This window comes from Listeria rocourtiae subsp. hofi (genome assembly GCF_963575615.1).
Taxonomy (GTDB): Bacteria; Bacillota; Bacilli; order Lactobacillales; family Listeriaceae; genus Listeria_A; species Listeria_A hofi.
In genome coordinates this window covers 1-57671 of sequence record NZ_CAUYTL010000014.1, presented here as the reverse complement: position 1 = coordinate 57671, position 57671 = coordinate 1, and the positions used below count along the sequence as shown (strand labels likewise).

Here is a 57671-nt window from a genome sequence, read left to right as displayed (position 1 = left end):
GTAGTTGACCGTGTCGCCAAGTACCGCTGCCACCCACAAAACGATAAGAAGGATGACGATATTTAGCTCTGATCCAGGCAATACAGCTAACGCTCCTGCAGCAAATAGTAACGAATCCCCTGGCAAGAATGGGAAAATAACAAGTCCCGTTTCTACAAATATAATCAAGAAAATAATGACATATGTCCAAATGCCAAATGTATTGATAATTTCAACAAGATGCTGATCGATATGGATAATGAAACTAATCAGCGCTTTTATAAGCTCCACGAATCTATCACGTCCTAACGTAAATTCTGCTTTCTATCTAGTCACAGTTAGCTTCCATTGTACCATATTTTTTGCTCAATCTATATCATACCGCAGACTTATTTACAAAAACTTAACATATCTATTATTCGGCCTTTCGCAAGTCCGCCAGCTCCTCCTCACGACTACGTTGCAACCAGAAAATAAGCTGCACCCATTCATCTGATGATGGCGGAAATCTCCACAAAAATAACGACGGTGCATCTAATGGCATATCCTCAACATCGCTAATAATATCCACATTCTCTTTTTCCCACTAATCAAAATCTCTACGTTAAAATTTAATTTTTGATATAGTTCGCGTATTAGTAATCGTAATGTCACACCATCCGTTCCTGTATATAGCGCTATTTTAATTGGAATTTCGTAATTCAAAGAGACCAGATAATTGAAAAGTGCGTGTTATTTAATCACCCATTTTCTTAAAAAAATGATTAGTGAACGGCCGCGTTTGGGAGTATTTTCCTTATAAATTCCATCGCGTACGGTAGACCCGTCTCATTTTGTAGCAGCAATAAATTCTGATTCTCTACCCATGTCTCCACTCTCTTCTCTAAGCTGGAACCACTGCTTTTTCGCGTTTTTTTAGTAGTTTAGCGGGAGTTCCAACGACGATTGTGTCTGCCTTTACATCACGTGTTACTGTAGAGCCTGCTCCTACAACAGACCATTCATTCAAGCGGATACTTGGCAAAACAGTTGCATTTGCGCCGATATTAACGCCTGTTTGGAGATACACGTAACCTGTGATGACGGTTCCTGGTGATGTTTGACTGAAATTCTCTAAAACGGCGTCGTGCCCAATGATACAGCCGGAATTGATAATGCATTGATGCCTGATTGTCGCGTCCACATTGATAATCGCCCCAGCCATGATAAAATTGCCGTAACCGATTTGTGCATTTGGAGAAATAATGGATGTAGGATGAATCAAATTTGGAAATTGCTCCACTGGTTTTTGCAATATCGTAAAAATTTCATGCCGTTTTTCATTGTCCCCAACAGCGATAAAATAGGCATCTGCTTGCGATAAGGCTGTGCTTCCCGTTAATGGCCCCATGAATACACCATTTTCATCTTGGAAGCTTGTCGTGTACTTGTCATCTAATATCGCAACAATTTCATAGGTTCCTGTTAGTAACACGATTTCTTTAGCCATCTTGGCGACACTTCCATCTCCAATTAATATCAGCTTCTTCATTTTGCTCATACTCCTTCCAGTTTATTTGTCGCCATATGTGTAATACATTTTTCCAGGTTGTGCGGATGGTTTGTTGAGCACAGCACCGAGTATTTTTGTTTGCGTTTTTTGAAGTAATTCGATGGATTTGGCGATTTTTTTGTATTCAGAAGCACCGCTTTTAATAATGAATACGATGCCGTCTGCGAGTCGCGCGATGAGCCTGGCGTCTGATGCTACAAGGACTGGCGGCGCATCAAGTATGATTTGATCGTAGTCTGCTCGCAACCCGTTGATAAGGTCTACTAGCGCTTGTGTGTTTAAAATTTCAGTCGGATTTGGTGGGATTGGTCCGGATGTCAAAACATGCAGGCGCTCTACTTCGGTATCTTGTATAGCCATAGATTTGTGGTCCGGATGTAGCAATACGCTCGTTACGCCTCGCTCATTCGAGTTGAAAAATACGCGATGCTGAGTTGGTTTGCGTAAGTCTAGGTCAATGAGTAATGTTTTCTTGCCCTGTTGAGCGGATACAACAGCTAGGTTGGATGACATGATGGATTTTCCGGCGTCAGGCTCAGCGGATGTAATCATGGTGACTTGGTTTTCCTGACCGATGGTACTGAACTCGATGTTCGTTCTCACGGATATAAACTCTTCGGAGATTGGTGATTGTGGGTCAAAATAGGTTACAAGTTTTTTACGGTTATTTTTTTTTGCTTCGTTTTATTTCTCATAAACTGGTTTCGCCTCCGTATATACGTCTTTATTTACTGCTTCAGATTTCGGTTTGCTTTTCATGCTGTTGTCTGGAATTTTTGAAATCGTTCCGAGTACAGTTAAATCTAATTTTTCGGTGATTTGCTCCTCGGTTTTAATGCTCGTGTCAAGTAGTTCGCGTAGGAAACAGAACAGACCGGCAAAAACTATACCTGCGACTAAGCTTAGTACGTAGAGCATTTTATTATTTGGAGTTACGGGACGTGCATTGTCGACTATTTTTGCTTGGGACATATCAGTGACGGCTTTGTCTCTCATAATAACAGGTAATGTTTCTTTGAAAACGGAAGCTGTCTCATTAGCAATTTTTGCGGCAGTAGCTTGGTTTGGATCTTCTACGTGAATGTTTAGGACTTGGGAATTCTGGTCGTTACTGGTGACAATCTTCTTACTTAGTTCCCCAGATGTATACTGACCATCAAGGTTTTCAGCTACTTTATCCAAAACGAGCGGACTTTTTATCATCGCGCTATACGTGTTTACCATCTGCAAATTGGCTTGTACTTCGGAGTTTTGGACATTGCTATCTTCCTTATCGGTATTCTGAACAACAAGAATTTGGTTGGTCGCCTTATATTGCGGCGTTATGACAAAATTCGCGACGGCGAACATGCCACTTAGGGAAATCACGAGAATTAGTAATATAAACCAACTATTTTTTTTAATTATTTTTAAAATGTCAAAAATAGAAATGACGGCTGGTTTGTTAGTCAAATAAATCTTCTCCTTCCACATGAATCGATATATTTTAAGCTTTAAAGTTTCTGTATAGTCGCTTCTGAACTTTTTATTTCCTAAAAATATGCTTCTTAATCCGCTTTTTGTGGACTATTATTCTTTTCTATAAAACTGTGAATCATTTGATAGTCTGATTTTTGGTACTCGAAGTGGGCTGGTATAGTTGCGGTTCGACCAAATGATGCATATTAAACCGCAAATCGCGTAAGATAAAATCGATGCAACGGCGGAGCCAACGATTCCCATCATTAGGAACAACGTTGACAATGAGTGTCCACAGATTGGTATCTTATTTCCCTTTTGCACTGAAAAGCGTGCCAATAATTTTCGAGTAAATAAGACATGGAATCACTAGAAGCATGAGTAAAGTCATGAAGTACGTGCTTGCAAAATCTGCGCCGAATAGGAAAACGATGATGTAGTGCCCGAATGTAGCCATGAATGCGAGGAAAACAATATCCATACAATTGTCATGTACACAAAGAATTTCGCGGATGGCTTTTCTAGTTTTGAAATTGTTGAAATCGAACTCCCGATTTAATAATCAATGCCATCAGGTTTCCTTAAAAGCTGGTGACTCTATAGAAACCAGTTGATTGCGTTTATAAACTCGGGGCGAAGATGGAGAGTTTCTTTTGCAAGGCTTTATGTCTTATGAGAAGCTTGGCGAACGTTCTAATTCTTTAGTCACTCATGTTACTGCCGTTTTGACTAAATATACGCAAAGCGATGCCATCTCTACACAACGCAAAAATTGGCCGATTTAACGAATTGAAGATTCGTCTGCTCCTAAACCTTATGATTTTGATAAATGGGCGTGATATAATATACCAATTCCCCTTGATTAAATTGGAGTTGGTATATTACACATATACCAATTATAAAAAAAGTTAGATTTCTACGTTTAAATTTTTTATTTGAGTGGTATTAATCTATATCAACTTAATTAATGCTTCAGACATCACTATTTATCAAAAAAGTTAGACTCAGCTACATAGTTGAATTATCAAATGACCAAAAAATCTGAATTTTCTTTTTGATATTCTAAATAAGTGACATGAAGAAATAAAAAACAAAGGGGTTGGAAATAATGCGGAAAATGAAGAAGTTTACAGTAGTCGTATTGGTATCGCTGATGGTATTTGGAACAGGGACCCTTGTATTGGGTGCGAGTGTCATTTTATGGGGCGGAGAAAGTGATAAAGCACGAGTGTCTGAGGTTTTAACGTGGGCTGATCAAAAAATTGGTCAACTGACACAAAACAAGCAAGACAATACTCAAAAAATTAACGATTTAACGAACGACATCCAAAATTTAAAAAATCAATTGACTGATAAAGATAATCAAATTGCCGCAAAACAACAAGAACTAACCGCAAAGATGACAGAACTACAAAATAAACAGAATGAAGTGAACCAAAAAAATAATGATATTAACGCTCTGAACAATCAAATTAACCAGCTAAATAACACGATTAACCAATTAAAATCAGAGCGCGACCAATATAAAGCGCAAGTTGATACACTAAACACACAAGCAACGCAACTCAATTCTGCTAAGAACGAATCCGATGAAAAATTAAACAAAGCGCGCCAAGATATGAAGGAATTGCGTGATCAAGCAGATAGACTTTATAGTAAATATCAATAAAAAAACAAAATCCGCGCCTACTCAAATAGCTGAGTGAAGACGCGGATTTCGCATTTAATATTACGCTTTTGCTTCTGATAAGTCGTCTGCTGTGCTTAGGCTAATTAGGCCAGCTACGCAAAGTATCACGATTGGAACTAGGAACATCATCGAAACGCTCATTGTGCAGGCTACTGCGGACGCAATTAGCATAACGCCACCTTTTAATGGTGCTTTGTTCATGATAATAGCGCCGAACAGACCGACAAATGACATCGCTAATGTGACGAAGTTCAGGATTGTAAATACTAACGAATCTTCTTCCAAAATACGTGCAATGCTGTCGACGGAAATAACAGTTAAGCTAAGCCCCATCGCGAGCAATGCTCCAATAATCCCCAACGTTTTCGCAAAATTCATCGTAAAAACTCCATTCGATAAATATATTTATCCGTCTTATGCGTATAAGCTAACATAAGCTTCTGGATACTTCTATGTTACCATTTTTACATAGTATTTTGCAACTCAATGAAGCGGACAGCCACCACGTTTTACAGGAATGATTTCGGTGCGTTCAAATGGTGCGTCTTGATAGAAAAAATTCGGTTTGACAACTTTATTGGGATAGCGTTGATGGAAAATATGCGTTGTTGCGGGCGAAACTGGTGGTATTAGCCATGCCCACTCGCCCGTGACTTCGCGCCCAGCGGCTTGCTCGTTTGCTTCGAATTGGCCGAACTGGCGAGCTGCCGTGTGGTGATCGACAATTTGGACTTTAGCTTTGTGATAAGATTCAAGAACGGCAACACTTAGTTCAACTAGCGCGCGATCTTTCCAGAGTGAATCAGGACGCTTCGTGTTTAGCCCAATTTTTTCAGCGACAGCGGTGAGTTTGTTGTAACGGCCTTCATCCGCGAAGTTTCGCGCACTGATTTCGGTTTCCATATACCAACCATTGAATGGTACTGCTTGATAAGTAATACCACCAATTTCGAGCTTCATTTCGGAGATGATTGGGACAGCATACCAACGCAAACCAAGCTCAGCGATTGATGGGAAATCTGGATGTGTAATTGGCACCTCAAGTACGAGTTCGGGTGGAATTTCAATGACAGTTGGCGTTGCTAATGCATTTTCCTGAATAACGAGTGGTAAAATATCAAATTCCGTACGAGTGCCGCGCCAGCCCAGCCCTTCGCAGACTTCTGTAAAAGAAACGGAGGCTGGATCGCCAATAATACCTTGCTCTGACCTATATCCAGCATAGCGAATTAACTGATGGTTCCAGATACGTGGCCCGCTACTTCCTGGCTGAAAAATCGTGATAAAAGGTCGGATCTGCCCGCCATTCGTTGCCTTGTTGATGTGCCCGAAAAGCGTCTCGCAAATTTCCGGTACAGATCTCGCTTCTCTAGCGTCCACAACTTGGATACGATCCCAGAATAATCTACCAACGCAACGGTTACTGTTCCGCCATGCCATTTTTGCACCGATTGCTAATTCCTCCAACGTATGCGAATATGTACCCGTTTGCATGATTTCCTGTTGCACCTCATTAACTCGTTTTTCAAGTCCTGCTGTATCTATGCCTAACTCTGTATAGGATTTAGTTATAAACTCGAGTGCTTCCTCTATATTCACTGACATTTTTATTGACTCCCTCCACAACGTGATTATGTTCTTATTTTAACATATGCTCTCATTAAAAAAGAACTCCTCGCCTTATTGAGAAGTTCCTTCATAAACGCCTACTTTTCCATTCCATTTTGCCCAATTCAGCAGTATCCACTGATGACTTTCTAGTACGACTCCCTCTTCTTTTAAAATTCGTTTTTGGCTCAACAGATATTCTCTCGTGCAGTTGATATGATTCGCTAATTCGATTTGTGTCCAGACTTTCGGAATACGACAATTTTCTCCTTCTATGATTCCGATTTCTTTGCCTAACTTCAGTAACGTTTGGACTAAGCGTTCCTTTTTTTGCATAGTTAGCATTTCCATTCGTTCTATCATCAATGTTATTATTTCTTTCTCAAACCCCTGATAACGCTCATCTATCAACATATTTGTTGCATTGCTCTCTAGCTTTAGTAACCTGACTATACCACAAGCCCTATACACAAGTGACTTAGGTAAAAATGTATCATCTAGTATCGCTCTTTCGCCTTCTCTTAAGAAACGTAAAAGCTGATTAGACATGCTACACTCTAGGTATCCAGACAGAATAATATATTCCCCGTTCTCTTCCAACTTATCCCCTTTTTGGAGCATGACAATCATATGTTCCATCTTCCACACCTCTTTTATACTATTGCTACTTCTTTTGGCTCTCTTTCTTTTAAGAGTTTCGCTGGTGAACCTACCGCGACTATATTTTCTGCGATATCACGTGTTACCGTCGATCCTGCACCGATAACGGCCCATGCCCCTATTTCAACATTAGGAATGACGCTCACGTTAGCGCCAATATTGACGCCTTCCTGAATATGAACATAACCTGTAATGACCGTTCCTGGCGATGTTTGGCTGAAATTTTCTAGCATTGCATCATGACCGATAATACAACCTGAGTTGACAATACACTGGTTGTTCACGGTAGCATCAACATTAATAATCGCCCCAGCCATAATAAAATTACCGTACCCAATCCGTGCATTTGGTGAAATAATAGCTGATGGGTGTATCAAGTTTGGGTATTTTTCCATTGGCTCTTGTAACAACGTAAAGATTTCAGCGCGCTTCTCATTACTGCCAATAGCGATAAAAAAAACATCAGCTAAACTTAATTGCATACTATCGGTAAAAGGCCCAACATAAACACCATCCTGAGTCTGGTAACTGTCAACGTATTTGTCATCTAATACCGCAATTAGTTCATATGTGTCGGTTAGTGCAACGATTTCTTTCGCCATTTTTGCAACACTACCATCACCAATCATCACAAGCTTTTTCTTCATCGGTATCTCAATCCTTCCGCCAGTTTAATTTTCACCGTACGTATAATAGGCTTGTGTCGCCTTTAACGCAGGATTATTTAGTACTGCACCTAGTATTTTGGTATGTGTTTGCTGAAGTAGTTCTAGGGATTTTGCCGTTTTTTTATACTCGGATTTCCCACTTTTAATAACAAAGACAATGCCATCTGCCAAACGAGCAATTAATCGTGTATCCGCTGCAACAAGAACTGGCGGTGCATCGATAATAATTTGATCGTACTCTTCACGGAATTCGGCTACTAAATCGGCCAGAGCCTGTGTGTTTAAAATCTCGACTGGATTAGGCGGGATATGGCCAGATGTCAGCACTTGAAGATAGTTTACTTCGGTTTCTTGAATTGCCGTACTCCGCATATCAGGGCGTAAAAGTAAACCTGTAATACCTATCTCATTATTGCTAAAAAAGACACGGTGTTGCGTCGGTTTTCTCAGGTCAAGATCAATAATCAGTGTTTTCTTCCCTTGCTGTGCATACACAACAGCCAAATTAGAAGACACGATTGATTTCCCAGCATCTGGTTCCGCCGAGGTTACCATAATGACTTTTGTTTCCCGACCAATTGATGCGAACTCGATATTTATTTTGACGGATGTGAACTCTTCTGAAATGGATGAACGCGGATCAAAAAAGGTAATCAGCTTTTTCCGGTTATTTTTCTTTTGCTTCGATTTATTTCTCATAAACGGGACTCGCCTCCATATGTTTTTCATGCATCAAATCATATTCCTGTCTCTTTCTAATCGTATTATCTGGGATGTTGGATATAACTCCAAGCACAGTGATATCTAGCCTTTCCAGTATTTCTCGTAGGAAGCAAATCAAACCGGCTAAAATAATTCCGACAACAAGACTCATCGTATACAGCATCGTTTTGTTAGGAAAGGTCGGATGCGGATGGCTTAATACTTTCGCAGGAGACATGATTGTTACTGATTTATCTTTCATAATCACTGGTAAATTATCTTTAAAAACGGCAGCCGTTTGATTCGCAATCGTCGCTGCCATGGCTTGATTCTCGTCTTTTACCGTAATATTGATGATTTGCGAATTCTGATCATTGCTCGTCACCATTTTTTTACCCAGTTCACCCGAGGAATATTTACCCTTCAACTTGTCCGAAACCTTATCAAGGACCAGTGGGCTTTTGAGCATTGCGCTATACGTATTGACCATCTGTAAATTAGCCTGCACCTCAGAATTCTGGACGTTATTATCCGCTTTATCCGTGTTTTGAATGACTAAAATCTGTGATGTTGCTTGGTATTGTGGGACTAAAACAAAATTCACAACCGCAAACATGGATGCACACGCAAAAATAATAATAGCTAAGATAATCCAGATGTTTTTCTTTATAATCTTCATCGTGTCTTTTAGTGAAATAACTGTATTACTATTTGACAAAAAAATCGCTCCTTTGTTGTGGTTCTTATGAGACATCTCTTGTCGATTTAGAACCTCAATATGAGTGCGAACGCAGTGAGCATTCGTTCCTTAATATAACTTTACCGAGCACAAAATCCGACTTACCTTCCCACCTCACGCCCATATTAAGCATTCCGAATCAATCACCCATACTTGTTCTAGCGGACGTTTTCAGCTCTTCCTTTTCCTGATCCGGCTTCTCACGCCAGATCCTCGAAATTTTCGTGGCCTTCGAAAAATCCAAAAGCGGGATTTATCTGCGCCCCCTAACAAATTTTTTCGGCTCTAACGGGCGTTTTCAGCTCTTCTTTATAAATCCAACAATCATTCGACAATCTTCCTTTGTGACCAAAAACAATTCCCGCCACTTCACTTGATAATGCTTCCTCAGCCAAAGTACACACATCAATCCACAAATCGCATACGACATAATCGAAGCCACAGCCGATCTGACAATCACGCTAACAATCAGCGTCCAGAGGTAAAAACCCCATCTGCCTTGCGCACTAAAAAGTGTCCCAATAATTTTTGAGTAAATAATAAATGGAATAGCGAGGAACATTAACAAAGTGGTAAAATAAGCACCCGCAAATTCAGCGCCAAATAAGAAAATAATAAGGTATTGGCCAAATATAGCCATAAATACAATGAATGATAAAACGAGCGTAGATGCCATTCGAATCGAAAAAGTTAAACTACTAATCGCATCGCGTTTCGCATTTTTATTCAGCATGACTTCTTTAAAGACATCCGGCAACATCCAAGCGTATTCGGCGAGTTGAACACCGGTACTGTACAGACCAATATCCGCTGCTGCCACATGAAACCATCCTAAAAATAAGATATCCATACGATAATTGAGGGCAATGAGACACGTCACAATCATTGGTAAAATGCCTTGGCGCGTGATTGTGGTCCATTTCCATACTTTGATACTTTTTTGTTTCCGCCGCATCAACTGACTTGGTTCTGGCTTACTTGCAAGTAATGTCATGACGATTGGAACTACATTTTTAGCCGCATAAACGAGTAATGCGATAAAAACGAACTGTGGGGCTAAAAAATAGACGACAGCGGTCAATGCGCAATTCGAAATAGCCGTGACAATTGCGATGATCGTGTGTTTTTTGATGTTTTCAACGAGGTTAATTTGTGTTAATTGGATACTTAAAACATTCAGCGCGATAAGTACCATAATAGTCACGTAATTTATCGACTGCCCTACAAAATACATCGCAACAGCAATACCTATATAGAGCGTATATTGAAAAATCGATAAGGCAACAAAGGTCGCACGAAACTGGTTGGGGGTTGTTTCTCGCCGCTTATAGTTAACATAGACGAGCGAGATTCCCATATTTAAAACCGATACACCAATATTGATAAAATTCATATAGTAGGCATATTCCCCTTTTAAGGTTGGACCCAGGTAACGTGTCATAAAGACAACAGAGAGCAAACCAGTAAGGATTACAACTCCTTTTTTAAATAAGGTCATTCCATAAGAGCTTAACAATATTTTTTTGATGGCATGCATGACTAGATGTCTCCTCTGTTTGCAACGAATTTTTGGTGACTTTGGCGAGTTAGAATGATTTTCTTGTTCAGCCAATAGACAATCAGAAACAGCGATAAGTTAAAACTGAGGTCATTGACTAGAATCGTTACATTTTGCCCGACCATCATCCCCAAACGCGCGCATGCAAGGGTTAGAATGTAGTAAATTTCAATTTGTTCACTCTGTAGCTTCTTCGCGTGTAAGAAATACGCAAAACAGATAACGGCTACACCAAGAATCGGTGCAAAAATAAAACCAAAAAATAGATTTCCTTGCCCTACCATTGGAATAATTTGCGTCATATGATCGGAGAAAAAATAACGCTCATTGAAGTACAATGATGAATATTTAATCGGCCAATCAGATATAAACGATCCTATACCAATCATCGGTCGGAAAATGTTATAGAGGAAAACGCTAAAATTACCAGCTTCCGGAAATAGATGCTTTGTTTCCAGTGCCATCGCGACATTATACGGACCAGCCAAGTACACCTGAAGCTTATCGGTATAATCAATCAGTTTACTACCACCGTCTGAAATAGAAGAAATTTTTCGGAATGCCGCGATAACCGAAAGCATAGCGGGTATAATCAAACTCACACTAAGGAGTAAATGTTTGAAGAAATGCGGAAACAACTGGCGGAAAATCAAGACCGAAGCAACCGCAGTAATCACGATATCTGCACGATTTGTTCCCATAAAAATCCCGATGTTCACAAATACAGCAATAGCCGCCAGCCAAACGTAAAAATATTGTCCCTTTTTCGTATATTTTTGATGACAAAACCAAAGCACGATTAAGAAAAAAATCTGTTTGGCAACCATGAAAATAAAGCCAGTCAATGCTGTAATTAAAGACGCATTTTCCACCGACCCACCAGCACCTGGCATAAAGAACCCAATTTTATGCAAAACACTTGGGTAAGCAAGGAGGCTAGCAATGGAAACGATAAACAACAGATAATACATCCCATTTTGCGGTCGCTTGGTCAGTGGTTTTTGTATTGGAGTAGGCTTCTTTCGTTTCGCACGCTGATCCAGTATAAAAATTGTGAGCGATAGAATGGCTAGTTCGTAAACCATCAACAACATTGCTTTCTCAATCGAATCTGGCTTTAGTGCAACAGGTGACCTGCCGCCATAATAGTTGGCATATACTAACATCATCGGCATCACTACAAATCGCAAAAACTGCATCACTGTCAACACCAAGTTAAAAATGCGTAATTCTTGCTTGAGCGATTTAGCCAAAACCAAGCTATAGCTAAGTGCAAAGGCGATTGGCAGAAGTCCCAACCATTCATATCCGGCCTGCTTGGTACCAAAACTAATAATGGCAAAACTGACAAAACAACCGATATAAACCACCCAGTGCAGTATCATTCGAAGCCAAAAATTATTATTTGATTTCGTTTGTTCCATGTTTTTAAACCTCGATTTCACGCTTTTCTTGTACCCCTAATGTAGCTAGTTGAAGTGCTTCTACTACTCTCTTTAGTTCGGATTCTGTCATGCTTGTCGTAGAGGGTAAACATAGCCCTGTCGCAAATAATTGCTCGCTAACTGGTGTCGCTGTTTCCTCGTGTGCATAAAAGGTGCAACCCGCAAAACAAGGCTGTGTATGCATTGGTTTCCAAAGCAATCGCGCTTCAATCTGTTGCGCCGCCAAAGCTTCGAGTACCTCTTTTGGATTTACGGAGTGTAGTGTTAATGTGCTCAACCAATAGTTATTGTAGGTTTGTACCATTTCGGCATGCATCTCTACATAAGGATTAGCCGAGAAATGCTTCGTATAGTAGTCAAAAATAAATCGTTTGGTTAGAATTCTGCTTGGTAATACGCCAAATTGCGCAATACCAATGCCCGCAGAAATGTTACTCATACGATAATTAAAGCCATTTTTTTCATGCAAATAATATGGTGCGACTTCCTTTGCTTGTGTGGACAATTTTCGCGCTTGTTCGATAAACGCGCTATCATTCGATACCAACATGCCTCCACCTGATGTGGTAATAATTTTGTTGCCGTTAAAAGAGAAGATTCCTGCTTTACCAATCGTTCCTGTTTGCTTCCCTTTATAAGTAGCCCCTAATGATTCTGCCGCATCTTCTAATATTGGCACCCCATATGCATCCGCCAGCGCTTGTAGTTCATCCATTTTTGCGCTTTGACCATAAAGATGAACGACAATAATTGCTTTAGGAAGGCTTCCAGTTGTTGCAGAATCCTCTAGTGCCCTTCTCAAAGCTTCTGGCGACATATTCCATGTATCGGGTTCTGAGTCGATGAAAACTGGTGTCGCGCCTTGATAAACAATCGGATTCGCGGAGGCAATAAATGTGAAGCTTTGACAAAATACAACATCTCCACTGCCTACTTCCATCGTAGCTAATGCAAGATGAATTGCAGCGGTTCCTGAATTGGTTGCGAGCGCCGCCTTAGCTCCTGTGTATTCTTTAGCGAGGCGCTCCATCTCATCTACATTCGGCCCTAGTGGAGCGACCCAATTAGAATCGACAGCTTCCCTAATATATTCCATTTCATTCCCACTCAAATGTGGGATACTAAGCGGTATATGCTTCAAATTGTTCGCCTACTTTCTTTACTTGCTCCCTTGAAACTTCTCAACTGTGACTTGCCCTGCTTGACTGACCCCATGTGCGAAAAGTACCTTTTGAACAGTTAGTACTAGGATTTTCATATCTAAACGGAAACTACGATGTTGCGTATAATGTACATCTAAGCGAAATTTTTCTTCCCAACTAATTGCATTACGACCATTCACTTGTGCCCAACCAGTGATGCCAGGTTTAACGTTGTGGCGTTTGCGTTGTTCATCGGAATAAAGCGGTAAATACGCATCACGCAAAGGTCTCGGGCCGATAAACGCCATATCTCCTTTGACGATATTCCATAACTGTGGCAGTTCATCGAGGCTCGTTTTTCGGAGAATTTTACCAAATAACGTGAGTCGTTGGTCGTCTGGTAGTAAGTTGCCTTCTGAATCCTTCATGTGATTCATCGTGCAGAATTTATAAATGGTGAATAGCTTCTCACCTTCCCCCACGCGTACTTGTTTAAAAATAATAGGTCGTCCATTAATAATCGCAATGAGAACGCCTAGAACCAGCAAAACTGGTGAAAAAATAGCTAATAGTACGAGCGCGATGGCAATATCTCCCTTACCCTTGCATGCTTGATACACATCGTTTCCTCCTTCTTAAATGTCAGTATATTGCTCTAAAATAGCTTGCCAAATCGTTTCCTGTTGAAAATCACGTTTGATGCGTGCTTTCCCTGCCTGCCCCATTTGTTGGCGCCGTTCTGGGTTCTGTAACAAGGTCATCACCGCGTTTTGAATACTTGCTGGATTTTTCGCTTCAACAAGCAGTCCGGTTTCATGTGGAATAATTGTATCTTTTGCCCCTGTAACGTTAGTCGCGATGACCGGCAAACCGCTATAGGATGCTTCCATTGCAACGTTCCCAAACCCTTCTCGATACGTTGGAAAAACAAATATATCCATCTGCTGGTAAATTGGCGCAATATTTTTCTGATATTCTAAATGGATAATCTCAGAATCTGTCGCCATTGCTTGAACTGTCTCTTTTTGTAAGTGATGATTTGAATCAAGTCGTCCCACAAGCAATAGCTTGATACAGTGATAATCTTTTTTTAGTAATTGAAAAGCTGCAATTAGATCATCAATCCCTTTATCTTGCGTTAACCTGCCAACATAGCCTAAAACAATGTCTTCTTTCGTAAATAAAAGTTCGGTCGCCTGTTGATTAGCCTGCTCAAATTTTGCCATGTTCATGCCATTACTGCTTCCGTACCCTGCACAGACAAGTTTTTCTTGTTTCGCGACGCCTAGTTCCTCTGCCTTTTCAAGTAGGCTCGGGCTGATACAAATGACTCGATGGGAGAAGGCGCTAATCCATTTTTCTATCGTCAAGAAGAACTTGCCTTTCTTCCCTGTGATAGTTTCTAGTCGCAGGCCACGCAACGTGTAGATACGTTTAGGTACACGTTGTAGTTTACTGCTGATACTTGCCAGTAAGGAGGCTTTTGGCGTTCCATAATTGATGACATCTGGCTGGATTTGGCGAATAAGACGCATCATGTGGAATAATGCACGCACATCCTTCCAAATCGAAATTTCTCGCTCCATTTCTAGCGCGTGGAAAGTTACTTCTGGCGGAATGTCATTTGTTTCTGGGCCGCTTGAGGCAATTAAGTGTACATCGTAATACTGCGCCATGAAAGCCAGTTGTCCATCAAGTAACTTAATGCTACGTGCAGCTGTGACGACATAAACTAATTTGGGCTTCACGGTTTATAATCCCCAATAATGAATAGACATGGGCATTTCATTTCTATCAAAAACACGCTTTAAGTCAACAAAAACCGTCTCTTGTCCTTCTTTTAAACCGTAATGGTTTGCGGGAAGATTTGCCTGGAATTCATCATGCGCAACCGCCATAATTACTAGATCGGCTGGCTCTAATTCATTATATGGTACTAGCTCAACGCCATAATCCGCTTTTGCTTCTTCTGGATCGGCCATTGGATCTGCAAGTTGGATGTCGAACTGGTATTGATGGAGCTCGTCTAGGATGTCGAATACTTTCGAGTTACGTAAATCCGGCACATTTTCTTTAAAGGTAAGACCTAGAATCGTGATTTTTGCGCCTTTTAAGTCGATGCCTTTACAAATCATTTCTTTAACGATGCTGGAAACGACGAATTTGCTGACGTTATCGTTCACGCGGCGTCCAGATAGAATGATTTGTGGTGTATAGCCAACGCTTTCGGCTTTGTGTGTCAAATAGTAGGGATCAACGCCGATACAATGTCCACCAACCAAACCTGGGCGGAAGTTTAAAAAGTTCCATTTGGTTCCCGCTGCTTTCAATACTTGATCCGTATCAATATCTAAAATGTTAAACAGCATCGATAATTCGTTCATGAGCGCGATGTTAAGATCCCGTTGCGTGTTTTCAATGACTTTCGCGGCCTCTGCGACTTTAATGGAATCCACAGGGTGCACGCCAGCATCGACCACACGGCCATACGTAGCGGCAATGATTTCGAGCGCTTGCGGATGGTTCGCTGACACGACTTTTTTGATGGTACGAAAGGTGTGGACTTTATCGCCGGGATTAATGCGTTCTGGCGAGTAGCCAACGAAGAAATCGACGCCTTCTTTTAGACCTGATTCGCGTTCCAAGACCGGAATACATGCTTCTTCTGTTGCACCAGGATAGACCGTTGATTCAAAAACGACAATCGCGCCTTTTGACAAATTCTGGCCGACAGTACGAGAAGCACCTAGAAGCGCTGTTAAATCAGGTTGATTACTACCGTTGATTGGTGTTGGAACCGCGACGATGATGAAATTGGAGGCTTGTATTTTGGCAGGATTCGCCGTGAAATCGATGTGTGTTTCCGCTAACGTGGCATCATCTACCTCATTCGTACGATCAAATCCATCGCGCAACTCTTGAATCCGTGCTTCCGAAATATCAAAACCAATGACAGGCATTTCTTTCCCAAATTCTGCTGCTACTGGTAACCCTACATAACCTAAACCAACCACTGCTATTTTTAAATCCATCATTTTTTTCCATCTCTCCTCATATGTTTTTCGGTATCAAAGCGGTGTCACACGCGGTGTTTGTTCTTTTGTTTACCTACTTATTATAGTGCTGTTTAGTGCCTTATTTTTCCTAAAATTGTGGCGTTGAATCCTTCTATTTTGGACGCCATTATGCTTTCTTTTCGGCCATGTAATCCACATACCAATCGACAAAAGCGCTGATGCCTTGGTCAATCGTTGTGCTCGGTTTGAAATCCACCGCATCGATTAAATCTTGCACATCCGCGTGCGTTTTCTGCACGTCACCAGGCTGCATCGGTAACATTTCTTTCGTCGCTGTTTTACCTAATTTCGCCTCTAACGTCTCCACTTAATCAATCAAATTCACCGGACTATGATTCCCGATATTGTAGATTTGATATGGCGCTTGACTCGTTGCTGGGTCTGGATTCATCGGATTCCATTCCGAATTCGGCGCTGGCTCTGTTCGCGTCAAACGATAAATTGATTCTACGACATCGCCAACAAACGTGAAATCGCGCAACATGTCGCCGTTATTGAAAAGTCGGATTGGTTTGTCGTTTAAAATGGCATCCGCGAACTGGAATAGTGCCATATCTGGGCGCCCCCATGGGCCGTATACCGTGAAAAATCGCAATCCAGTTGTTTTCAATCCAAATAAGTGACTATACGTATGCGCCATCATTTCATTCGCTTTTTTCGTTGCAGCATAGAGTGATAATGGATGTTCCGTACTCTGATGCGGCGTAAACGGCATCGCCTGATTCGCACCATAGACCGAGCTACTCGACGCATAAATCAATTGTTCTACCTTTTGGTGCCGACAATTTTCCAAGATATTCGTAAATCCAACCACGTTCGATTGAATATACGCATCTGGATTTTCCAGGCTGTACCGAACGCCCGCCTGCGCTGCCAAATTAATGACAATGTGAGGTTCTTCTTCCACAAAAACACGTTCCAGCGCGTCTTTATCCGCTAAATCTACTTTATAGAACGTAAAATCTGGATGTTCCAGCCGCGCCAACCGTTCGTATTTCAAGTTCACATCGTAATAATCATTGATATTATCGACACCAATTACACGGTGCCCTTCTTGTAATAAACGCGTACTCACATGAAACCCAATGAAACCCGCGGCTCCCGTTACCATGATTGTTTTTGTCATCCTATTTCTTCCTCTCTTTGCTTGGAACTGTGCTAAAAAAAGAGTCAAAAAGCTCCGCGCGCCGTTTTTGTAAAATTGGTTGCGTATATTGAACCGCTACCGTCATGTTTTGCCTGCTTTGTATGGCTTGTTTTTCGGGGTGCTGCATCAGGTCCGCCACTTTCTCTGCCAATTCCTGTGCATTGCCTATCTCGTGGATAAATTCAGGGGAAAGTAATTCGGGGATACCACCTGCCGTTGAGCCAACAGCCGCACAACCTCGCGCCATCGCTTCAATCAACGCTCGTGGCACGCCTTCTGTCCGACTCGGCTGCATGTAGATGTCCATTGTGTCCAGCCATTCCAACACTGCTTGACCCGCTGGTAAAATACCACAGAAAGTCACTTGACTCGCAACACCATATGTTGCTGCAAGTGCTTGCCATTTTGTCGCATCACCCGGTCCGAGAATATACAGCTGTGCTTCTTGCTTCAACATTTTCATCGCTTCCAAAGCTGTATCAATGCCTTTATAATCTGTTTCGAGCGTCGCAATCATACCAATTTTCACAGGCCGATGCTGCTGTTCTCGAATGGATACTTCACGCTTAAATGCAACATTGGGCAAAATTTCCGCAATTTCCACATTGGAAGCGCCCCGTTGCATACCCATCGTCGGATATTTTTCTTGTAAATCTCGTTGCGTGACGTATAATACATGCGATGCCGATGCAATATTTTTCTTCATCGCACGGCCAACAGTCTTTGCTAGCAATTTCAATCGTCTCGATCCATGATGTTGATAGCTTTCTATTGGGTCACCAACGACTTCAATCGCATATGGCTTCCCAAGTTTCTGTGCTGCTTTCACAGCCATGGTGCCAATTCGAGATGGAAGCCTAGCTATCACTGCATCTACCTCTGCAACCTGTTTCTCCATCGCTTGTTGTGCCGTATTGAATGGCAACAAATTCGTCCAATGATGTGACTTAGGAATATGTCGAAACGTTACTCGTTCGCAACTAGATACACCATATTTCTCAATGTCCGCATCTTTGGCTAAATCAGAAATTCGCGCCACAACGACCAATTCCTCCACATGTTCCAAATACCGCTCCCAAACTTTCGCATCAAACGCATTTTTAGATAACATCGCAGTTTCCCCTTGATAAAACCGATGATCATGAGCGAACAAGGCTTTCATGCACAGGCTCCTCCTTCCGAGGTAATGTCGTCACTTTTGTTTTCTTACCAATGGTTTCATATAATTCTTGCACCAAGCTTGCTTCATCCAGTTTCGAAAACGTGTCTATAAAACGCGCTACTCGATCCGCGGAAAACATCGTTGGTCGGCCAATATGAACTTTTGGAATCACTTGTTCTGGAAAAACTTCATCCTCATTTAACAGCTCTTCATATAATTTATCTCCCGGTCGAACACCCGTAAACGTAATCGAAATTTCCTGCAAACTAAAACCAGACATCGTAATTAGGTTTTCTGCTAACGTCGTGATTTTAACTGGTTCACCCATATCGAGCACGTACACTTTGCTACCTTGTTGAATACTTCCCGCCTGCATCACAAGTCCCGCTGCTTCCGGAATCGTCATGAAATATCGCGTCATATCTGGGTGTGTCACCGTCACCGGCCCACCTTTACGAATCTGCTCTTTAAACAGTGGAATCACACTGCCCCGACTTCCTAACACATTCCCAAAACGCACAATCGAAAATGGCTTATCTGTCCTAGATGCAATGATTTGTACGACCATTTCTGCCATCCGCTTCGTTGCCCCCATCACATTATTCGGGTTCACCGCTTTATCCGATGAAACAAGGATAAAAGCATCCACATCCTGTTTAGCCGCTGCCATTGCCACATTATTCGTCCCAAGCACGTTATTTTTTACAGCTTCTCGTGGATTTAATTCCATCAACGGCACGTGTTTGTGCGCCGCCGCATGATACACCACATTGGGCTGGAATTTTTCCATCACTTCGTTGATGCGTTCTGCGTCTTGAATATCTGCAATCACTGGATGAATCGCAATCGTGTCGCCATATTGCTGCAAAAGTTCCATTCGAATCGCGTATATACTATTTTCCCCATGTCCTAGTAAAATGAGTTCTTCCGGTCCAAATGTACAGATTTGCCGACAAATTTCCGAACCAATCGAACCACCCGCACCAGTCACAAGCACCGTACCACCTTTAATCTGTTGCGCCACGCGTTGTTGGTTCAACTGAATAGGCTCGCGTCCAAGTAGCTGCTCCATGGTCACCTCATTTTGTGTTGAAGGTGCGCTAAACATCGTATCGTGCACACTTGTAATGATTCGAACTTCTAGATGTAACGCTTGGCATTGCTTAATAATCGCTACTTTCTTTTCTGGGTCTAAAGATGGAATCGCTAAAATGACTAAATCAACGGCGCTATATTGTGCGATGTGCTCTAATTGCTGCACACTTCCAACCACCGGAATATCAATGATATGTTGTGTTTGCTTGTGTAAATCATCATCTAAAAATGCAATAGGGGTGAAATTGGCGGGTTGTTCTTGGAGTTGTTTGGCAACAATGATACCAGCTACACCAGCGCCTATAATCAGCACATTTTGCGGTTGTTTGCCGTTCATTTCCACTGTTTTATTCATCATCATTCACTATCCATTTCCTTTAGATTTTTAGTCCTCGAGCTTCACTTTCCACGTCGCAGATTTCTTCGTGTCTGGATCTGTATAGGTGACTTGAAACGGTCCCTTGCCCTTCACTTGATAAAAGCCGGGGCCAGAAATTGTTTGGTCTGCTTTCAAATTCGAACCAATATTTTCCGCAGCGTAAATTGGTAACTCTTTACCATCTTCATTTTTTACTGTCACATCTAAACTAGTAAAAACTTTAGCGTCCGCCGAGCCATTTCTTACTTTCATGTTGAATTGGACAACGGCATCTTTTTTACCGTCCCCATCTAATAATTTGGCATCCTTCATGTTGATGTCTAAGCCAGATACATCCACCGTTTGTCCTTGTTCATAGATTTTGTTTTTCTCTGCTTGTACGACTTTATCTGTCGGTGTTTGTGCGCAACCTGCTGTAAAAATAGTAAGAAAAGATAAAATAGCAATCGCTTTGATGATTGTTTTTTTCATGTTGGCACTTCCTTTCAATATGGATGATTAAGCTTCTCTTAGGTACATACATAGTATAGTCCTCTGGGTATTTTTTATTTCCTAAAATTGCGAATTCATTCTGCTTTTTTAGAACATAGATAGAAATAGCTCCAGTCAGCACGACACTGCTGGAGCTATTCGGGTATTACATGGCTTGGCTTATTGAACCGTTACTTCTTTTGATACTGTCCATGCGCCATTTACTTTTACTTCTGCTTTAATGACATCGCCTGCTTTAATCGTGCTCATGTTGTATGTGAACGTGCCATCTTCTTTTGCTGTTACGATACTCTTCGTTGCACCGTTTAGGCTGATACGAACTTGTGCGCTTGCATCGGCTGTTCCGGTTACTTTTTTGTCTGCTGCTACGACTGGGTTGACAGTCAATGTAGCGGTTGGTGTTGGGTCTGGAGTATCGCCACCACCGCCTGTGTTAGCGCCCACTGTGTAGGTTTGTGAAACAAGGTATTCACCGTTTACTTGCATCTCTACTTTCACAACATCTCCATCTTTCAGTGCTGCTGTGTTAAATGCGAATTCTCCAGCTGCATTTGAATCTTGCGTACTCTTCGTTGCGCCATTGATGCTTAGACGAACTTTAGTAGCGGCTTCTTTTGTTGTTCCTGTTACTTGTGTGTCGCCTACTTCACCTTGATCGAGTTCCAAGTCACCTTGGTTCACAGCACCTTGTGTCACTGTTTTTTCTTTGAAGACTTCGCCGTATGTTCCTGCTGATTTCATATCTACACGAACAACATCACCCGCTTTTAGTCTCGATATTGGGAAACTATATAGACCATCTGCGTCACTTGTTACAACTGTTTTCGTAGCGCCATTGATAGATAGACGGAATTGTGTGTTTGGTGTCCCTTTACCAGTAATGAATCGATCGAAGGATGTGATATCATCTAGACTCATCACTTCCGTTGCCTTCACAACTGTTGTTTCGGCAATGCCTGTTACGACGTTGTTTTCACGTAGTTCTACGCGTACCACTTGGCCTTCTTTTAAATAACTAGAGTTAAACGAGTAGTTTCCATTCGCATCTGTTGTACCAGAACGTTTTTGTACCCCATCGACATAGAGACGAACTGATGCGTTTGGTACCGTTGCTTTCCCTGTCACTACTTTTTGAAGGGAATTCACACTGTCTACTGTAATTTTATCGGATACAGCAGATTTAACCGTTGTTTTACCAACATATTTGTCTGCTGTCAGATATGCTCCTGTTTGGTCTTTGTAACGTACTTCAATGATTGCACCTGCTGGTTGTGTACCAATAGTAGCTGTGAATGCACCCGCCGTTACGTTAGCCGTTGTTTTATTCACACCATCGATTAAAATAAGGACTTGTTTCACATCATAGCTGCTTGTATCAATCGTTCCGTTTAATACAGTATCTGTTGTCTTAAAGTCTGCTAGTTTTGGTTGTGGTAAATCAGCGACTGTAATTGTTTTCGTTGCTGTTGCACCATTTGCTAATTTTGCTGTGATAGTAACACTTCCTGGTGCTTTGTATGTGACAACACCTGATGCGCTCACTGTTGCGATTGTCGTGCTTGATGATGACCATGTTACCGCTTGGTCTGCTGGTGTCGATGTTACTGTTAAGTTTGCTGTGTCACCTACAAGACCTTTAGTGATGTCTTCGTTGATTTTTACAGTAGAACCGATAACTGTTTTTGTTGTTGGTGTACTAGTCGTTCCTTGTGCATCTTCTGCCACAAAGCTGATTACAGTATCTTTTGGCTGCTTCGCAAAGTTCACTGTGAACGCACCGTCTACCACTGTTGCTGTACCGATAGCCACGCCATTCACGTAAGCTGTTACTTTACCTGCTTGTGCGACTGTTCCACTTGCTGATGTTGTATTGTCATAAATCGTTGTTATAACCGGTGCTGCTACAACTTTGTTAGAAATCACAATTTTTGTTGTTGCTTTTGTGCCATCTGCAAGGGACGCTGTAATTGTTACTGTTCCTGGTGCTTTATATGTCACAAGACCAGTTGTCTTATTTACTGTTGCAAAATTACTGTTTGATGTAGACCATGTTACTGTTTGGTCTGCAGGTGTTGTTGTTGCTGTGAATTGTTGTGTGTTACCAACCAATCCTGTTGTTACAGTTTCATTGATTTTAATGGTTGTTGCTTTTACTTTCACATTTGTTGGATCACTTGTATTTTTCTTCGCGTCCTGTGCAACGAATGCGATTGTTTGGTCTGCTGCTTGCGCTGGGAAGGTAATGGTAAATTTACCGTCTGTCCCTACATCAGCTGTTCCAATTGGAAGACCGTTCACATATGCGATAACTTGTCCTGGTGTTGGTGCTGTACCTGTTGCCGATGTTGTTGTGCTGTAGATGTCTGATGTGATAACTGGTGATGCTACGTCTACTTTTTCATCTGTTACGACTACGGTTAATGTTGCTTTTGTTCCGCTGGCAAGGGTTGCTGTAAATGTTACTGTTCCTGGTGTTTTGTATGCTACCGCCCCAGTTGTTTTGTTAATAGTAGCAACTGCTACGTTAGAGGATGTCCATTCAACAGCTTGTCCTGCTGGTGTTGTTGTTGCTGTGAATTGTTGTGTTGTTCCTGTGAACGCTGCTGTCACATTTTCGTTAATCTTGATTGTTTTGGCAATCGCTTCGTTTACCTTAACAGAGATTGTCTTCGTTGTTGTGTTTTTATCACTATCTGTTACGCTATACGTTACTGCGTATGTGCCCGCTTTTGTTGTATCGACATTGTTGCTTGTTACTATGATTTTTGATGTTAAGTTTCCGTCTTCTTTATCTGTTGCAGTTACACCTGCCATTGGATCAAATGTATCGCCAACTGTTAATACTTTGTCTGTTGCATTGATTACTGGTTTATCATTGGTTTTTACTGTTACTTTTGTCGGATCACTTGGAAGTCCATTTTGACCAGTTTGCGTGACATCCAGCACTGCTCCTGCTTCTTGTGCTGGAACTGTTACAGAGAAAGTGCCGTCTGGTTTTACTGTACCTGTAGCTGTTGTTCCATCAGGAAGTTTTACTGCAATGGTATTACCTGGAACTCCTTCACCATTAACCACTGTATCGCCTGCTTTTACAGAATCAACTGTTGGAGCTGTTGGAACACGGTTATCTGCTTGTACTTTTGTTGTTACTCGTGAGCTATCATTAACACCATTCGTTTGGTAAGTTAACACGTTTTGATCTTTTACTAAAGTAGTTCCTGTTGGCACGTTAACTGTCCATTTACCATCCACATCTACTGTTGCTTTAGCAGTTTTACCATCTGGGAAAGTCACAACGATATCATCGCCTGCTACACCAGTTCCGGAAACTGTTTTATCATTTTCGTAAATTGGAGATACTGCTGGACGTTCTATAATGCTTGAACCTTCTGTTGATACGCGCGAATAGTCAAATAAGCTGAACCCATCGATGTTTTCCCCTGTTGCTAAGCCGCTGTAATAGCTCGTATACGTGCTTCCAACTTTATATGTTAGCGGAATTTTAACATTATCAATAGTATTCCATTCACTTCCTGTTGCTTTAGACCAGTCTGCTGCATGTTCCCAAGCATAAACTTTAGCCATGTTGTTCATTTCTACACGTGACACATAAGATGCACTGTCATTACCGTAACCGCGAATAATGTGTCCTGCTACAGCTCGGTTATTTTGACGGAAATCGATATACTTTGGTGCGTTAAGAACTAATTTTGAACTTTGTGCACCAGTTAAATCGAAGACTGTTGTCGATGTGTTTGAAAGTGTTTCTACGTAAGCCATTGTGTTTTTGCTGAATGTTACAACACCATTTGCTTTAATAGCTGGATAGTTTCCTTGACCAGATGCTGCACGAATGTTAGCTTTCGCATTTTCTGCAAAAGTGATTGATCCTGATGTGTTGATACCATAATCCGAAGACTCGATTTTAACCAAAGAGCCATTCCCTACGTTGAATGTAGCTGCTGCGCCACCTTCTTGAATTACACCAGTACCTGCATTTAAATACAAACTAGAGCCAGTGCCCAATTTAACTGATCCACCGTAGAACGAATGTATCGCATGGCTGTTCAATGCTGTAATTGAGATATTATTATTGTCGCCAAACGTTGTATCTTTATATGTGTAGATACCATCATGGTTAGGAGAAACGATTGTCATGTCCACATTTTTACCTGTAGAGATACCTTCACCACTTGTGTTAGTTGTTTCAAGCCCATTTGTATAAGCTTTAACATATACAGAAGCGTTATCGCCAAACTTGATTCCACCTGCATTGACACCGTCACCACTTGAAGAAGTAACATTCACTAATGTATTCGCACCGAAATCAACACGTGAGTTACCAGGTGCTAAGATACCATCAGCTTTTGCTTTGATTCCTACTTCTGTGTTATCTCCAAAAATTATTGGGCCGCCAGAATAAATACCGTAGCTAGTGCCGGAATCGATATCAATTTTTACGCGGTCTTCTGGTTGTGGATTTTGGTTAGACACTGAACCGAAGCGAATAGTTGCCGCTCCCGCTGAATAAATCCCTCTGTCATGTGTTCTTAATTTTAGAGAAGAACGGTCGCCAAATGTGATTGTTGAGTTACCATAGATACCACTACCGTTGTCACTAACAACATCGATATCCGCATCCTTACCTACAATAATAGAAGCCCCTGGATTATATGCATAGATTGCTGTACCAGTACCTGTTGCTTTTACTTTTACATTGTCACCAATTGTAATGTTCCCTGATACATAAATTCCGTTACCTACGTCGCCTGATGCAAGTGTTAGGTTAGCTCCATTTTTAACTACTAATGTTGCAGCTTTTAATGTACCGTATTTTGATGCTGAGTTAATAACTGTATTTTCACCAACTACAAGGGCACTGTTTGACACGTCAAATGCGTAACCTTTGTTAGACATCATATTTATTTTCGCATTATCGCCAATGTTTACTGAGCCTGATGTGCGAACTTTAACAGCTGTCTCTAGTGCTTCTAGTTGATCGATTTGTGTATTGTCTGCGATTTCTAAGCTATCGACATCCATACCTTGGCGCTCAGCATTTACTAAACGGTTATTTGTTCCTGCGATAGAAAGTGAAAGTTTACCAGTTCCACCCATAATCATACCGCGAATTTGAACATTATCAATGATGTTTACTGTTGGTGCAGCTGATGATGTATAACCTGTGAAAATTGCTTTTGTTCCAACGTTTGTCATGATTAAGTCCTCTAAATCGATAATCGAGTTAGATTTCATGATAACTTGGAAAGATGCAGCGCTAATCGTATGTCCGTTACCTTCAATACGAATATTGCTATTTACCGTTACATTACTTGCTAATTGAAAATCACCAGTAATTTCAATAACGTTTACTGTACCTGATTCTGCTGCCGCTTTAAATTCAGCAAATGTTGAAACTTGTTGTCTTTTTTCTGTTACACCACCGTCAAGTGCTAAAGTTGCACCTAGTGGAGCGTATTTTTGAGCAACTACGTCTGCGCTTGGTGCTTCTTTCGCTACTACTTCTCCGCCTGTTGCTTCTGCTGCATGCGATCCTGTTGGTAATACTGTAATGATTTGGCTTGCAACGACTGTAGCGATTAAGGCTGTTTTAGCGGCCTTTTTAAGTGTCTTCATGGATAAGACGTTGATTGGACCCTTTTGTTCTAATTTCATGTTTATATTTGCTCCTCTTCATTCTTTTTTGTAAAATGTCTGCCTATCAATAGAACGGTTATGAGTTCACATGATAAACACCTCCTTACGCACACAAATTTTATAACTGAATATTTCGACTTATAGATATATCCTTTATTATAATGTCTTTGTGATTCACGCTAATTTGACCTTCTTGCATCATTTTCTTTAGTTGCTTTGGTATAAAGTTTCGATCAACATTGCAATAGGCCCCTATAAGCTTCGTACTAATCACAGATGGAATTTTGATACCCTCGTCTACTACAATACCTAGCTTATTTGCGATATCGTAAAGTGAGTTAACAAATCGTTCTTCGCGGCCTAGCATCAATTGCATGTAACGCTCGTATAAACCATACAATTGTTCTGTCATCAAGTTTGCAAAAAACTCCATGAATGAAGGTCTATTAGCCAAGTAATTTAGTAAATATTCCATTTCGATTCGAATCGCCTTTAATTCTGTTAGCGTCGTTGCCTGTGTCATAACTACACCATCATTTTTTCTAAAAAAAGATTCCAACCCGATAATGTCCCCATCTGTTAGAAAGGATATTACTGGCTTCAGCGAATCTTTCATCGTCTGGGTTGTGATTGAAATTCCCGATGTAATAATGTATAGTGCATTGTTCGGTTTCCCTGGCATAATAATTTGTTGTCCCTTATCAAAAGTAACTTCTTGTACTAAATTGTCTCCGTACGCATTTGTCTGTAACTCTTTGATAATCCCGTCTAAACTCGTATTACTTGAAATATACACCAATGATGATTTCTCCTTTCTAACATCTTGAATAGTTGCGAAAGATTACATTTATTAATTTAACATGTTCTTATTTTGTACGTTTCAACTATGGTGCAGATTTCCAAAAAAAATGTGAATCTTTTATGTCTTTTCGTATTTGATACTATAATCTCCGCGTAAGAATGGCATTACTCTAGTATTCTAGCTATTTCCACTAAGTGTAACACCTTCTTATTTTGAATTTCACAACAGTGTTGCAACTAGTTTGATTAACTGTGAATATTTTGTGTCAGCTTCTAGTTGGGATAATAGTATTCATCTCGTTTTAAACGAGTACCACTCCTTGATTACATTCATAGTATAATACTTTATCTTCGCATTATTTCCTAAAAATCTGCGCTCATTTTTGGGCCATTAGGACAAATTCGCTCAAAATAAGTCATATCAATATGTTTATCTACGTGTTTTTTTATGAAAAAATACATATAACGATTGATTTTTAGCGTCTGAATAATCTATAACTATTTCACCAAAATTGAGTAAAATAGCGTATAAATGAGTAAAGAAGGGTATTATTAAATACGATTAGTAATGTCTCGCTAGGAAGGAGAACGATATGTTTTTTTTAGATGACAAAGAAATACGTGCATACGAGATTATCCATTTGATTGGGAATGAAAAAAAAAATTGGTCAGTCTCAGAAATATCCAGTATGCTAAACTACGGTATTGATGCAGTTTATAAAGCACTCGACGACATACAATTCTATCTAGCTGAAAATGCACCACAGACTCAATTAATCATCAAAAAAGGAATCGGTATTTATCTCGAAAAACCTGATGATGTAGCCTTAGATTCTATTCTTGAAAAATTTGTAACCTCATCTATGACTTATACCTTAATGGATAGTGCATTTAATTATCCACATTTACGTGCACGCCAATTTTACGAGCAGCACTTTATTACGAAAAGCACATTTTATTTCAAAGTGAAACGCTTACAAAATAATCTTCATACACGACATTTGGGCCTACAAACTAATCCACTACGTATTACAGGAAGCGAAATTTGGGTTAGAGAATGTTACTATAACTTATATTGGCTCACATATAAAGGTAGAATGTGGCCGTTTCGTTCTATCTCAAGAGAAGTTTTAGTATACCAACTCGATGAATTTTTGCGTAAAGTACATGCCTATGTGAATACTATTGAAAAAGAGCAATTGCTTTATCGATTGGCAGTAAGGTATATGAGGCACGCTCAAAAATGCTATGTACGGGAAATGCCTCTACAAAATTGCGTTCCTCCTCAAGTCGTACAGTTTATTAAAGACCATGGTAAATCCTTATTAAACGAAGTCCCCCAACCATACAAAGAACTTGAAGAAAAGTACTTGACTATAGCTATTAGCAATTTGATGTATCCTAAAACGCATGATCCCATCACAGCCAGCCTCATCGCGTGGAACAGAAGAGAACAGACGCTACCTTTTAAAATTGCTGAAAATTTTTTAAATGAATTCACCAAATACTACCCTGATATTACAATAGAAGATAACGATCGGATTTGGCTCAACCTTATCAACGCTAATTTTTATGGGCTATCTTTGCCTTATTTATATGTATACAATCGCATACGTAAACAAGCTGACTATTTCAGATCTGAGCATCCTGCGTTGTGGAAAAATTTAGATAAGATAACGACACAATTATTCCAACTAGACGGCATGAAGCAAGCTGCAGCACCATCTATCTATTTTTGCTATAAATATATGATTCTTATTATTGAACGATTCTCCATGAAAAAGTATGAGCCAAAATTAGAGGTTGCCCTATTGACAAATCAAGATAGCGCTGTTCTAAATAAATTAAAATCACAAATACTTCGGAAATTAGATTTAAATATTGAACTTTTTACGCATGCTATTCCAAAAACAGTTGATCTTACCATCACAGAGACTAAGATTCTTTCTGATAATCCTGAATCTATTTTCATCTGGAATTTTCCGCCGACGCAAAGTGATTGGGCGTGTTTGGAAGATACGTTGAGGGAGATTAGAGATAAGAAGCTTGCGGAAGCAATGGACTAATCGCTTATTTTATTTGCAACATTCACATTGCTTACAGCAGTATCAAACAACAAAAAAGAACCAGCCAAGGGGGGAGCTGGTTCAAAAAAGGAGTTTAAAGGACTCATTCAATTAGAAAAAGGGGGGAAACTAATTGCTGTCCTTGTTTACATTCTCTATAATACAGGCTACGGATGAAAGCTTATAGGGATTTTCATGAGAATTCCATGAAATTTTCATTTTTTATTCTATGCTATATCTAATTGTGCCTTCTAGCGTTATATCCGTAATGCTTAACCTCGCTTTTTGAATCAAATTAGTCACTTCTCCAATTTTTGTGATAATGATAGCACTGTCCGTATTTAAATAAGAAAAAACGATATCTTTAGCCACGTCTTTCTCTGTCGTTGGAATCTCGATGCGGCACTCCTCCCCGCTCGCCAACTGCTTGATATTCGTCGTTTTCTGCTGTCCATCTATGTAGATAAAAGCTTTCCGTATTAATTTATTCGATGATTGATTTATTATCCTCATTTCTAACGCCATAGCATGTCACCCCTTCTATTAAAAATCCTTCAGCCGGCCACCATCGTGCCACTTGCCGTATAACTCACCCTTCCTTGTCTTCTCAAAGAAGGTCGCCAACCGTTTATCATATAAGGCGCGATTTTTAATAACGGCCTGGATATTATCTAATTTGATTCGAACGTATAAGTCAGGAAGGTTTGCAAAATTTTCCGACAAAACCGCGTCCTCTTCTATCGCCGCCAATATATCTGCAGCTATTTCAAATTCTGCTTCCAGATCTGGTAAGACACGTTCCCCTTGTGGCATCATCAAGCCTAGTCTTTTCAGCCTACGCGCGCGTTCTTTGTTTAATTCTGTCCAGTTACTTTTCTGAACTCGGTGTGAAAAACGTTGCGCAATATGCTCATCATCAAGTCCTTTTTTCGTGCTATCTATCCAACCAAAGCAAAGAGCCTCTTCCACAGCATCAATATACGTAAATTTGTTCTGTTTTCGCGGCAAAATAAGCCAACAATATTTCTCAAATTCACCATTTGCTTCTAACCACGAGCGCCACTCACTGCGATTCACTGCATAAACTTTATTATCAATCTCCACTAAAAACCCTCCCGTCACATCACAATCATAACCTAACGCAAACAAAAAAACCAGCCGGGGAAGCTGGTCAAAAAGGGAGTTTGTATAAGGGACAACACAATTAGAAAAAGGGGGAAACTAATTGCTGTCCTTGCTTTACACTCTTTATAATACAGGGTATTGATGAAATTTTTGCGGGTGTTTCATGAGAACTCTATTAGAATTCAAGCATTTTGCCAAGCGGAAATGGCCAAGCGTTATCATTATGACCAACAATCGCGGTTTTCAGCAAAAATTTATCGTGTCGCTCCGCATACATTTGAGCAATCTCATCGACTTCTTGCCGTTGCCCCAATTTCTCCATCTCAGAAAAAGTCCCTAAAATAATCCCATTCGCACGTTCTATATAACCCATTTGGTCTAACTGCGCAAAATAAGTAGAGATTTTGTTGCGATCACCACTCATTGCCTCTAGAAGAATCGTCCTCCCCTTAGAATCGGGTAAATATCTTGTGCCAGAAAGCTTTAGCAAGCACCTAATATTCCCGCCGATAACTTCCCCATGCATCTTAGCTTTTTTGCGTAAAATCTCATATGGAAAAATCAGATTTTCTCCCTTCAAAAACACTTTTTTAAATTGTTCTAATTGTAACTCTGATTCACTTCCCGTCAAATGAAGCACCTGATAGTTATGTCCCATAACGCCTGCCTGCGCCCATATTGCATTCAAAACTACAGTTAAATCACTATATCCAATAAAGGGTTTATTCGCTTTTCTTATGACGCCAAAGTCCAGATATGGCAAAACTTCATTCGCCACATCCCCACCTGAAATATCAAATATCGCTTTGATTTCAGGGTTTTGATATAGCTTCATCAATTCTTCAGCACGTTTACTAGCATTTCGATTTATTCGCTCATTTTCAGCCTTGAAAATCGTACTTGCCCGCACGCATTTTAGTGAAAAATAATCTAAAAGCAACTCCTCCAAATGTGTGATATCTCTAGCCTTCTCTAGATCACGCCCATTAGAGCAGGCAACCAAACCTATTGAATCACCTTTTCTAAGCATAAAATCTTCTCCTTTTAACATTTCCTAACTCTGTTCATTGTATCATGTTTTGAATTTTACACGCAAAAACACCAACCCCGATTAGTCAGGATTGGTGTTTTCTAAGAGAGGTATGAAAAAAGGTGAGAAACATTACAACTACTCTAAAAGGGAGTTAAAAAGTAGCTGTTGTTATCTACGAAATCTATATTACAGGACAGTCATGAATTTTTTAAGATGAAAATGTGAAATTTTTATTAATAAAGTAGCTTTCTACTATAAACCATCTAATTGCTCAGTCTCAATAATGCCTTTTTCCTCGGAACCATAACGCTCTTCCTCAATCTCTTTCAGCGTCTTACCACGCGTTTCCGGTGCTAAGACTAGCCCAATAATTAAATGAATCACAAGGAAAATAATCATCACGACTCCCGCCGCTTTGAAACCTAGGAAAGTAATCATAGCTGGCACGACAAGTGAAATCAAACCAACACCAACGCGTACCAATCCAAACATTAATCCTTGAACTTTTGCTCGATATTGTGTTTTGAAAAGTTCGCCTGCCCATAATCCGTAAAATGCTTGCGCTCCAAATCCAGCCGCAATGCCCCACAAAATAATAAATAATAGCAATTGCGTCATTCCCATCGAGCCAAACGCCAGAATAATCCACGCTAAAATCCCCATCACCGCACCAATTCCAAACAACAATTTCCGGTTCAGCTTATCGCCCAATTTAATGAAAACAAAGTACGTTGATAGAATCGTAAATACCCATAACGTTCCTTGTAATAGATTCGCGTGCGCCGGCGTCAAACCGCCAACAACTTGATAAATATACGGCATGAAATAACCCATAACACCCGCAACCAAATTCCAGAAAAAGTAGATTCCGAGCACAAGAATAATCGCTTTTCGGTTGGCCTTAATAGTAAATAACTCTTTAATCGAGACTTTTTTGCCTACATTCTCCGCTTTTGCATCCTCTTTTTTCTGATCTTCCCAAACAGTAGATTCATTAATTTGCTGCTGTAAAATCCAAGTGATGAGAGCGATTACAAATAACATTCCAAAAATAATCCGACTTCCCATCAAACCAAGCGGTGCCATTAATACCGCCAAAAACAGCATCACAGCAGGTCCTACCGACCAAGCCAACTGTCCATATCCAACATGCGCTGCCCGATTCTTTGCTGGCGCCTCTTCTGCAATATACGTCCAAGCTGCCGGAATCGCCGCACCAACTGCTATACCCGTGACAATATACCCCGTCAACAACATACCAAAGTTCAATGACAGCGCTATCAAAAGTACACCAATCATATACACAATCAAATCATATTTATAGATAAATTTCCGTCCATATTTATCAACGAGCGCACCACCGATAAACGCTCCAACGGCCGATCCAAAGCCATTCGCACTAACCGCCCCGAGCAAACCGACAGACGCATCTGATAAATTCAAATAATTCACCCATAATGTGAGTCCCCCAGCAGCCGCAACAATCGATCCAGCCTCCAAAAAATTAGACATCGAAACAGTAAGAGTCGCTTTTAAACTACCTTGCCCTGCATTCGCCATACATTTTTCCTCCTTTTCTATGTTACGCAAGATAAAAAACAGGTGTTAAATTTTTCGAAACTGGGCTGTTATCTTCATTTGTCTCCATCAACGGTTCCATATACGCCCACCACTTCTTGCAAATTTCTGTCGATGCAATTTCGTCGTATTTTTCTCTACTTTCAACTTCTAAGTACGCGAACAAAACGTGTGTATTATCATCCAAGAAAATCGAATAATTATGCGCTCCATGATCCTTCAAGGCTTGCTCCATTTCCGGCCATAATTCATCATGCCTAGCCTTATATTCCTCTGTAAAACCGTCCTTCAAGTACATAACCGATGCCATTCTCTCCATGTTGCGACTCCTCCTATTATATTTAGGGTAGCGCAGACTTGCCGCCACCCTATAAAATTTACTTGACGCCTATTTGTAAATATCCTGATTTTGCAGTCACGCCAAACGCATCTGCCAAATCTTGTAATTGTTGATCCGTAATCGTTTGCTGCGCACCACCTTGTGCTTGAACCAGTGTATAAACTTCCGCAGCCTTCTCAGCTGTTTCAATCAAGCCAAACACTTCATCCATCGTACTCCCAGCTCCGAAAATTCCATGATGTGGCCAAATAACCAGTCGAAATTCTCGCATTTTCGCAGCTGTTGCCATCCCAATCGCGTCTGTACCAGGTACCATCCACGGCAAAATGCCAACACCTTCTGGAAAAACTACGATGCATTCCGTACACATTTGCCACAAAGTACGCGTAAAATCACGTTCCGCAAGCGAATGCGTGAAAGTCATCGCGATAATGTTCGTCGCATGATTGTGCATAATAATACGGTGATCTGAATCAATTTTCAACCGTTCAATATGACTCATAAAATGTGCTGGTAACTCACTTGTCGGTACGCCTCCATCCGCGAATCCCCATAGTAGTTCCACGCTTTTGCCCGTTTCAGAAACGCGTATAATTCCAAGATTCACTTCCGGTGCATCGATAACATTTTTAAAATACTTTCCTGAACCCGTCACAATAAAATATTTCCCAGCGAGCTCTATCCCGTCAAAAATCATTGGAATTGTGCGAATTACATGGTTCAGATTGACATATTCGCCAACCTCTGTCTCAGTCAGTAAATAACTAATATTCCCGCCATTTCTTTCATCCCAACCTAGTCGATACAAATTCGCCGTTACTTTCATCATTTCCTGCACGAATGGTGCTGTTACAACATCTTTACTCAATTCCAATTGCCTCCTCAGACCGTTTTACCAACACATTTTTCTCATAATCCTTCACTTCTTTTAACCACGCCTCGCGAACTGGCACATTTTGCGATTTGCAATAATAGTCCCACACCGCTGAAAAAGGAAAGTCCTTCAATTCCTCGGTCAGCGCCAAGCGTGATGTATAATCACCATTCAGTTCAATCTTCCGCAAGTATTCCGCAGGCTCGAGCATCGCTTTTAAAAGAGCCTTCAAAGTGTTTCGCGTTCCAATAACCCATGCTGCCACGCGATTAATCGTTGCGTCAAAGAAATCCAAACCGATATGCGTTTTTCCAAGCAAGTCATTACGAACTAATTCGCGCCCAATCTCCTGCAACTCATCATCCATAATGACCACATGATCGCTGTCCCAACGCACCGGACGACTCACATGCAACAGGATTCCCTCACTAAACAAAGATAATGATGACAACTTGTTCGAAATCACCTCAGTCGGATGGAAGTGCCCTGCATCCATACAAATCAATTTATTTCGCGTTATCCCATATCCCATATAAAACTCGTGCGATCCGACAGTATAAGCTTCTGCACCAAGCCCAAACAACTTACTTTCCACCGCATCCAACGTGTATTTCCGGTCCAATTCCTCCGCAAAAATAGTATCCAGCGACTCCATTAAACGCTTTCGTGGTGCCAAACGATCAACCGGATTATCCTTATAACCATCAGGAACCCAAAAATTATTGACCGATGTTTGCCCTAACTCTTCACCAAAATAAGCTGCAACCTTTCGAGCCCGTTTCCCGTGCTCAATCCAAAAATCGCGAATCTTCTTGTCGGGATGACTCAACGTAAAACCCTCCTCCGAGTTAGGATGTGAGAAAAATGTGGGATTGAAATCCAAGCCCAAGCCTTGCGCTTTTGCCCAGTCCACCCATTTTGCATAATGCGCTGGCTCAATCTCATCTAAATCCACTTTCTCATCCGTATCTACATACATCGCATGCAGATTCACCTTATGTTTCCCAGGAATCAACTAAAAAGCCTTCTCTAAATCTTGACGTAACTGCTCTGGCGTACGCGCAGCACCCGGATAATTACCCGTCACCGAAATACCACCCGTAAGCTCTTGGTTAGGATTCATAAAACCAGTCACATCATCACCTTGCCAACAATGCATCGAAATTTTCACATCCGCCAATCGCTTCAAAACATCATCCACATTCACACCATATTTCGCGTACTCCTCTTTTGCCCAATCATACTGCTGTTGCAATTTCTCATTCCCCATTTAAAAAGCCTCCTGTTTCCCAGATATATTTGTGTACTTTGCTCGAATTTCCGTCATATTCACACCATCGCTCGGTGTATATGTTTTCATCGGCGTCGATTCGCGAATCAACTCCCGAACCTCCGCTATATCCTTGGCCTCACCACTTGCAATCAACTGCACCGCCAAATTGCCAAGCCCAGTCGCCTCAGTCGGCCCCGCATATACCGTAATCCCTGTCAAATCAGCCGTCAACTGGTTCAAAATCGCAATATTCGCGCCGCCACCAATAATATGAAGGTGCCTGATTTCTTGCCCCGTCAACGCCTGCAACTGATCAATCTGAATCGCATACTGAATCGCCAAACTATCATAAATAACACGCACCAATTTTCCCGGTGTCCGTGGGATCTCCTGCCCTGTCTCCGCACAATACGCTTGAATTTCCGTAATCATATTCGCCGGATTCAAAAACCGTTGATCATCCACACCAATCAAGACTGCAAATGGCTCCTCGTGCGCTGCCAATTCCGCAAGCTCCGCATAACTATACGCATAATTCTGCATACGAGCCACCTCTTGAATCAGCCACAACCCCATGATATTTTTCAAAAAGCGGAATGTATCATACGCGCCCCACTCATTCGTATAATTAGCCGCAAACGCCTTTCTACTATTAATCGGATTTGGCAACTCGACCCCAAGAAGTGACCACGTCCCACTCGATAAAAACGCCCAATCCCCACCAACACCTGGCGCACCAAGCACTGCCGAAGCCGTATCATGTGTTGCAACCGTAATTACACCACAATCCGGCAAATCATAACGTGTATGTAACTCTGCCGAAAGCTTTCCTAACATCTCACCCGGCTTCACAAACCGCGAAAACTGTCCTGCATCCAACCCCACTAAATTCAACAAATCCACATCAAATTCTTTTGTATGTAAGTTCAACATTTGCGTAGAAGAAGCATTCGTAACCTCTGTCACACCAACACCTGTCAAAAGATATCCCAAATAATCAGGCACCATCATGACCGAGTCCGTCCGCGCTTTAAGTCCCGTATCCTCTACATATAACTGATACAGCGAATTGAACTGCAAAAACTGAATGCCCGTCTTCGCATAAATGTCCACAGCTGGCACCTCTGCCAAAACCGCATCCATCGCACAATCAGTCCGCTTATCACGATAACTAACCACCTCGTGTAACCGCTTACCATCTTTATCTACTAAGCAATAGTCCACCGCCCATGTGTCAATGCCTAATGTACAACGTGTAACGCCAGCCTTCTTCAATTTTTCCAAGCCCAATATAATATTTGCGAAAATATGATCAATGTCCCATAAACATTGACCTTCGACTTCCGTGAAACCATTTTGAAAACGATGAATCTCTGTCAGCTCAATCTTTCCGTTCAGCAACTCACCCATAAGTAAGCGCCCACTAGACGCGCCCACATCCACAGCCACATGTTTCAAAGACGCTCCTCCTTCACATTTTCAATTTATAAACCAAGAATAAACTAAATCAGTCATTAAGTCAACATTTAATTTAATTTTTATGTAGTTTTTCGTGGCATTCAATTAAAACTTGATTGTAAATCCGCCATTGTTTACAATGAAGTAGACAAGGATGTGATGAATATGCTTGCTTTCGAGCGAAAAGACAAAATACTATCAGAAATCAAGAAAAACAAGAAAGTCCACGTATCCCAACTAGCTAAAATTTTCAGCGTATCCGAAGAAACTATTCGGCGCGACCTCGACAAATTGGAGAAGGAAGGCATCGTGGACCGCAGTTACGGCGGAGCAACACTCAGCCAGCACACAAACGAAGATTTACCATACGCAACGAGAAACATCATCAATGTGGAAGAAAAGAAGAAAATCGCAACAAAAACAACATCACTCATCAAGACTGGCGACTCCCTCATTGCAGACACGAGTTCCACCGTTTTCGAAGCACTGAATCTACTCGTCCGTGAAAAAGAGAATCTCACTATTATTACCAACTCTATCACAGCAGTTGACTTACTTTCCAAATTCAAAGTCCACCTCATTCTAACAGGCGGCACCCTACGTACCAAGTCCAACTCGCTAATCGGCTCCGACGCTGCCAATACCATCAGCCGCTACTTCGTGGATTACGCAATTATCAGCTGCAAAGGCCTCACCATGGAAAATGGTATCACAGATTCCAACGAGCCCGAAGCTGAAATCAAAAATCACATGCTAAAGCGTGCAAATAAGGTGATACTAGTAGCCGATTCATCAAAATTCGACAAAAATGCCTTCATCAAAATTGTCGACATCTCAGAAATCGACTACCTAATCACCGACAAAGAACCGTCGCATGAGTGGCAGCAATTCTTAAGAGAAAAAGACGTGACGCTTATTTACTAAGCTAAACACGATTCCCATGCTAGTTATGTATCACTGAATGGGAATCGTGTATTTTTATATTAATGTACCACTGCAGGCACTTTAAAAGAGATAACAGACATGGAGCAAATTCCAGTTGTAGCCTTCTCTTCGCTACTACAGTTTTCCTAATCATATTCCTTCTAGCAAAACAGAAGAAACTTAAAATCAACTAAATACATGAAAAAGACCTTTGAATAGCGCAACCAACGCCATCCAAAGGTCTTTATTTCTCTCAAACCCCAATTTTTAAAGTAGGTGGTTCATATGTCCAATTTCCATAACCCAATAAGATCCCATAACGACAACAATCGCAATGAATGCCGCGAATAGAATATTACCGACTTGGATACGTCCATTTTGGCCTTCTGTCATGTGCATGAACATGAGTAGCTGCAATGCTGCTTGAATGAACGCAAAGATAAAGATAACCGTAATGATTACTGATTTACTTAGCGTAGATTCGAATACAACCCAGACAGCTAGAAGTGTCAATGCAATCGATAGGGCAAAACCAATGATATGTTTCCACGGAATGCCCTCTTCAACATGTGCCGTGTTCGCTTTGTTTTTCGCCATATTAATTCACCATCCCTAACAGATAGACACCTGTGAAGATGAAAATCCACACAACGTCTAGGAAATGCCAATAAAGGCTTGAAATGAATACTTTTGAAGCTGCTTGAGCCGTTAAGCCACGCATTTTTATTTGAATTAGAATAAACGAAATCCAGAACAAACCAATCGTTACGTGGAGACCATGGGTACCCAGTAAAACGAAGAATGCGGACCAGTAAGAGCCTACTTTCAGTGTAACGCCTTCCATCACGTAATGCGCAAACTCGTAAATCTCAAAACCTACGAATCCAGCACCTAGAAGTAACGTGATAATCGAGTAAATCATCAGACGTTTAACGTTACCTTTGCGCATCTCACCAATAGCAAGACCACACGTAAAACTACTTGTTAAAAGTAAAAATGTCATGATTAGAACGAGCGGTAACTCGAACATTTCGGATGGTGGATGACCAGCATTGGAGCCACCACTATACATAACAAAATAAGTTGCGAACAATGTTCCGAATAACGCAATCTCGGCGCCTAGGAAAATCCAGAAGCCCAAAATGTTTAAACTACCTTGTTCCGATTGATATTCTAACGGAAGGCTGGAATTTTCTTTTATAGGTTCCATGGGTTACCCTCCTTTATGCCTGTTTTAAATTCACGTGCTGCTTGTTCTTCGGTAGCGACAATTTCAGGTACTTCGACATGGTAACCGTCATCTTTCTTGAACGAACGATATGCAAGACATGCGAGCACGCCAAGGCCGCCAAGAAGACCAAGCCAGTACCAATAAAAGACTAGTCCGAAACCAGCGATAAAGAAGAACACAGACATCACGAAGCCAAGTAATGTATTGTTTGGCATGTGAATATGTTTATAGTTTTTGTCATCATTATATGTTTCACCGCGTTGTTTTTTCTCCCAGAAATCATCAAGATCGTTCCATTCTGGCAATTTAGCGAAATTATATTTTGGTGGTACTGCTGAAGAAGTTGCCCACTCGAGCGTACGTGCATCCCATGGGTCACCAGTTGTTTCGCGTTTAGAGTTTTTGTAACTGTAAACGATATTCCAACATAGAATTAGGAATGCAGCTCCCATTAGGAACGCACCAACTGTTGAGATGAAGTTAAGCGTCGTCCAACCATCGCCTTGTACGTATGTGTGAATACGGCGTGGCATACCATCAAGCCCTAGGAAATATTGAGGGAAGAAACATACGTTAAATCCAATCACAAATACCCAGAAGAACCACTTACCAATTTTCTCATTCAAACGATAACCGACAATTTTCGGATACCAGTAAATCAAACCTGCGAAACAGGAGAATACAGTTCCGGCGATTAATACGTAATGGAAATGCGATACTAGGAAATACGTGTTGTGATATTGATAATCGGCTGCTGCCATCGCAAGCATAACCCCTGTAACCCCACCAATAACAAAATTCGGTATGAAAGCCAGTGACCAAAGCATCGGTGTGGTGAAGGATATTCGCCCTTTGTACATGGTAAAGAGCCAGTTGAATATCTTAATCCCGGTCGGTATAGCAATCATCATCGTTGTAATCGAGAAGAACGAGTTAACTGCTGCCCCAGAGCCCATTGTGAAGAAGTGATGGACCCAAACTAGGAAACTTAGTAAGGAAATAACAACAACAGCCGCGACCATTGCTGGGTAACCGAATAGTTTTTTCTTTGAGAAGGTCGAGATAATCTCGGAGAAAATACCGAATGCCGGCAAAATAACGATGTACACTTCCGGATGTCCCCAAACCCAGAACAGGTTGGCCCACATCATCGGAATCCCGCCATTTGCAAGCGTGAAGAATGCCGTCCCGAATAGACGGTCAAACGTCATTAAAGCTAGCGCCACAGTAAGTACTGGGAACGCGAATACGATAATTAAACAAGTGATCAATGATGTCCACGTGAACATCGGCATTTTCATAAGCGTCATGCCTTTCGTTCGCATACGTAGAATCGTGACCATGAAGTTAATCCCAGTCATCAGCGTACCGATACCGGCAATTTGAACCCCGAGTAAGTAGAAGTTAATCCCGTAACCTGGACTGAACTCCTCGGCAAGCGGCGCGTAGTTTGTCCAACCAGCTGCTGGACTACCACCGATTACGAAGGAAATATTGAATAACATTGCCCCCATAAAGAATGTCCAAAAACTTAAATTGTTCAAAAATGGGAATGCAACATCGCGCGCTCCGATTTGAAGCGGCACAACAACGTTCATTAAACCAATAACGAACGGCATCGCCATAAATAAGATCATAATTGTTCCGTGAGTCGTAAATACCTCATTGTAATGCTGAGCATCAAGAAACTCCATGCCTGGCATTGCAAGTTGAGTACGAATCATGAGTGCATCAACCCCACCACGGAAAAACATTAATACTGCTGCCAAAAGATACATGATCCCAAGGCGTTTGTGGTCAACAGAAGCAATCCATTCTGTGAATAGCCACTTCCATTTCTTTGTATAAGTTAGTAACACGACGATACCAATGCTGACAAGAGCAATCGAAATTTGGGCTCCTAAAATCAGCGGGTCGCCGGTGATGATAAATTCATCTAAACTCATGTTGAAATACCCCCCTTTTTAGTGTCCCGATTTATCGTGGTCTGTTGCTTCATCGGTTTTAATTTCTTCGCCTAATTTCTTCATTCCTTCATCGTAATGCTTGTTTTCCTTATAGCCAGCACCATTCGGAATAATATTTGGCTCCATGTCCATTTGCTCAAAGCGTGGGTTTGTAATTGTAACCGGACGCGCTGGCAAAATTGGCTTTTTCGTTCTTGTGTCTTTTGCATGTGGATCATGTGGATTTGTTAGTTCAAAACCAAAACGTTTATACGCATAAAAAACGTATTCTGGATCAGCAGCTGGGTCAACAAAGGCCATGTGCGTACCTGCATAAGATTGTGGTTTCACGTTACCAGGAAGTAATAATTTATCATAGCGGTCTTGTGATAAAGTTGGCGAATCAGCTTTTGTTTTCAACGCCCACTTTTCAAAATCAGCTGGTTTCTGTGCGACAACATCAAATACTTGTCCAGCAAAACCTTCTCCATTAAAGTTCGAGTTACGACCTTTAAAAGTTCCTGTTTCGTCAGCTTGCAAATACAAATCCATCGTCATTCCGCTCATCGCGTACTTCTGTCCACCAAGTTGTGGCACCCAGAAACTCGTCATCGAATCTGCCGCAGTAAGCTTGAATAATACCGGTCGATCAGTTGGAATATGTACATAATTTACAGTTTCAATCGACTGATCTGGATAACTAAAGAACCATTTCCAGTTTGCGCTAGTCGCATAAATAACAATTGGATCCTTGTGTGAGGTAACCTCTGGCGCTTTTTCGTTCGCGTAAATTGTTTGCACTGTTGGAATAGCTAATGCAATAACAATCGCAACCGGAATCAACGTCCATAAAATTTCTAGTTTCGTACTGCCGTGCATGTTTGGTTCGTAGTTGGAATGATCTTTTCTCTCGCGGTATTTCGTGATCATGATAACGAATAACACGAATATCGTGAGTACAATGATAAGCATGAAAATAATCGAATAGATGATTAGATCGCTTTGACTTTGCGCTACCGGACCTTTTGGATCTAGTACCGTCAAATCACCACAGCCGCTAAGAAGTCCAACAAAGACCAGCGATACTGTAAGTAACAATGACTTGAGCATTTTTGACACCCGAATCCCCTTCTTTCCTTATTGATGTGTGTTGCTGTGTATTTTTGCGCAAAAATACAACTCTACTCCCTGATTCCCCAACCAGAGAGGCTCCCCTAATTGATAATATTATAAAATATAGCCAACTAGATTGTGTAGATTTATCACAATATCACAAACTTTTAATTCGTGAAATTATGAATTTGAAACTGCATGTGCATACTCGACTACTATTATAGCGTATTTGGATTGTATATTCAAAGTATCGAATCAAGTTATTTTTTTCACAAAATCAAGTGTTACTATATGAGCACATCTCTTTCTTAAAAATCATTCGTTAGTAGGAATATTTATTGTGTGGAAAGTGAGGATAGTGCTCGTTTAGCGATTTTTGGAATGTAACGATTAGAACCTAAATACCTAGTTAATTTATTTAAAAAAGCGCTTTCTTATCCGAGCGTCATATCTTTATATCTAGCTTCTTTGTTGTTCATTGGTCTAGTCCTTGTGTACTTTGCTTCATTTTCACAATGTCGGGATTCGTTTCGTAGCTAGCTGGGTAAACTAGATATCGAGCACGGAAGATGGCTCAAAACAAATAAGGGGTGTTAGTTTAATGAGAAAGTTGTTGGGTAAATCAATTTTATTTTTGGTCGCGTTTGCATTGTTATTCGTGACGTTTGCATCTGGAGCGTCAGCGCATGGTTATATCTCAAAACCAGAAAGTCGGGCGTATTTAGCGAAATTGGGGATTAATCAAAATGCAGGAGCAATTCAATGGGAGCCTCAAAGTATAGAAGCAACAGGGAACTTCCCGCTCGGTGGCCCCTCTGATGGAACTATCGCTGGTGGTGGCAAGTTTCCAGAAATGGATGTACAAACTCCGGATCGCTGGTATCACGTGGATCTTTTAGGCGGGCAGAATGATTTCACTTGGACGCTCACCGCTCTCCATAGAACGAAAGAGTATAAATATTATATTACGAAAAAAGGCTGGAATCCAAATAGTCCGCTAACTCGTGGTGATCTTGAGCTACTAACTACGATTGATGCACATAATGAGGTTCCAACTTCTACAACAATCAAGCATCAAGTACCACTTCCAACTGATCGCAATGGCTATTATGTCGTTCTCGGTGTTTGGGAAATCGGGGATACTGGAAATGCTTTCTATCAGGCCGTTGATGTTAATTTGATTAATAATGGTACAATGACATTGAAATAAGTGAATAGATAGAGCCTCAAACTTAGTACTAGTGGTGTTTAGTAGTTGATATCGCTACTCTCCTTGCTACGTTTGAGGCTTTTTAGAAGTGGAATGATGCTTGATTGATAAACTTCCTAACCGTGATTAACGTGTTAATTTCTCTTGCCACACCATTCGTTTGTAAGCGTTATATTTGCTTGTTTTTGTTTGTTTCGTTATAATTACACACATGAATCAACATAAAACAAGGAGTAAAACACATGAATCAACATAAAATGTATATTAATGGGAGTTTGTTTTATCTAGTAATGGGGAGTTTTTTGATGTTATCAATCCCTCCACAGAAAAAGTCATTTCACAAGTACCGAAAGCTACGAAAGCCGATGCAATAAGAGCAATAGATGCTGCAGATGCTGCACAAATCGCTTGGGAGGCTTTACCAGCTGTAGAACGTGGCGTTTATCTACATAAAATTGCTACGAAAATCCGCGAACAAGTACCTGAAATCGCTAAACTTATTTCAGAAGAGGTCGGGAAAACGTTGGCTTTATCAGAGGTTGAGGTAAATTTCACCGCTGATTATTTGGACTATATGGCAGAATGGGCGCGTAGATATGAAGGTGAAATTTTACAAAGCGATCGACCAAATGAGCATATTTTCGTATTCAAGAAAGCGATTGGTGTCACGACTGGTATTTTACCCTGGAATTTCCCGTTTTTTTAATTGCTCGGAAAATGGCTCCAGCGCTCATTACTGGAAATACGATTGTGGTAAAACCAAGTGCAGAATCGTCGAATAATGCGGTTGCTTTCACTAAAATCGTAGATCAAATCGGCTTACCAAAAGGTGTTTATAATATGATTACTGGGCGTGGCGGCGAAATTGGCGATGAACTTGCTGGAAATCCTAAAGTCGGCCTAGTTTCCTTGACCGGTAGCGAACCTGCTGGCCAAAAAGTGATGCAAGCAGCAAGCGAAAATATTACAAAAGTGAATCTGGAACTTGGTGGAAAAGCACCTGCGATTGTGTTGGATGATGCAGATTTAGATTTAGCTGTTAAAGCGATTGTGGATTCCCGTGTGATTAATAGCGGGCAAGTTTGTAATTGTGTGGAGCGGATTTATGTGCAAGAGAATGTGAAAGATGTTTTCACTGCAAAACTTGTGAAAGCGATGGAAGACGTGCAATATGGCGATCCACTTGTCTCGAATGACATCGATATGGGACCACTCGTTAATAAAAACGCCCAACAATCTGTTCAAGATAAGGTCGACCGAGCCGTTGCACAAGGTGCGAAAATTTTGACAGGTGGGAAAGCAGTTGAAGGAACAGGTTGCTTCTTCCAGCCGACTGTTATTGGGGACGCAACAAACGATATGGAGATTATGCACGATGAAGTTTTTGGGCCCGTTGCACCGATTGGAACATTTAAAACATTGGATGAAGCTATCAAATTAGCGAATGATTGCGATTACAGCTTAACATCTTCCGTTTATACAACAAACCTAGATCGTGCAATGAAAGTAATTCGTCAGCTGAAATTCGGGGAAACATATGTAAACCGTGAGAATTTTGAGGCGATGCAAGGTTTTCATGCTGGATTCCGCAAATCTGGAATTGGCGGCGCAGATGGAAAACATGGCCTAGAGGAATACTTGCAGACACATGTCGTGTACTTACAATTCGATCAAAATATTCAATAAAAAGAACTGGTCTGGGAGTTTGTCCCAGACCAGTTCTTTTTTGTATTTACTTAACCACAACTGGAATGTAAATCGTGAAATCAGCTTCACGCAAGTCTTCTAAATTAAAAGTCCCCGCAACACCAACTGTATCACTATTCATAATTTCACCGTAAGATTGACCAATGAATCCGTCAATTGCTGTACGCTCTTTTTCTTTCGTCACGAATTTAGCATACTGACCTTCCTTAACTTCGAACGATGTATCGCCATTGCCATCGCCTGATTTTGCAACGAGATATGTTTGCACACCATCAATATTCGCGTTTATACCGACATAATCCCCCGCTGTTTTCGCAAAATCTGCTATAGCCGCTTCTTTAACTTCACTCATAACCGCGAAACCTTCTTGTGGATTAAATGCAGGAATTTCAACTCTACTTCCCGAAAAAACTTCTTTGTCTAATTTTACAATTTCAAATGCCATCCTATTTCCCTCCAAAAGTTACTCTAAATTTGTTATGATGTAACTATAACACTCAAATGTTGACAACTATATGTCATCATTCGAAATTAAAGGAGAAAAAATGAAAATTGAGCGCCTCATTGGAATTATCATGCTACTTCTACAACGCGAACTTGTCAGCGCCTCTGAAATGGCAACAATGTTCGAAGTGACAAAAAGAACAATTTACCGTGATATCGAAACACTTTCGATGGCAAATATTCCAATCTATACAATGCCTGGTGTAAAAGGCGGTATTGGTATTATGCCAACTTATAAAGTAGACAAAAAACTGCTTACCGTTGAGGATTTGAACGCAATCATCACTGGACTCAGTGGCTTTGAACAACTCTTATCCTCCGCTGATATTTAAAAAACTTTGCTAAAAATGAAGAATATGCTTGGTCATGAAAACCAGTTTCCCGCAGCCTCCATTTCCCTAGATTTTTCGAGTTTAGCAATGAAACAAGAGTTTAATGAGAACGTCGAGCAACTTCATTTAGCCATTAAAAAGCAACAATTTATCATGTTAACTTATATTGACCGCGATGGGAATCAAACAACACGGAAAATCGAGCCGTATCATTTACTTTTTCGCAATCGATCATGGTATTTGCAAGGATATAGCTTAGAACGCCAAGATTTCCGAACATTCAAGCTGTCTCGAGTCATCGAATTAGACATATCAACTGAAACCTTCGAAAAACGTCCTTTCATAATGAAGCCATTCCAATCAGCAACAACACAGCCTCCGTTCCAAATGAAAGAAGTAAGCCTAGTCATTGACAAAATAGCCCGCGAACAAATTGCCTTACGTTTCGGTGCAACGACCATTGAACCATTAGACAACTCACATTTCCTAGCAAAAATAACGCTGCCAAATCACGAAGCAGGCTACCGTTTTTTGTTACAACTAGGTTCACACGTTACGGTTCGCAAACCAGGAGATTTTTATGATGGCTTCATTGCTTATTTAAAGGAAATGCAGTGTAAATACGACTAAACTATTTTTTTCGTGCTGAAACGAGTAGCATCATTGGTCGGCGTAATTCATCTGGCATATCAGGATGACTTGCTAGCATTGCTGCATCAGGTTCCGGCTCCACTAAACTAATCAATTCGAAACCTGTTGTAAGCAGTGAATTCACATAAGTTGTCAATGTTTTGTGGTATTTAGTGACATCTTCTCCAAGAAAATTCGCCATCCGCAATCCTTCCGTGAAATACTGATCCACCGGCCAATGCAATTTATTCCCATTCTCATCATAATACCAATCCTGCGTGCCTTGCGCTGTGAAAATCGGATGCTCCACAGAAAATACAAACACACCATCTTGTGTTAAACTATGGTTTACCTTCTCACAAATCGCTGGAAACGACTCAATATAATGTAATGCCAACGAACTAATCACCACATCAAAACTCCCAGCAGGGAAATCAATATCCTCTAATGCCTCTCGAGTATAGGTGATTTTCGGTGAATCTGTTTTCTTACGTGCTTCTGTGAGCATGTTTTCTGATATATCCACACCAATTGCTGATTCCGCGCCGTTTTCAACCGCATAAAGACAATGCCACCCAAAACCACAACCGAGATCAAGTACACGTTTCCCTTCAAAATCAGGCATCATTTTCTGAAATTCATGCCATTCTCCTGCACCTTTCAAGCCCTCTACTGAACGATTCATCTTGCTATACTGCTCAAAAAAAGCAGGATTATCATATTTATTTTCTTTCATCTTGTTGCACCTTCTCTCATTTATGTAAACATTATAACAAATATGATTCAAATAGCAACCTTTTGACTAACAGAAATGTTTGTTGTAATAAACTTACGTAAAATCATTGTTTCACGTGAAACATAAAAAAGCGCATCCCATAAACACATCAAGTGCTACAGAACGCGCTTTTCAATCTTTTTACTTACTCTCCAAATCATGTACAAATAATCCACTCAATAACTTCGGCTCAAACCAAGTTGATTTCGGCGGCATAATCTCACCAGCATCGGCTACATCAAGCAAATTATCCATCGTTGGCGGATACATCGAAAACGCAATCGTATATTTACCTGCATCCACAAGTTGCTCCAACTCACCCAAACCGCGAATTCCACCAACAAAGTTAATCCGATCATCGCGGCGAATGTCTTTAATCCCGAATAATGGTTCCAGTACTTGATCCGCTAAAATAGAAACATCGAGTCCCGCTATTACACCACTACCTGCAAACTCAGGTTTCACTTTCAAGCCATACCACGAACCGTCCAAATACATCCCAAACGTATTCGGTGTTGCAGGTTTATATGCCTCGTTTCCGACTTTCTCCACATCAAATTTTAAAGCAACTTGATCCAAGAAATCTGGTGCAATCGGAACATCAACAACCCGATTATAATCAAGAATTTCCAGCTGATCTTGTGGAAATAGCACCGATAAGAAGAAATTGAACTCTGCATCCGCACTAGCATCTGGAAACTCCTCCCGACGCTTCAGACCAACTTTAACCGCCGATTCCGTGCGATGATGCCCATCCGCAATATAAAGTGCAGGAATCGCCTCAAAAGCCTTCGTAAGCACATCTACCACATCCGCATCGTCCACCGTCCAAATCCGATGTTGCACACCATGAAAACTCTCAAAATCATAAACCGGCTCATGATTCCCAACCCAAGCATCCACCACATCATTCACGAGCTTATCTGAACGATACGTCAAGAAAATCGGACTCGTATTTGCATCTGTCGTATCCACATGACGAATCCGATCCAGCTCCTTTTCCTCACGCGTCAACTCATGTTTCTTAATGGCACCATTCACATAATCATCAATTGCCGTACATGTCACAATTCCAGTCTGAGGTCGTCCGTTCATGACTAACTGATATAAATACAACTCCGGTTTCGCGTCTTTTGCAAGCCACCCTTTATCTTGGAACTCTGCCAAGTTCGACGCAGCCTTCGCATAAACCGAATCATCATACGGCGACACATCTGTATCCAAATCAATCTCCGCCTTGTCAATATGTAGAAATGACATCGAGTTAGCGACGCCCAATTTCCGTGCCTCCTCCGTATTTAACACGTCATATGGCAACGAAGCAACATATACTGCCTCTTTTTCATTCGGTCTAATCGCCTTAAAAGCTCTAATCTTCACCACTAACAATCCCTCCCAATTTTATAAAAATAGCCACGACAGTAAACCCATCGCAGCTATTCATTTTTATCTCAATATGCCGTAACACCAGCAGGTTCAATCACACGAACCCGAATCACACCAGGAATCGTGCTAAGTTGTTTCTCAACAAGTGATAAATTACCTTGCGCACCTTTTTCCATATCGATAAGCGTATAAGCATAATCGCCCTTACTACGGTTCGTCATATCTAAAATATTAATCGATCCATTCGCAAGCTCCGTCGTCACCTGTCCGACCATATTCGGCACATTATGATGAAATACACCTAAACGCGGATGTCCATTATAGGGCATATCCACATTCGGAAAATTCACTGAGTTTTTTATACTACCAGTCTCTAAAAAGTAAGCCAATTCCTTCGCTGCCATTTTGGCGCAATTCGTTTCGGCCTCTTCCGTCGAAGCACCTAGATGCGGCAACACTTCCACCTGAGGGTGCTTCACAAAGGCTTCCGTTGCGAAATCCGTGATATACATGCGCAACTGGCCTGCATTGAGCGCCTCAACCATCGCACCTTCATCCACTAATTCTCCACGCGAAAAATTAAGCAAGACAGCATCAGGTTTTAGCAATTGTAACGTTTCCCGGTTGAACATCCCAGCTGTATTATCCTTCAGCGGAACATGCACTGTCAAATAATCACACGTCGCCAAAACCTCCTCAAGCGTCATAGCGCGCTCCACTTCTTTTGCAATTCGCCACGCCGTATCCACCGAAACATATGGATCGTAACCAACCACGTCCATGCCAAGCGCTAGCGCATCATTTGCAACAAGCGCACCAATCGCGCCCAAACCAATGATTCCAAGACGTTTTCCAGCAATCTCCGTGCCCGCAAACTTCTTCTTTCCAGCTTCAACTTTCTTTTCAATATCCCTACCGGTAAGCGTTTTGACCCATTCCGAACCTTCCAAAATCGGGCGCGCTCCCATAAATAAACTTGCTAATACCAGTTCTTTCACCGCGTTTGCATTCGCGCCAGGCGTATTAAAAACTACAATTCCTCTATCCGCACACGCCTCGACAGGAATATTATTAACTCCCGCACCAGCTCTCGCAATAGCTTGCACACTATCAGGAAACTCAAAATCATGCAGATCATAGCTTCGTAGCAAAATGCCATCCGGTGCTTGATTCCCGTCAATTAAATATTTTTCCACATCGAACTTACGTAATCCTTCTTTAGCAATCGCATTGAAAGTCTGAATATTAAACATGTATTTCTCCCCCTTTATGAGTTGCAACAAATTTTTCCATAAGAGTAGTGAGCGCTTCAACACCTTCATATGGAAAAGCATTGTAAATACTTGCACGCATACCACCAACAGAGCGATGCCCCTTCAAATTCTCAAAATGAAGCTCCTCTGCCTCTTTAATAAATAATGCATCTAAATCTGCCGAACCCGTAACAAATGGCACATTCGTAAGCGAACGATCCTCCTTGTTTACCGGTGAGGAAAATATCGAAGACGCATCCAAATAATCATATAAAAGACCTGCTTTCTTCCTATTCAATGTTTCAATTCCCGCAACGCCACCCTGAGCCTTAATCCATTCAAAAACCAATTTTGCTACATAAATTGAAAAAGTCGCCGGTGTATTATACATCGAACCATTCTTTGCTTGAACTGCATAATCAAGCATAGCCGGCAAACCAGCTACGTTTCCAATCAAATCCTCTCGAACAATGACGATTGTAAGACCTGCAGGACCAATGTTTTTTTGAGCTCCCGCATAAATTAGTCCAAATTTGCTCACATCGTACACACTCGACAAAATATTGGAAGACATGTCGGCAACTAATGGCACATCACCAGTTTCAGGAGGTGTGAAAATCGCCGTACCCTCGATCGTATTGTTCGTTGTAATATGCAAATAAGCCGCATCGGATGGCACACGCGGTATCTCTGGAATATAACTGAAATTCTTATCTTTTGATGATGCCAAAACTTCAATATCACCAATTTTTGCCGCTTCCTCCATCGCTTTTTCAGACCACGAACCAGTATTCACAAAATAGGCTTTTTTACCAGCCATCAAATTCATCGGTATCATGGTAAATTGCAGACTCGCACCGCCTTGTAAGAATAAAATTTTGTAATTTTCGGGGATGTTCATTAATTCACGCAATAGTAACTCTGCATCTCCAATAATTTCTTCAAATAAATCCGAACGGTGACTTAATTCCATTACTGACATTCCTGAACCTTTATACGATAATAATTCCTTCTGTACCTTTTCTAGAACCGGTACGGGCAAAATCGCAGGTCCTGCTGAAAAATTATACGCTCTCTCCACACATCATCTCTCCTGTTCCAATCGTATTTCCAACCTACAACTTCGATTTCTCACATTTGGTCTTAATACAAAAACTGTGACAAGCATTACAAGCATCGCGAAAAGCCTTTTTGGAGTTCACATATGTATCTCATTCCCACTTCCAGTCTAATCAAACCAAAGAACGAATACTTACTCCTAACACTTGGATATATTATATCAGAAAATACGAATATTTTCAGATAAATTGAACTTATTTTGCGGGTTTTTATTCATAAAATCTAAGAAAGCGTCACCATTCAGCTATAATCCTAGCAACTACATTTCTAAAATTCCTTTTAAAAATTTTTATAAAACCAATTCCCCACATTATTTCCCGGGCAATAATCGTCTTGTTCGAAAAACCACCAAATAAATGAGCAGAAAAATAAGTAACGTAACAATCGACCAGCGATACATCATGGCATAATTATAATGTGCCGCAATAAAGCTTAATCCAAAACTCCCCAATGCCATCCCAACATCCATCCCTGACAAAAATGTTCCATTTGCAATCCCTTTTTTATCTGGCGCCGCACGATCCACTGCTAAAGCTTGCAAAGAAGGCTGCACCATCCCGTAACCAAGACCGAAAAATAACGAAGATCCAAATAGACTCCAAACTCCCATTGCTAATGATAGCCACCATAATCCAACGCCCATCAACAAAATTCCTGGAATAATTACCACTCGATGTCCCTTCAAATCATATAACCTTCCTGCAAAAGTCCGGCTCACTAACACCATCATTGCCTGGCCAACAAAGAAAATCCAAACCATCCGTACATGCAATTCCAATCCATAAATCATCATAAACGTCTGAATTCCACCCAATGGAAAAGCCATCAACATGCAGAGCAAAGCCGGTAACAATGCCCCTTTATCAAATAGTTGCATTTTGTGCTTTACAACTCCTTGCTTCGGCATTTTAAGTTGAGTTGCCAATAGAAAAACTAGCACCATTAGTATAATCGAAAATCCAATCAAAAAATCAAATGAAAACTGGTTCATCAAAATAATCGCAATAATCGGTGCCAACGACATCCCAAGTGCTGTTGTAAGACCATAAAAGCCAATACCTTCTCCTGTTCGATTCGGTGGAACGAGCATCGAAACACCCGTAGCAATCGAAGTCGTTGTAATTCCCCAACCAACACCATGAAACAGCCTTAACACAAGTAGCGCCGAAACAACCGTTGACCAATAAAAATTTACCGTAACCGCAATCAACACAAAAAAGCCTACCAAAATCATGATTTTCGCACCGAATCGATCATTTAATCCGCCCGCAATAACTCTCATAAATAACGCTACCAACGAAAATAAACCCACCGCTAAACTAGCTTGGGTCTCTGTTCCACCTAATTTAATAATTTGTGCTGGTAAAGTAGGCATAAAAATCTGGAATCCAATATATAAAAATAAACTCGAAACTAACAATATTACATAATCTTTCGTCCACAACTTCGCCTTCAAAAAATCCCTTCTCACTCTAAATTATTTTCAATCCGCATCAAAATGTCCAAAAAGACACCTAATTCCGCGTCTGATATGCCCTTATAAAATTGCACACATGTCATTTCTACAACATTTCGAATCATCTGTACTTTCTGCTTTCCTTCCATAGACAAAGATAATAAAGTAACCCGTCGATCCTTTTCATCAACTATTTTAACAATCAAATCTTTCCGAACTAGCACATCCATGATCCGATTCACAGTGGGGGCATCTTTTTCCACTAATTCTGCCACATGCTTCTGTGATATGGGTGCCTTATGATTCAACACATTCAACACCGACCACTGCTCTGGCGTCACATCATATCGCTTCAATCCATGTTGCAAACCAAGGCTAGCCTTCCTCGCCACAACATTCATCCGAAAAGTAATACTATCATGAAAATCCCTCATATCTCACTCACCTCACAAAACAATTGTTATGACAACTATAGCATAAAAAAGATATGATAACAGCAATAACCGCTACCATATCTCAGTCTACAACTTATTTTTCACTATCCATAGCAAATTTACCAACAATCGCAGCTACTAAACCACCAACGATAGGTGCTACAATGAATACCCATAATTGAGATAAAGCTTCACCGCCAGCAAATAGAGCTGGACCGATACTACGAGCTGGGTTGACAGAAGTTCCTGTCAACGGAATGCCTAATAAGTGAATTAAAACTAAAGTCAAACCGATAACTAAACCAGCAAAAGCAGGATTTCCTTTTTTACCAGTCACGACAATAATAACTAAAACAAATACGAAAGTTAAAATAGCTTCTACTAAGAATGCGCCGCCTGCACCGATATTTCCAAATCCATTTTGACCTAGGTTTTTAGTAGACATGTCAGAAAGATTTAAGAATGAAAGCAGTGTAACCGTACCAACAATAGCACCTGCAACTTGCGCCACAATATATCCTACTAATTCGCTACCTGAAATTCTTTTGTTTAAAAACATTGCAACGGAGACAGCTGGATTTACATGACATCCAGAAATAGTTCCAATGCTATACGCCATCGCAACGATTGACAAACCGAATGCCATCGCAATTCCAAGCGTTCCAATTCCTTCAATTCCACCGCCTAAAACAGCAGTTCCTGTGCCGAATAAGACCAAAACAAAAGTTCCAATAAATTCAGCAAATAATTTCTTACTCATGTGTTCTCCTCCTTTTTGATTTTTACGCACTTATTATATATACCTCTAAATCGTTCAATTGTAAACCTTTATTTTTGTAATAATTTGCACATTCAATCCGAATTTAACGGTATTGACAAAAAGAAGCGCTTACCTTAACGTATTGGTATATCATTATATTAATAGTGGCGCATAAAATGGAGTTTCACGTGAAACATTTAACCGTCGATAGTAAAGGAGCTTAACATGGCAATTATTCAAGTAACGTCAACTAATCCAGACTTTTCTTTCCTTATTAAGAAGAATCCCGAGTCAGGCATGATGCTCCGACCAATGCGAAAAGGCATTGCGCATGGCTGGTATTCAGCATCAGACACATTTAATGTTTATTTTAAAGATGCAGACAACGAAATATCCTATAAAAAATATCGCGATGAAAATTTTGAATATCTTAATCTGTCTCGTTATAATTCGAATATCTTTCCATTAAATGCTCTTGGCGAATTCTTTGCCTTAAAAGAGCAAGATGACCGTGATTTACCAGGTTTTACGCATCAATTCAAGATTAATATGCTTTATATTCGCCGGATTCATTACGTGGAGTTCTTTCAAAAATATATGCCCGATTACACATTTGAAGTGGAGCATCTTTCTGATAAAAACTGGGCTGTCACCATTTCTACCAAATCTAGCCTATATGATTTGATTCATATTTCTAACCTGTTTTGCCTCTTCTTCGCAGGTTTCAGCCAAGAACATTTAGATATAACGGAAGATCTGCTCACAAAATACATTAAAAGTGTCCAAATCACAGATCCGCCATTCTATATTCGAAATCTTTTTGTGCATAATTTCTTAGCGACACGCAAATTGTTTCATCGGTTTAAGGAAAAATTAGAGACGACTGATCGCTATGATATTCAATTCGATTTTGGTAGCACTGCTATTCAGAGACGGAATTTTACTGCGAGTCATCTGGCTTTTGACAAAGTGATTGTCGATATTGGATGTGGTGAAGGCTTTTATGCTATCCCCTTCGCAGAGAAGACGAAATTGGATTATTATGCAATCGATATTGACCCAGAAATGCTACTAATCACAAATAAAAAAGCCACAAAAAAAGCGCTAAGTAATATTATTACCTACTCCTCGCTGGACGTATTCTTAGAAAATAACGCTGGTGAGCAGGTAGATGTTATTTTAACAGAAGTCATTGAGCATATGCCTACAAGAATGGCGAAAAAACTTATTCGTAAAATTGTGCAACATGTCGATTTTGCTACATTCATTATCACGACGCCAAACAGCGAGTTTAATACTTATTATGGTTTGGAAGGTTTTCGGCATGACGATCATGACTGGGAAATGAGCACTGCCGAATTCCAAACTTGGCTCCTTGAAATGATTGATGAAAACACTGTCACAATTGAATTTCATGCGATTGGTGATGCTGTTAACGGTATTCACACGACACAAGGCGCTATTTTAAGAAAAAAGGAGGTATAATATGGAATTGAAAACACAACTACACACTATTTTCATGCTTGTAGGCCCGACAGAATGCGGAAAATCAACATTTGCACAAGAGATTCTAATACCTCAACTACAATTTTCAGAACCTAACAAGAATTTTCATGCAAACGTACAATATTTGTCTTCTGATGTGATTCGTCAAGAAATGTTAGGAAATGATTATGATAAATATGCCCAAATCATGCTCGAAGCGAGCGATCAAACTTTTGAACTGCTTTTCAAAAAACTAGATTTGGTCACAAAATTCCCTATTAACGCTGAATTTGTTATTTTAGACACGACAGGATTGACCGCTGATTTCCGTGAGAGGGTTCGTGAAACAGCTAAAGAAAATAATTATAATGTCGAGGTTATTCTTTTTGACTATCGCAATCGGGATGATTACTACACTAGTGAGCGTTCAAAAAAGTTGATTTCAAACCATGTTACGCGTTTGAAGAAGGAAATTCTCCCAAATATTGCGCGTGAACAATACCATCAAATTCATCGTATTCGAGCTAAGGATTTCACAAATTATGAAATCGATGTCACGAACAGAGCCTTATTTCTGGAAACACTCCTACCTACAAATGAGGCTTATACGATGATTGGCGATGTTCATGAGTGTGTCAGCGAATTAAAGTCACTTCTACTCAAATTGGGTTGTCAGGTTGAAGACAATAAAATCAGCTATAGCCCTCATAAAATGATTCTTGTAGGTGATTGGATCGATAAAGGTAAGAATACACGTGAAATTACTGAATTCTTATATGAAAACCAGCAACATTTCCTATTTGTACTTGGAAATCATGAAAACTTTGTGCATAAATACATTTTGGGCGAAATTAAGGGAGCAAATCAAGAAATTGTCGATAATTATTTTGACTCCATTCCAGATCTTGTTGCCGATCCCAAGCTATTTAGGAAATTTGAACAACTTTTCCATTTAGCACAGCCATTTTACCATTATATTGGCAATGAAACTGCTTCTTTTTATGTCACCCATTCGCCGTGTCAAAATAAGTATATCGGCAAACTGGATGGAAATTCGATGCGTCATCAGCGGAACTTCCATTTAGATCGGACGCGGCCTGTTCAGGAACAACTGACATTTTTGGAAAACGAAGCTGTGAATAATTATCCGTATCATATTTTCGGACACGTTGCCGCAAAACAAGCTTTTCGCGTTAAAAATAAGCTACATTTGGATACCGGTTGCGCCCATGGCAATGAATTAACTGCTGTGACTTTAAAATACCGGAAACCTATTTTTAAATCTATTCGATCAGCAAACCAACAATTAAACGGCGAACTCCCAACGCTTTTCAAACGGGAACAAAAAGTTCAGATTTCAGATTTAGATACCGAATCATTAAGACGACTTCACCACATTGCGGAGAACAAAATTAATTTTATCTCTGGAACCATGTCACCTGCACCAAAAGACCTAGCAACAAATAATCTAGAATCCTTAGAAAAAGGCCTAGAATATTTCGCTAAAAAAGGGCTATCACATGTTGTTCTCCAGCCGAAATACATGGGTTCGCGTTGTAATATTTACTTGCATAAAAATACACGATTGAGTTTTGCAGTTAGCCGAAATGGCTATAAAATAACTCATATTGACTTGTCACCAATTTATCAATCTCTAACACAGCGATTTTCAGAATATATGGAGCAAAAAAAGATTCAAATGCTTATTCTAGACGGCGAACTTCTCCCATGGCAAGCGCTTGGCAAAGAGTTAATCGAAAAACAATTCCAACCAATTCAAACCGCGTTGGAAACCGAGCTAGCCTTTTTGCAAGCTCACAGTTTTGACGAAAATTTAGCACAGCTCGTCACAGAATATAATGCCACTGACTTCGAAAACGACCAAACACAGCTTTCAAAAAAACAATTGGCCGAAAAATATAGTTCACGAATCTATCAAAACTACAAGCCACTACATCAAATGAAGCAGACACACAAAAATGTAGCCCAACACAAAGAAGCGTTAGACATCTACAAGCAACAACTAGACATTTACGCAGTAGAGTCCGAGCTCGATTACAAAGCTTTTTCTCTACTGAAAATAATCTATCAGGACGGTACAGAGCAAATTCCAGCATGGACAGCATCTGACATGTACAGCTTCCTAAATGATGACGCGTTCGTATTGCTGGATTTCACGCAATCTGATTATCTCACCATCGCTGAACAGTATTTTGCAACTATGACAATAACAAACAAAATGGAAGGAATCGTCATAAAACCCGAAAAGTTAAGCCCACACATCGCGCCTTACATGAAGGTTCGAAATATGGACTATCTATCTATCATCTATGGCTATGACTTCCAATTTCCACATAAATTCAATAAACTAATCAAACAAAAAAGTATTAATAAAAAGCTACAAACTTCAATTAGCGAGTGGTTCCTTGGTTCTAAATTACTAACAACAAAGTGGACAGACATTTCACCAACAAACGACCAATTCAATGAAACGGCAGCTAACTTGTTATTTGAAGTTGAAAAAGAACGCGATATTGATCCACGTTTATAATTGTTTCACGTGAAACGAAAAGAGTCTGAGACAAAAGGTTCTCTGACCTAGAAAAATACGTATCCAAAATCTGCATTTAGATTTTGGATACGTATT

Annotated in this window: 48 protein-coding genes and 4 pseudogenes (1 of these 52 running past the window's edge); 8 read left to right on the top strand and 44 right to left on the bottom strand. The window is 40.6% G+C overall.

From position 1 onward, the window contains the following. The 6 genes from R8925_RS08050 to R8925_RS08025 form a co-directional block, all read right to left on the bottom strand. Positions 1-270, bottom strand: partial view of a DedA family protein gene (locus R8925_RS08050; protein ID WP_430535371.1) — the 5' portion only. It extends 390 nt beyond the left edge of the window; the window shows 270 of its 660 coding nt (coding positions 1-270); its start codon is at positions 268-270; the stop codon falls past the left edge of the window. A 124-nt stretch (positions 271-394) separates the two neighbouring features. Continuing rightward, positions 395-550, bottom strand: a complete 156-nt coding sequence (locus R8925_RS08045; RefSeq protein ID WP_430535370.1) for a hypothetical protein — start codon at positions 548-550, stop codon at positions 395-397. 312 nt (positions 551-862) lie between these two features. Further along, a complete protein-coding gene (locus tag R8925_RS08040; RefSeq protein WP_430535369.1) occupies positions 863-1510 on the bottom strand; it encodes an acetyltransferase in 648 nt (215 codons plus the stop codon). A gap of 21 nt (positions 1511-1531) precedes the next feature. Further along, positions 1532-2140, bottom strand: coding sequence for a CpsD/CapB family tyrosine-protein kinase (locus tag R8925_RS08035; protein ID WP_430535380.1), 609 nt, complete (start codon positions 2138-2140; stop codon positions 1532-1534). A 75-nt stretch (positions 2141-2215) separates the two neighbouring features. Beyond that, entirely contained in the window at positions 2216-2983 is a 768-nt protein-coding gene (locus R8925_RS08030; RefSeq protein WP_430535368.1) for a YveK family protein, read from the bottom strand. Positions 2984-3296: 313 nt separating this feature from the next. Further along, positions 3297-3470 (bottom strand): hypothetical protein, encoded by a 174-nt coding sequence (locus tag R8925_RS08025; protein WP_430535367.1) that lies wholly within the window; start codon positions 3468-3470, stop codon positions 3297-3299. Positions 3471-4097: 627 nt separating this feature from the next. On the opposite strand from R8925_RS08025, the gene R8925_RS08020 reads away from it, so the two are divergent. Beyond that, positions 4098-4658: a hypothetical protein gene (locus R8925_RS08020; protein ID WP_430535366.1), complete on the top strand. Its 561-nt coding sequence runs from the start codon at positions 4098-4100 to the stop codon at positions 4656-4658. A 60-nt stretch (positions 4659-4718) separates the two neighbouring features. Here R8925_RS08020 and R8925_RS08015 read toward each other — a convergent pair whose 3' ends face one another. From R8925_RS08015 to R8925_RS07930, 18 genes and pseudogenes are all read right to left on the bottom strand, one after another. Beyond that, complete coding sequence (locus R8925_RS08015; RefSeq protein WP_430535365.1) at positions 4719-5057, bottom strand: hypothetical protein; 339 nt, start codon at positions 5055-5057, stop codon at positions 4719-4721. 105 nt (positions 5058-5162) lie between these two features. Then, the gene (locus R8925_RS08010) at positions 5163-6284 is read right to left on the bottom strand and encodes a nitric oxide synthase oxygenase (RefSeq protein WP_430535364.1); all 1122 of its coding nucleotides are present in this window, start codon (positions 6282-6284) and stop codon (positions 5163-5165) included. 75 nt (positions 6285-6359) lie between these two features. Further along, the gene (locus tag R8925_RS08005; protein ID WP_430535363.1) at positions 6360-6926 is read right to left on the bottom strand and encodes a cyclic nucleotide-binding domain-containing protein; all 567 of its coding nucleotides are present in this window, start codon (positions 6924-6926) and stop codon (positions 6360-6362) included. A 14-nt stretch (positions 6927-6940) separates the two neighbouring features. Then, positions 6941-7594, bottom strand: a complete 654-nt coding sequence (locus R8925_RS08000; protein WP_430535362.1) for an acetyltransferase — start codon at positions 7592-7594, stop codon at positions 6941-6943. A 24-nt stretch (positions 7595-7618) separates the two neighbouring features. Then, positions 7619-8314, bottom strand: a complete 696-nt coding sequence (locus R8925_RS07995) for a CpsD/CapB family tyrosine-protein kinase (protein WP_430535361.1) — start codon at positions 8312-8314, stop codon at positions 7619-7621. Further along, positions 8304-9035, bottom strand: a complete 732-nt coding sequence (locus R8925_RS07990) for a YveK family protein (RefSeq protein ID WP_430535360.1) — start codon at positions 9033-9035, stop codon at positions 8304-8306. Before R8925_RS07990 ends, R8925_RS07995 begins: the two co-directional genes overlap by 11 nt. Before the next feature lie 319 nt (positions 9036-9354). Continuing rightward, entirely contained in the window at positions 9355-10593 is a 1239-nt protein-coding gene (locus R8925_RS07985) for an MATE family efflux transporter (RefSeq protein WP_430535359.1), read from the bottom strand. Positions 10594-10595: 2 nt separating this feature from the next. After that, positions 10596-12038: a hypothetical protein gene (locus R8925_RS07980; RefSeq protein WP_430535358.1), complete on the bottom strand. Its 1443-nt coding sequence runs from the start codon at positions 12036-12038 to the stop codon at positions 10596-10598. A gap of 4 nt (positions 12039-12042) precedes the next feature. Further along, positions 12043-13155, bottom strand: coding sequence for a DegT/DnrJ/EryC1/StrS family aminotransferase (locus tag R8925_RS07975; protein ID WP_430535357.1), 1113 nt, complete (start codon positions 13153-13155; stop codon positions 12043-12045). A gap of 63 nt (positions 13156-13218) precedes the next feature. Beyond that, positions 13219-13821, bottom strand: coding sequence for a sugar transferase (locus tag R8925_RS07970; RefSeq protein ID WP_430535356.1), 603 nt, complete (start codon positions 13819-13821; stop codon positions 13219-13221). Positions 13822-13836: 15 nt separating this feature from the next. Further along, positions 13837-14949: a glycosyltransferase family 4 protein gene (locus tag R8925_RS07965; RefSeq protein ID WP_430535355.1), complete on the bottom strand. Its 1113-nt coding sequence runs from the start codon at positions 14947-14949 to the stop codon at positions 13837-13839. Positions 14950-14952: 3 nt separating this feature from the next. Then, complete coding sequence (locus R8925_RS07960) at positions 14953-16233, bottom strand: nucleotide sugar dehydrogenase (RefSeq protein WP_430535379.1); 1281 nt, start codon at positions 16231-16233, stop codon at positions 14953-14955. Between the two features lie 151 nt (positions 16234-16384). Further along, positions 16385-17404, bottom strand: a pseudogene (locus R8925_RS07955) (NAD-dependent epimerase). A gap of 1 nt (position 17405) precedes the next feature. Beyond that, positions 17406-18587 (bottom strand): glycosyltransferase, encoded by a 1182-nt coding sequence (locus R8925_RS07950; RefSeq protein WP_430535354.1) that lies wholly within the window; start codon positions 18585-18587, stop codon positions 17406-17408. Further along, positions 18565-20043, bottom strand: a complete 1479-nt coding sequence (locus R8925_RS07945) for a polysaccharide biosynthesis protein (RefSeq protein WP_430535353.1) — start codon at positions 20041-20043, stop codon at positions 18565-18567. Before R8925_RS07945 ends, R8925_RS07950 begins: the two co-directional genes overlap by 23 nt. A 24-nt stretch (positions 20044-20067) precedes the next feature. After that, positions 20068-20532 carry a DUF4352 domain-containing protein gene (locus R8925_RS07940; RefSeq protein WP_430535352.1) on the bottom strand — a complete coding sequence of 155 codons (465 nt, stop codon included), beginning with the start codon at positions 20530-20532 and terminating at the stop codon, positions 20068-20070. Between the two features lie 180 nt (positions 20533-20712). Next, positions 20713-26229 (bottom strand): beta strand repeat-containing protein, encoded by a 5517-nt coding sequence (locus R8925_RS07935; RefSeq protein ID WP_430535351.1) that lies wholly within the window; start codon positions 26227-26229, stop codon positions 20713-20715. A 100-nt stretch (positions 26230-26329) separates the two neighbouring features. Further along, positions 26330-27007, bottom strand: coding sequence for a Crp/Fnr family transcriptional regulator (locus R8925_RS07930; RefSeq protein ID WP_430535378.1), 678 nt, complete (start codon positions 27005-27007; stop codon positions 26330-26332). Positions 27008-27605: 598 nt separating this feature from the next. Between R8925_RS07930 and R8925_RS07925 the strand changes: the two genes are divergently transcribed. Then, complete coding sequence (locus tag R8925_RS07925) at positions 27606-29078, top strand: AcpB/EbpR/MafR family transcriptional regulator (protein WP_430535350.1); 1473 nt, start codon at positions 27606-27608, stop codon at positions 29076-29078. 222 nt (positions 29079-29300) lie between these two features. On the opposite strand, the gene R8925_RS07920 is transcribed toward R8925_RS07925, so the two are convergent. The 8 genes and pseudogenes from R8925_RS07920 to rhaB all read right to left on the bottom strand — a co-directional run bounded on the left by R8925_RS07920 (position 29301) and on the right by rhaB (position 36759). Then, a complete protein-coding gene (locus R8925_RS07920) occupies positions 29301-29603 on the bottom strand; it encodes a hypothetical protein (protein ID WP_430535349.1) in 303 nt (100 codons plus the stop codon). Between the two features lie 18 nt (positions 29604-29621). Then, positions 29622-30182: a YdeI/OmpD-associated family protein gene (locus tag R8925_RS07915; RefSeq protein WP_430535348.1), complete on the bottom strand. Its 561-nt coding sequence runs from the start codon at positions 30180-30182 to the stop codon at positions 29622-29624. A gap of 196 nt (positions 30183-30378) precedes the next feature. Beyond that, complete coding sequence (locus tag R8925_RS07910; protein ID WP_430535347.1) at positions 30379-31233, bottom strand: LD-carboxypeptidase; 855 nt, start codon at positions 31231-31233, stop codon at positions 30379-30381. A gap of 255 nt (positions 31234-31488) precedes the next feature. Then, positions 31489-32796: an MFS transporter gene (locus tag R8925_RS07905; protein ID WP_430535346.1), complete on the bottom strand. Its 1308-nt coding sequence runs from the start codon at positions 32794-32796 to the stop codon at positions 31489-31491. A 22-nt stretch (positions 32797-32818) separates the two neighbouring features. Beyond that, entirely contained in the window at positions 32819-33133 is a 315-nt protein-coding gene (gene rhaM, locus R8925_RS07900; protein ID WP_430535345.1) for an L-rhamnose mutarotase, read from the bottom strand. A gap of 58 nt (positions 33134-33191) precedes the next feature. After that, positions 33192-34022: a rhamnulose-1-phosphate aldolase gene (gene rhaD, locus R8925_RS07895; protein WP_430535344.1), complete on the bottom strand. Its 831-nt coding sequence runs from the start codon at positions 34020-34022 to the stop codon at positions 33192-33194. After that, positions 34015-35298: pseudogene (gene rhaA / locus R8925_RS07890) on the bottom strand (L-rhamnose isomerase). The gene rhaD and the pseudogene rhaA overlap by 8 nt, the downstream one beginning before the upstream one ends. Further along, a complete protein-coding gene (gene rhaB, locus R8925_RS07885; RefSeq protein ID WP_430535343.1) occupies positions 35299-36759 on the bottom strand; it encodes a rhamnulokinase in 1461 nt (486 codons plus the stop codon). A 165-nt stretch (positions 36760-36924) separates the two neighbouring features. On the opposite strand from rhaB, the gene R8925_RS07880 reads away from it, so the two are divergent. Then, entirely contained in the window at positions 36925-37683 is a 759-nt protein-coding gene (locus R8925_RS07880; protein ID WP_430535342.1) for a DeoR/GlpR family DNA-binding transcription regulator, read from the top strand. A 267-nt stretch (positions 37684-37950) separates the two neighbouring features. Here R8925_RS07880 and qoxD read toward each other — a convergent pair whose 3' ends face one another. Genes qoxD through qoxA form a run of 4 tightly spaced genes read right to left on the bottom strand, consistent with a single transcriptional unit; the run spans position 37951 to position 41979 of the window. Beyond that, entirely contained in the window at positions 37951-38280 is a 330-nt protein-coding gene (gene qoxD, locus R8925_RS07875) for a cytochrome aa3 quinol oxidase subunit IV (protein ID WP_430535341.1), read from the bottom strand. A 1-nt stretch (position 38281) separates the two neighbouring features. Further along, complete coding sequence (gene qoxC, locus R8925_RS07870; RefSeq protein ID WP_430535340.1) at positions 38282-38893, bottom strand: cytochrome aa3 quinol oxidase subunit III; 612 nt, start codon at positions 38891-38893, stop codon at positions 38282-38284. Next, positions 38881-40860 carry a cytochrome aa3 quinol oxidase subunit I gene (gene qoxB, locus R8925_RS07865; RefSeq protein WP_430535339.1) on the bottom strand — a complete coding sequence of 660 codons (1980 nt, stop codon included), beginning with the start codon at positions 40858-40860 and terminating at the stop codon, positions 38881-38883. The genes qoxC and qoxB overlap by 13 nt, the downstream gene beginning before the upstream one ends. Positions 40861-40878: 18 nt before the next feature. After that, entirely contained in the window at positions 40879-41979 is a 1101-nt protein-coding gene (gene qoxA, locus R8925_RS07860) for a cytochrome aa3 quinol oxidase subunit II (protein ID WP_430535338.1), read from the bottom strand. 595 nt (positions 41980-42574) lie between these two features. Between qoxA and R8925_RS07855 the strand changes: the two genes are divergently transcribed. Next, positions 42575-43183, top strand: coding sequence for a lytic polysaccharide monooxygenase (locus tag R8925_RS07855; RefSeq protein WP_430535337.1), 609 nt, complete (start codon positions 42575-42577; stop codon positions 43181-43183). 310 nt (positions 43184-43493) lie between these two features. Next, positions 43494-44869, top strand: a pseudogene (gene aldA, locus R8925_RS07850) (aldehyde dehydrogenase). A gap of 46 nt (positions 44870-44915) precedes the next feature. Here aldA and R8925_RS07845 read toward each other — a convergent pair. Then, complete coding sequence (locus tag R8925_RS07845; protein ID WP_430535335.1) at positions 44916-45335, bottom strand: effector binding domain-containing protein; 420 nt, start codon at positions 45333-45335, stop codon at positions 44916-44918. A gap of 100 nt (positions 45336-45435) precedes the next feature. Here R8925_RS07845 and R8925_RS07840 point away from each other — a divergent pair. Beyond that, positions 45436-46356: pseudogene (locus R8925_RS07840) on the top strand (helix-turn-helix transcriptional regulator). 1 nt (position 46357) lies between these two features. Here the strand turns inward: R8925_RS07840 and R8925_RS07835 are convergent. The 7 genes from R8925_RS07835 to R8925_RS07805 form a co-directional block, all read right to left on the bottom strand. Further along, positions 46358-47092, bottom strand: a complete 735-nt coding sequence (locus R8925_RS07835; RefSeq protein WP_430535334.1) for a class I SAM-dependent methyltransferase — start codon at positions 47090-47092, stop codon at positions 46358-46360. Between the two features lie 180 nt (positions 47093-47272). Beyond that, complete coding sequence (locus R8925_RS07830) at positions 47273-48514, bottom strand: DUF1015 domain-containing protein (protein ID WP_430535333.1); 1242 nt, start codon at positions 48512-48514, stop codon at positions 47273-47275. Positions 48515-48582: 68 nt separating this feature from the next. After that, a complete protein-coding gene (locus tag R8925_RS07825; protein WP_430535332.1) occupies positions 48583-49770 on the bottom strand; it encodes a phosphoglycerate dehydrogenase in 1188 nt (395 codons plus the stop codon). Continuing rightward, positions 49763-50851 (bottom strand): 3-phosphoserine/phosphohydroxythreonine transaminase, encoded by a 1089-nt coding sequence (serC, locus tag R8925_RS07820; RefSeq protein ID WP_430535331.1) that lies wholly within the window; start codon positions 50849-50851, stop codon positions 49763-49765. Before serC ends, R8925_RS07825 begins: the two co-directional genes overlap by 8 nt. Before the next feature lie 348 nt (positions 50852-51199). Then, on the bottom strand, positions 51200-52345 hold the full coding sequence (locus tag R8925_RS07815; RefSeq protein WP_430535330.1) for an MFS transporter: 1146 nt from the start codon (positions 52343-52345) through the stop codon (positions 51200-51202). An 11-nt stretch (positions 52346-52356) separates the two neighbouring features. Continuing rightward, positions 52357-52779: a MarR family winged helix-turn-helix transcriptional regulator gene (locus tag R8925_RS07810; protein WP_430535329.1), complete on the bottom strand. Its 423-nt coding sequence runs from the start codon at positions 52777-52779 to the stop codon at positions 52357-52359. Positions 52780-52873: 94 nt separating this feature from the next. Continuing rightward, positions 52874-53539, bottom strand: coding sequence for an aquaporin (locus R8925_RS07805; protein ID WP_036071312.1), 666 nt, complete (start codon positions 53537-53539; stop codon positions 52874-52876). A gap of 225 nt (positions 53540-53764) precedes the next feature. Between R8925_RS07805 and R8925_RS07800 the strand changes: the two genes are divergently transcribed. Both R8925_RS07800 and R8925_RS07795 read left to right on the top strand, forming a co-directional pair. Continuing rightward, positions 53765-55024 (top strand): class I SAM-dependent methyltransferase, encoded by a 1260-nt coding sequence (locus tag R8925_RS07800; protein WP_430535328.1) that lies wholly within the window; start codon positions 53765-53767, stop codon positions 55022-55024. Between the two features lies 1 nt (position 55025). Continuing rightward, positions 55026-57575 (top strand): metallophosphoesterase, encoded by a 2550-nt coding sequence (locus tag R8925_RS07795; protein ID WP_430535327.1) that lies wholly within the window; start codon positions 55026-55028, stop codon positions 57573-57575. Positions 57576-57671: the final 96 nt, after the last annotated feature.

What these genes read in the sequence shown, in the direction of transcription:
- R8925_RS08040 (WP_430535369.1), bottom strand. Translation starts at nt 1,510, where the DNA reads ATGAAGAAGCTGATATTAATTGGAGATGGAAGTGTCGCCAAGATGGCT.
- R8925_RS08025 (WP_430535367.1), bottom strand. Translation starts at nt 3,470, where the DNA reads ATGGATATTGTTTTCCTCGCATTCATGGCTACATTCGGGCACTACATC.
- R8925_RS08020 (WP_430535366.1), top strand. Translation starts at nt 4,098, where the DNA reads ATGCGGAAAATGAAGAAGTTTACAGTAGTCGTATTGGTATCGCTGATG.
- R8925_RS08015 (WP_430535365.1), bottom strand. Translation starts at nt 5,057, where the DNA reads ATGAATTTTGCGAAAACGTTGGGGATTATTGGAGCATTGCTCGCGATG.
- R8925_RS08010 (WP_430535364.1), bottom strand. Translation starts at nt 6,284, where the DNA reads ATGTCAGTGAATATAGAGGAAGCACTCGAGTTTATAACTAAATCCTAT.
- R8925_RS08005 (WP_430535363.1), bottom strand. Translation starts at nt 6,926, where the DNA reads ATGGAACATATGATTGTCATGCTCCAAAAAGGGGATAAGTTGGAAGAG.
- R8925_RS08000 (WP_430535362.1), bottom strand. Translation starts at nt 7,594, where the DNA reads ATGAAGAAAAAGCTTGTGATGATTGGTGATGGTAGTGTTGCAAAAATG.
- R8925_RS07995 (WP_430535361.1), bottom strand. Translation starts at nt 8,314, where the DNA reads ATGAGAAATAAATCGAAGCAAAAGAAAAATAACCGGAAAAAGCTGATT.
- R8925_RS07985 (WP_430535359.1), bottom strand. Translation starts at nt 10,593, where the DNA reads ATGCATGCCATCAAAAAAATATTGTTAAGCTCTTATGGAATGACCTTA.
- R8925_RS07980 (WP_430535358.1), bottom strand. Translation starts at nt 12,038, where the DNA reads ATGGAACAAACGAAATCAAATAATAATTTTTGGCTTCGAATGATACTG.
- R8925_RS07975 (WP_430535357.1), bottom strand. Translation starts at nt 13,155, where the DNA reads ATGGAATATATTAGGGAAGCTGTCGATTCTAATTGGGTCGCTCCACTA.
- R8925_RS07960 (WP_430535379.1), bottom strand. Translation starts at nt 16,233, where the DNA reads ATGGATTTAAAAATAGCAGTGGTTGGTTTAGGTTATGTAGGGTTACCA.
- R8925_RS07950 (WP_430535354.1), bottom strand. Translation starts at nt 18,587, where the DNA reads ATGAAAGCCTTGTTCGCTCATGATCATCGGTTTTATCAAGGGGAAACT.
- R8925_RS07945 (WP_430535353.1), bottom strand. Translation starts at nt 20,043, where the DNA reads ATGATGATGAATAAAACAGTGGAAATGAACGGCAAACAACCGCAAAAT.
- R8925_RS07940 (WP_430535352.1), bottom strand. Translation starts at nt 20,532, where the DNA reads ATGAAAAAAACAATCATCAAAGCGATTGCTATTTTATCTTTTCTTACT.
- R8925_RS07935 (WP_430535351.1), bottom strand. Translation starts at nt 26,229, where the DNA reads ATGAAATTAGAACAAAAGGGTCCAATCAACGTCTTATCCATGAAGACA.
- R8925_RS07925 (WP_430535350.1), top strand. Translation starts at nt 27,606, where the DNA reads ATGTTTTTTTTAGATGACAAAGAAATACGTGCATACGAGATTATCCAT.
- R8925_RS07920 (WP_430535349.1), bottom strand. Translation starts at nt 29,603, where the DNA reads ATGGCGTTAGAAATGAGGATAATAAATCAATCATCGAATAAATTAATA.
- R8925_RS07910 (WP_430535347.1), bottom strand. Translation starts at nt 31,233, where the DNA reads ATGCTTAGAAAAGGTGATTCAATAGGTTTGGTTGCCTGCTCTAATGGG.
- R8925_RS07905 (WP_430535346.1), bottom strand. Translation starts at nt 32,796, where the DNA reads ATGGCGAATGCAGGGCAAGGTAGTTTAAAAGCGACTCTTACTGTTTCG.
- rhaM (WP_430535345.1), bottom strand. Translation starts at nt 33,133, where the DNA reads ATGGAGAGAATGGCATCGGTTATGTACTTGAAGGACGGTTTTACAGAG.
- R8925_RS07880 (WP_430535342.1), top strand. Translation starts at nt 36,925, where the DNA reads ATGCTTGCTTTCGAGCGAAAAGACAAAATACTATCAGAAATCAAGAAA.
- qoxD (WP_430535341.1), bottom strand. Translation starts at nt 38,280, where the DNA reads ATGGCGAAAAACAAAGCGAACACGGCACATGTTGAAGAGGGCATTCCG.
- qoxC (WP_430535340.1), bottom strand. Translation starts at nt 38,893, where the DNA reads ATGGAACCTATAAAAGAAAATTCCAGCCTTCCGTTAGAATATCAATCG.
- qoxB (WP_430535339.1), bottom strand. Translation starts at nt 40,860, where the DNA reads ATGAGTTTAGATGAATTTATCATCACCGGCGACCCGCTGATTTTAGGA.
- R8925_RS07855 (WP_430535337.1), top strand. Translation starts at nt 42,575, where the DNA reads ATGAGAAAGTTGTTGGGTAAATCAATTTTATTTTTGGTCGCGTTTGCA.
- R8925_RS07845 (WP_430535335.1), bottom strand. Translation starts at nt 45,335, where the DNA reads ATGGCATTTGAAATTGTAAAATTAGACAAAGAAGTTTTTTCGGGAAGT.
- R8925_RS07835 (WP_430535334.1), bottom strand. Translation starts at nt 47,092, where the DNA reads ATGAAAGAAAATAAATATGATAATCCTGCTTTTTTTGAGCAGTATAGC.
- R8925_RS07825 (WP_430535332.1), bottom strand. Translation starts at nt 49,770, where the DNA reads ATGTTTAATATTCAGACTTTCAATGCGATTGCTAAAGAAGGATTACGT.
- R8925_RS07810 (WP_430535329.1), bottom strand. Translation starts at nt 52,779, where the DNA reads ATGAGGGATTTTCATGATAGTATTACTTTTCGGATGAATGTTGTGGCG.
- R8925_RS07805 (WP_036071312.1), bottom strand. Translation starts at nt 53,539, where the DNA reads ATGAGTAAGAAATTATTTGCTGAATTTATTGGAACTTTTGTTTTGGTC.
- R8925_RS07800 (WP_430535328.1), top strand. Translation starts at nt 53,765, where the DNA reads ATGGCAATTATTCAAGTAACGTCAACTAATCCAGACTTTTCTTTCCTT.
- R8925_RS07795 (WP_430535327.1), top strand. Translation starts at nt 55,026, where the DNA reads ATGGAATTGAAAACACAACTACACACTATTTTCATGCTTGTAGGCCCG.